The 56,686-nt window shown below is 73.4% G+C and carries 49 protein-coding genes and 1 pseudogene (1 of these 50 running past the window's edge); 24 read left to right on the top strand and 26 right to left on the bottom strand.

Going from position 1 to position 56,686, the window contains the following annotated elements:
• Positions 1-348: 348 nt before the first annotated feature.
• From ACIQU6_RS22540 to ACIQU6_RS22525, 4 genes are read left to right on the top strand one after another with little or no spacing between them, the layout of a single operon-like run.
• Complete coding sequence (locus tag ACIQU6_RS22540) at positions 349-1,458, top strand: aliphatic sulfonate ABC transporter substrate-binding protein (RefSeq protein WP_403483445.1); 1,110 nt, start codon at positions 349-351, stop codon at positions 1,456-1,458.
• Between the two features lie 34 nt (positions 1,459-1,492).
• The gene (locus ACIQU6_RS22535; protein WP_403483444.1) at positions 1,493-2,317 is read left to right on the top strand and encodes an ABC transporter ATP-binding protein; all 825 of its coding nucleotides are present in this window, start codon (positions 1,493-1,495) and stop codon (positions 2,315-2,317) included.
• Complete coding sequence (locus ACIQU6_RS22530; protein WP_403483443.1) at positions 2,304-3,446, top strand: ABC transporter permease subunit; 1,143 nt, start codon at positions 2,304-2,306, stop codon at positions 3,444-3,446. Before ACIQU6_RS22535 ends, ACIQU6_RS22530 begins: the two co-directional genes overlap by 14 nt.
• A 5-nt stretch (positions 3,447-3,451) precedes the next feature.
• Positions 3,452-4,231: a sirohydrochlorin chelatase gene (locus ACIQU6_RS22525; RefSeq protein ID WP_403483442.1), complete on the top strand. Its 780-nt coding sequence runs from the start codon at positions 3,452-3,454 to the stop codon at positions 4,229-4,231.
• Between the two features lie 250 nt (positions 4,232-4,481).
• On the opposite strand, the gene ACIQU6_RS22520 is transcribed toward ACIQU6_RS22525, so the two are convergent.
• The 3 genes from ACIQU6_RS22520 to ACIQU6_RS22510 all read right to left on the bottom strand — a co-directional run bounded on the left by ACIQU6_RS22520 (position 4,482) and on the right by ACIQU6_RS22510 (position 8,610).
• Positions 4,482-5,588 carry a glycosyltransferase family 2 protein gene (locus ACIQU6_RS22520; RefSeq protein WP_403483441.1) on the bottom strand — a complete coding sequence of 369 codons (1,107 nt, stop codon included), beginning with the start codon at positions 5,586-5,588 and terminating at the stop codon, positions 4,482-4,484.
• A gap of 278 nt (positions 5,589-5,866) precedes the next feature.
• A complete protein-coding gene (locus tag ACIQU6_RS22515; protein ID WP_403483440.1) occupies positions 5,867-7,078 on the bottom strand; it encodes a S8 family peptidase in 1,212 nt (403 codons plus the stop codon).
• A 323-nt stretch (positions 7,079-7,401) separates the two neighbouring features.
• On the bottom strand, positions 7,402-8,610 hold the full coding sequence (locus ACIQU6_RS22510) for a macrolide family glycosyltransferase (protein ID WP_403483439.1): 1,209 nt from the start codon (positions 8,608-8,610) through the stop codon (positions 7,402-7,404).
• Positions 8,611-8,791: 181 nt separating this feature from the next.
• Between ACIQU6_RS22510 and ACIQU6_RS22505 the strand changes: the two genes are divergently transcribed.
• Positions 8,792-9,679: an aminoglycoside phosphotransferase family protein gene (locus tag ACIQU6_RS22505; RefSeq protein WP_403483438.1), complete on the top strand. Its 888-nt coding sequence runs from the start codon at positions 8,792-8,794 to the stop codon at positions 9,677-9,679.
• A gap of 39 nt (positions 9,680-9,718) precedes the next feature.
• Here the strand turns inward: ACIQU6_RS22505 and ACIQU6_RS22500 are convergent, their stop codons facing one another.
• Positions 9,719-10,432 (bottom strand): exonuclease domain-containing protein, encoded by a 714-nt coding sequence (locus tag ACIQU6_RS22500; protein WP_403483437.1) that lies wholly within the window; start codon positions 10,430-10,432, stop codon positions 9,719-9,721.
• 98 nt (positions 10,433-10,530) lie between these two features.
• Positions 10,531-11,772: an SAV2148 family HEPN domain-containing protein gene (locus ACIQU6_RS22495; RefSeq protein ID WP_403483436.1), complete on the bottom strand. Its 1,242-nt coding sequence runs from the start codon at positions 11,770-11,772 to the stop codon at positions 10,531-10,533.
• Between the two features lie 566 nt (positions 11,773-12,338).
• Between ACIQU6_RS22495 and glgX the strand changes: the two genes are divergently transcribed.
• Positions 12,339-14,549 (top strand): glycogen debranching protein GlgX, encoded by a 2,211-nt coding sequence (gene glgX / locus ACIQU6_RS22490; protein ID WP_403483435.1) that lies wholly within the window; start codon positions 12,339-12,341, stop codon positions 14,547-14,549.
• Between the two features lie 32 nt (positions 14,550-14,581).
• Here glgX and ACIQU6_RS22485 read toward each other — a convergent pair whose 3' ends face one another.
• Complete coding sequence (locus ACIQU6_RS22485) at positions 14,582-15,880, bottom strand: MFS transporter (protein WP_403483434.1); 1,299 nt, start codon at positions 15,878-15,880, stop codon at positions 14,582-14,584.
• Positions 15,881-16,044: 164 nt separating this feature from the next.
• Between ACIQU6_RS22485 and treY the strand changes: the two genes are divergently transcribed.
• The gene (treY, locus tag ACIQU6_RS22480) at positions 16,045-18,510 is read left to right on the top strand and encodes a malto-oligosyltrehalose synthase (protein ID WP_403483433.1); all 2,466 of its coding nucleotides are present in this window, start codon (positions 16,045-16,047) and stop codon (positions 18,508-18,510) included.
• A 166-nt stretch (positions 18,511-18,676) separates the two neighbouring features.
• On the opposite strand, the gene ACIQU6_RS22475 is transcribed toward treY, so the two are convergent.
• On the bottom strand, positions 18,677-19,231 hold the full coding sequence (locus tag ACIQU6_RS22475; RefSeq protein ID WP_403483432.1) for an FHA domain-containing protein: 555 nt from the start codon (positions 19,229-19,231) through the stop codon (positions 18,677-18,679).
• Between the two features lie 157 nt (positions 19,232-19,388).
• Here ACIQU6_RS22475 and treZ point away from each other — a divergent pair, with 157 nt between their 5' ends.
• Positions 19,389-21,320, top strand: coding sequence for a malto-oligosyltrehalose trehalohydrolase (gene treZ, locus ACIQU6_RS22470; RefSeq protein ID WP_403483431.1), 1,932 nt, complete (start codon positions 19,389-19,391; stop codon positions 21,318-21,320).
• Here the strand turns inward: treZ and ACIQU6_RS22465 are convergent.
• Positions 21,253-21,786 (bottom strand): type 1 glutamine amidotransferase domain-containing protein, encoded by a 534-nt coding sequence (locus tag ACIQU6_RS22465; RefSeq protein ID WP_403483451.1) that lies wholly within the window; start codon positions 21,784-21,786, stop codon positions 21,253-21,255. The two genes, treZ and ACIQU6_RS22465, sit on opposite strands and share 68 nt — an antisense overlap.
• A 154-nt stretch (positions 21,787-21,940) precedes the next feature.
• Complete coding sequence (locus ACIQU6_RS22460; protein WP_403483430.1) at positions 21,941-23,485, bottom strand: purine-cytosine permease family protein; 1,545 nt, start codon at positions 23,483-23,485, stop codon at positions 21,941-21,943.
• Between the two features lie 164 nt (positions 23,486-23,649).
• Here ACIQU6_RS22460 and ACIQU6_RS22455 point away from each other — a divergent pair, with 164 nt between their 5' ends.
• The 4 genes from ACIQU6_RS22455 (at position 23,650) to ACIQU6_RS22440 (ending at position 27,700) form a co-directional block, all read left to right on the top strand.
• The gene (locus ACIQU6_RS22455; protein ID WP_403483429.1) at positions 23,650-25,242 is read left to right on the top strand and encodes a PucR family transcriptional regulator; all 1,593 of its coding nucleotides are present in this window, start codon (positions 23,650-23,652) and stop codon (positions 25,240-25,242) included.
• A 124-nt stretch (positions 25,243-25,366) separates the two neighbouring features.
• Entirely contained in the window at positions 25,367-26,284 is a 918-nt protein-coding gene (locus ACIQU6_RS22450; protein WP_403483428.1) for a metallophosphoesterase family protein, read from the top strand.
• Complete coding sequence (locus ACIQU6_RS22445) at positions 26,281-26,949, top strand: 4'-phosphopantetheinyl transferase (RefSeq protein WP_403483427.1); 669 nt, start codon at positions 26,281-26,283, stop codon at positions 26,947-26,949. Before ACIQU6_RS22450 ends, ACIQU6_RS22445 begins: the two co-directional genes overlap by 4 nt.
• 172 nt (positions 26,950-27,121) lie before the next feature.
• Positions 27,122-27,700, top strand: coding sequence for a hypothetical protein (locus ACIQU6_RS22440; protein ID WP_403483426.1), 579 nt, complete (start codon positions 27,122-27,124; stop codon positions 27,698-27,700).
• 152 nt (positions 27,701-27,852) lie between these two features.
• On the opposite strand, the gene ACIQU6_RS22435 is transcribed toward ACIQU6_RS22440, so the two are convergent.
• From ACIQU6_RS22435 to ACIQU6_RS22425, 3 genes are all read right to left on the bottom strand, one after another.
• A complete protein-coding gene (locus ACIQU6_RS22435) occupies positions 27,853-28,503 on the bottom strand; it encodes a TetR family transcriptional regulator (RefSeq protein ID WP_403483425.1) in 651 nt (216 codons plus the stop codon).
• Between the two features lie 200 nt (positions 28,504-28,703).
• Positions 28,704-29,666, bottom strand: a complete 963-nt coding sequence (locus ACIQU6_RS22430; RefSeq protein WP_403483424.1) for an aminotransferase class IV — start codon at positions 29,664-29,666, stop codon at positions 28,704-28,706.
• Positions 29,667-30,227: 561 nt separating this feature from the next.
• Positions 30,228-30,863, bottom strand: coding sequence for a ScbR family autoregulator-binding transcription factor (locus tag ACIQU6_RS22425; protein ID WP_403483423.1), 636 nt, complete (start codon positions 30,861-30,863; stop codon positions 30,228-30,230).
• 128 nt (positions 30,864-30,991) lie between these two features.
• On the opposite strand from ACIQU6_RS22425, the gene ACIQU6_RS22420 reads away from it, so the two are divergent.
• Positions 30,992-31,924, top strand: a complete 933-nt coding sequence (locus ACIQU6_RS22420; protein ID WP_403483422.1) for a ScbA/BarX family gamma-butyrolactone biosynthesis protein — start codon at positions 30,992-30,994, stop codon at positions 31,922-31,924.
• A gap of 138 nt (positions 31,925-32,062) precedes the next feature.
• Here the strand turns inward: ACIQU6_RS22420 and hutI are convergent, their stop codons facing one another.
• Complete coding sequence (hutI, locus tag ACIQU6_RS22415) at positions 32,063-33,268, bottom strand: imidazolonepropionase (RefSeq protein ID WP_403483421.1); 1,206 nt, start codon at positions 33,266-33,268, stop codon at positions 32,063-32,065.
• 122 nt (positions 33,269-33,390) lie between these two features.
• Here hutI and ACIQU6_RS22410 point away from each other — a divergent pair, with 122 nt between their 5' ends.
• A complete protein-coding gene (locus ACIQU6_RS22410) occupies positions 33,391-34,218 on the top strand; it encodes an IclR family transcriptional regulator (RefSeq protein WP_403483420.1) in 828 nt (275 codons plus the stop codon).
• A 46-nt stretch (positions 34,219-34,264) separates the two neighbouring features.
• Here the strand turns inward: ACIQU6_RS22410 and hutH are convergent, their stop codons facing one another.
• Positions 34,265-35,797, bottom strand: coding sequence for a histidine ammonia-lyase (gene hutH / locus ACIQU6_RS22405; protein WP_403483419.1), 1,533 nt, complete (start codon positions 35,795-35,797; stop codon positions 34,265-34,267).
• Positions 35,798-35,912: 115 nt separating this feature from the next.
• A complete protein-coding gene (locus ACIQU6_RS22400; RefSeq protein WP_403483418.1) occupies positions 35,913-37,343 on the bottom strand; it encodes an amino acid permease in 1,431 nt (476 codons plus the stop codon).
• 162 nt (positions 37,344-37,505) lie between these two features.
• Between ACIQU6_RS22400 and ACIQU6_RS22395 the strand changes: the two genes are divergently transcribed.
• Positions 37,506-38,366, top strand: coding sequence for an IclR family transcriptional regulator (locus ACIQU6_RS22395; protein WP_403483417.1), 861 nt, complete (start codon positions 37,506-37,508; stop codon positions 38,364-38,366).
• Here ACIQU6_RS22395 and hutC read toward each other — a convergent pair.
• On the bottom strand, positions 38,321-39,088 hold the full coding sequence (gene hutC / locus ACIQU6_RS22390; protein WP_403483416.1) for a histidine utilization repressor: 768 nt from the start codon (positions 39,086-39,088) through the stop codon (positions 38,321-38,323). The genes ACIQU6_RS22395 and hutC overlap by 46 nt on opposite strands.
• Before the next feature lie 237 nt (positions 39,089-39,325).
• On the opposite strand from hutC, the gene hutU reads away from it, so the two are divergent.
• Together hutU and hutG are read left to right on the top strand one after the other, a co-directional pair.
• Positions 39,326-40,996, top strand: coding sequence for a urocanate hydratase (gene hutU, locus ACIQU6_RS22385; protein ID WP_403483415.1), 1,671 nt, complete (start codon positions 39,326-39,328; stop codon positions 40,994-40,996).
• A 54-nt stretch (positions 40,997-41,050) separates the two neighbouring features.
• Positions 41,051-42,022: a formimidoylglutamase gene (gene hutG, locus ACIQU6_RS22380; RefSeq protein WP_403483414.1), complete on the top strand. Its 972-nt coding sequence runs from the start codon at positions 41,051-41,053 to the stop codon at positions 42,020-42,022.
• A gap of 168 nt (positions 42,023-42,190) precedes the next feature.
• Here hutG and msrB read toward each other — a convergent pair whose 3' ends face one another.
• From msrB to ACIQU6_RS22360, 4 genes are all read right to left on the bottom strand, one after another.
• Positions 42,191-42,598, bottom strand: a complete 408-nt coding sequence (msrB, locus tag ACIQU6_RS22375; protein ID WP_403483413.1) for a peptide-methionine (R)-S-oxide reductase MsrB — start codon at positions 42,596-42,598, stop codon at positions 42,191-42,193.
• A 15-nt stretch (positions 42,599-42,613) separates the two neighbouring features.
• Positions 42,614-44,014, bottom strand: coding sequence for a UDP-N-acetylmuramate--L-alanine ligase (gene murC, locus ACIQU6_RS22370; protein WP_403483412.1), 1,401 nt, complete (start codon positions 44,012-44,014; stop codon positions 42,614-42,616).
• A 136-nt stretch (positions 44,015-44,150) separates the two neighbouring features.
• Positions 44,151-44,792, bottom strand: coding sequence for a response regulator transcription factor (locus ACIQU6_RS22365; RefSeq protein WP_274912717.1), 642 nt, complete (start codon positions 44,790-44,792; stop codon positions 44,151-44,153).
• Positions 44,789-46,033 carry a sensor histidine kinase gene (locus ACIQU6_RS22360; RefSeq protein WP_403483411.1) on the bottom strand — a complete coding sequence of 415 codons (1,245 nt, stop codon included), beginning with the start codon at positions 46,031-46,033 and terminating at the stop codon, positions 44,789-44,791. The genes ACIQU6_RS22365 and ACIQU6_RS22360 overlap by 4 nt, the downstream gene beginning before the upstream one ends.
• A gap of 181 nt (positions 46,034-46,214) precedes the next feature.
• Here ACIQU6_RS22360 and ACIQU6_RS22355 point away from each other — a divergent pair, with 181 nt between their 5' ends.
• Positions 46,215-47,303 carry an ABC transporter permease gene (locus tag ACIQU6_RS22355; RefSeq protein WP_403483450.1) on the top strand — a complete coding sequence of 363 codons (1,089 nt, stop codon included), beginning with the start codon at positions 46,215-46,217 and terminating at the stop codon, positions 47,301-47,303.
• On the top strand, positions 47,300-47,986 hold the full coding sequence (locus ACIQU6_RS22350; protein ID WP_403483410.1) for an ABC transporter ATP-binding protein: 687 nt from the start codon (positions 47,300-47,302) through the stop codon (positions 47,984-47,986). Before ACIQU6_RS22355 ends, ACIQU6_RS22350 begins: the two co-directional genes overlap by 4 nt.
• A 48-nt stretch (positions 47,987-48,034) precedes the next feature.
• On the opposite strand, the gene ACIQU6_RS22345 is transcribed toward ACIQU6_RS22350, so the two are convergent.
• From ACIQU6_RS22345 to ACIQU6_RS22335, 3 genes are all read right to left on the bottom strand, one after another.
• Positions 48,035-48,229, bottom strand: a complete 195-nt coding sequence (locus ACIQU6_RS22345) for a hypothetical protein (RefSeq protein WP_403483409.1) — start codon at positions 48,227-48,229, stop codon at positions 48,035-48,037.
• Positions 48,230-48,395: 166 nt separating this feature from the next.
• The gene (locus ACIQU6_RS22340) at positions 48,396-48,881 is read right to left on the bottom strand and encodes an indole-3-glycerol phosphate synthase (RefSeq protein WP_403483408.1); all 486 of its coding nucleotides are present in this window, start codon (positions 48,879-48,881) and stop codon (positions 48,396-48,398) included.
• Between the two features lie 137 nt (positions 48,882-49,018).
• Positions 49,019-49,834: a dihydrofolate reductase family protein gene (locus tag ACIQU6_RS22335; protein ID WP_403483407.1), complete on the bottom strand. Its 816-nt coding sequence runs from the start codon at positions 49,832-49,834 to the stop codon at positions 49,019-49,021.
• 67 nt (positions 49,835-49,901) lie between these two features.
• Between ACIQU6_RS22335 and zapE the strand changes: the two genes are divergently transcribed.
• Positions 49,902-51,029 carry a cell division protein ZapE gene (zapE, locus tag ACIQU6_RS22330; protein WP_403483406.1) on the top strand — a complete coding sequence of 376 codons (1,128 nt, stop codon included), beginning with the start codon at positions 49,902-49,904 and terminating at the stop codon, positions 51,027-51,029.
• Between the two features lie 40 nt (positions 51,030-51,069).
• Here zapE and ACIQU6_RS22325 read toward each other — a convergent pair whose 3' ends face one another.
• The 3 genes from ACIQU6_RS22325 to ACIQU6_RS22315 all read right to left on the bottom strand — a co-directional run bounded on the left by ACIQU6_RS22325 (position 51,070) and on the right by ACIQU6_RS22315 (position 52,977).
• A complete protein-coding gene (locus tag ACIQU6_RS22325; RefSeq protein WP_403483405.1) occupies positions 51,070-51,264 on the bottom strand; it encodes a hypothetical protein in 195 nt (64 codons plus the stop codon).
• Positions 51,265-51,382: 118 nt separating this feature from the next.
• Entirely contained in the window at positions 51,383-52,051 is a 669-nt protein-coding gene (locus ACIQU6_RS22320; protein ID WP_403483449.1) for an ABC transporter, read from the bottom strand.
• Positions 52,052-52,059: 8 nt separating this feature from the next.
• A complete protein-coding gene (locus ACIQU6_RS22315) occupies positions 52,060-52,977 on the bottom strand; it encodes an ATP-binding cassette domain-containing protein (RefSeq protein ID WP_403483404.1) in 918 nt (305 codons plus the stop codon).
• A 333-nt stretch (positions 52,978-53,310) separates the two neighbouring features.
• Here ACIQU6_RS22315 and ACIQU6_RS22310 point away from each other — a divergent pair, with 333 nt between their 5' ends.
• From ACIQU6_RS22310 to ACIQU6_RS22295, 4 genes and pseudogenes are all read left to right on the top strand, one after another.
• Entirely contained in the window at positions 53,311-53,973 is a 663-nt protein-coding gene (locus ACIQU6_RS22310; protein WP_403483448.1) for a peptidyl-tRNA hydrolase, read from the top strand.
• 198 nt (positions 53,974-54,171) lie between these two features.
• A complete protein-coding gene (locus tag ACIQU6_RS22305) occupies positions 54,172-54,834 on the top strand; it encodes a LysE family translocator (RefSeq protein ID WP_403483403.1) in 663 nt (220 codons plus the stop codon).
• A 303-nt stretch (positions 54,835-55,137) separates the two neighbouring features.
• Positions 55,138-56,434, top strand: a pseudogene (locus ACIQU6_RS22300) (DUF692 domain-containing protein).
• A 160-nt stretch (positions 56,435-56,594) separates the two neighbouring features.
• Positions 56,595-56,686: the 5' portion of a TIGR04222 domain-containing membrane protein gene (locus ACIQU6_RS22295; RefSeq protein WP_403483402.1), read on the top strand. It continues 721 nt past the right edge of the window; the window shows 92 of its 813 coding nt (coding positions 1-92); it begins with the start codon at positions 56,595-56,597; its stop codon lies off the right edge, out of view.

Here is a 56,686-nt window from a genome sequence, read left to right as displayed (position 1 = left end):
CCGGCTCCTTCCTCCTCATCGACCCCACCGACGGCACCACCCTCACCGCCGGCATGACCGGCACCGCCTTCACCACAACCACCGCACCCGCACCCAACGACACGACGGCCGACGAGGGATGGGACTTCTGACCATGCTCAGGGACGTGTTCTCGACCTTCGCGAAGGAAGGCGGCCGCGTGGGCAGCGGCGCGCTCGGCAGCGGGCAGGGCGGAGTCGGCCGATGTGCGCGCTGACCTCGATGCTCGACTCCATGCCCCCCACATCCTCCTTCCGAAGATCCACCATCTCGCCGGGCGCGCCTTAACGGGGCGCACACCGCCCCGGCCTTCCGAGAGGAACCCCCGCCGTGCCTGCCGTTCGTCACCGCCTCCTGGCGGCCGCCACCGCCGTCCCGTTGCTGACCGTCGCGCTGGGGGCCTGCGGCTACGGCTCCGAGGCCAAGAAGGACACCGCGGCCGCCGTCGCCCCGAAGGGACCGAAGATCGACGGCCTCGACTCGGTCAAGATCGGCTTCTTCGGTAACACCACCCACGCCACCCCGCTGATCGGGCTCCAGACGGGCCAGTTCCAGAAGGAACTGGGCGGCACGGCGGTGCGGTCCTCGGTCTTCAACGCCGGACCGGCGGAGATCGAGGCACTCAACTCCGGTGCCATCGACATCGGTTGGATCGGCCCCTCCCCCGCGATCAACGGCTATGTGAAGTCGCACGGCAAGAGCCTGAAGATCATCGCGGGTTCGGCCTCCGGCGGGGTCTCGCTGATCGTCAACCCCAAGAAGATCAGCGGTCTGGACGACCTCAGGGGCAAGACCATCGCCACCCCGCAACTGGGCAACACCCAGGACGTCGCCCTGCTCAACTACCTGGCCCAGAAGGGCTACAAGGTGGACGCCACCAGCGGCAAGGGCGATGTCACCGTCCAGCGCATCGACAACAAGGTGACCCCCACCGCCTTCCAGCAGGGCAGCATCGACGGCGCCTGGGTCCCCGAGCCCACCGCGTCCAAGCTGGTCGCCGCCGGTGGCAAGACGCTGCTGGACGAGAAGCGGCTGTGGAAGGACGGCAAGTTCGTCATCACCAACGTGATCGTCTCGCAGCGGTTCCTCAAGGAGCACCCGGAGGCGGTCGAGGCCGTGCTGCGCGCCTCGGTGAAGACCAACGCCTGGATCCGCTCGCACCCGGCCGAGGCGGTCAAGGCGCTCAACGAGAAGCTGGCCGACCCGTCGATCACCGGTAAGGCACTGCCGGCCGACATCATCGACCCGGCGTTCCAGAACGTCGACGTCACCGACGACCCGCTGGCCGCCACCCTCCAGGAAGAGGCGGACCACGCCGTCCAGGCGGGGCTCCTCAAGAAGCCCGACCTCAAGGGCATCTACGACCTCACCCTGTTGAACAAGGTGCTCAGGTCCGAGGGCAAGCCGCCGGCCGACGACGCCGGCCTCGGCGGCAACTGACCCCGGCCCCCCGATCTCCCAGGAGGTGACACCGATGACGACCAGCACGCTCACCAAGCCCGCCCCGGCGGACGCCGGCACCACCGGCCCGTACGCCGCTCGCATCCACCACGTCTCGAAATCGTTCGGCCGCCCCGGCGCGCAACAGCAGGTACTGGACGACATCAGCATCGACGTCGCCCCCGGCGAATTCGTCTGTCTCCTGGGGGCCTCGGGGTGCGGCAAGTCCACCCTGCTCAGCCTCGTGGCAGGTCTGGACAAGCCGACGGCCGGCAGCATCGAGGCGCCCGGCGGTCGGCCGGCGCTGATGTTCCAGGAGCACGCCCTGTTCCCGTGGCTGACCGCGGGCCGCAACATCGAACTGGCGCTGCGGCTGCGCGGGGTGCCGCGCGCGGAGCGCCGTGACGAGGCCGAGCGGCTGCTGGAACTCGTCCGGCTCAAGGGCGCGTACGGCAAGCGGGTGCACGAGCTGTCCGGCGGCATGCGACAGCGGGTGGCGATGGCCCGGGCGCTCGCCCAGGACAGCCAACTACTGCTGATGGACGAGCCGTTCGCCGCGCTCGACGCCATCACCCGCGATGTGCTGCACGACGAACTGACCCGGATCTGGCAGACCCAGAACAACAGCGGCTCCGCCGCGAACAGCCTCTCGGTGCTCTTCGTCACCCACAACGTCCGCGAGGCGGTGCGGCTCGGCGAGCGAGTCGTGCTGCTCTCCTCCCGCCCCGGACGGATCGCCCGGGAGTGGCGGGTGGACATCCCCCAACCGCGCCGCATCGAGGACGCCGCGGTCGCCGACCTTTCCGTCGAGATCACCGAACAGCTCCGTGGGGAGATCCGCCGCCATGGCCAGCACTGAGACCAGCACCACCTCCTCCGCGGAACAGCCCGCCGAGGACCCCGCAGGGCCAGCCGACGCCCCGGCCACGGAACCGACCCCGGCCGTGGCCACCACCTCGGACGCGACCCCGGCCACCGGCACGACTCCCGGCTCCTCGGCCAACTCCTCCGCTCCGAAGGCCGAGTTGGCGGCCGACGCCGCGAGCGGGCCCGAGGACGGCTCCATAGCCACCGCCACGGCCGCCGCCGCGACCGGCACGCCTGCCGGCGCCGGATCGCCCAACCCCGGCGCCGGCGATCTCGCCGGTCTGGAGGCCGGGCTCGACGCCCTGGACTCCACCGTGGTCTCCAGGCAGCCGTGGCTGCGTTCCGCGCTGTCAAAGGCGTTCCCTCCCCTCGTCGCGATCGTGATCGTGCTGGGCGTGTGGCAGCTCGCCTACCACTTCCAGCTCAAGCCGCACTACCTGTTGCCGAGCCCGCTCGACGTCTACCGCTCGCTCCAGCAGAAGTGGCTCGAAGGCACCCTGCTGAGCTTCGTGTGGACCAGCGTCTCCCGCGGCGCCCTGGGCTTCCTGGCGTCGGTCGTCATCGGCACCCTGCTCGGGCTGATCGTGGCCCGCATCAAGCCCGTGCGGGCCGCGATCGGGCCGATCCTGAGCGGGCTTCAGTCCCTCCCCTCCGTGGCGTGGGTCCCGGCGGCGATCATCTGGTTCGGGCTGAGCAACGCCACCATCTACGCGGTGGTGCTGCTCGGCGCCGTCCCGTCGATCGCCAACGGGCTGGTGTCCGGTGTCGACCAGATCTCCCCCCTCTTCCTCCGTGCCGGCCGCACCATCGGCGCGACCGGCCTGGCCGGCGTCCGTCATGTGCTGCTCCCCGCCGCGCTGCCCGGCTATCTCGCCGGCCTCAAGCAGGGCTGGGCGTTCTCCTGGCGGTCCCTGATGGCGGCCGAACTCATCGTCAACGCCCCCGACCTCGGCACCGGCCTGGGCCAGCTCCTGGAGCAGGGCCGGGAGTTGCAGGACATGTCCTGGGTCCTGGCCGCGATCCTGCTGATCCTGATCGTCGGCATCGGCATCGAGTTGCTGATCTTCGCTCCGATCGAGCGCCGGGTTCTGCGCAGCCGCGGCCTCCTCGTCAAGAACTGAAGCCCATGAGCACACGCCCCACTCTCCTCGTCATCGCCCACGGCAGCCGCGACCCCCGGCACGCCGCGACCGTCTCCGCGCTCTGCGCGCGGGCCCGGAAGCTGCGGCCCGAGCTGCGCGTGGAGGTCGGCCACCTCGACTTCAACGCGCCCCGGGTGCCCCGGGTGTTGGAGCGCCTCTCGGCCGACGGCGTACGGAACGTGGTGGCCCTTCCGCTCCTCCTCACCCGCGCCTTTCACGCGAAGTCCGATATCCCTGCGGTGCTGCACGAGGCCGCCGCGCGGCTGCCGCTGCTCTCCGTCCATCAGGCCGAGGTGCTCGGCCCCTCGTCCCTCCTCACCGGCGCCTTGGAACGCCGCTTGGCGGAGGCCGGGTTGCGACCCGGTGACCGTCGCTCGACCGGGGTCGTCCTGGCCTCGGCGGGCTCCTCAGACCCGGAGGCGATCGCAGTGATCGCTGACATCGCGCGGGAGTGGCGGCGCACCGCTGAGTGGTGTGCCGTGCGACCTGCGTTCGCCTCCGCATCCCTTCCCCGCACGGCCGACGCCGTGCGGGAACTGCGGGCCGAGGGTTGCAAGCGGGTGGCCGTCGCCCCGTACGTGATCGCGCCGGGCTTTCTGCCTGACCGGATCGCCGCCGGCGCCCGCGAGGCCCGCGCCGACATCCTCGCCCCGGTGCTCGGCGACGCCCCCGAACTGGCCCGCCTGCTGCTGCGCCGTTACGACCAGGCCGTACGGGCCCGCGCCCACGGCGACTTGACGACCGTGAGCGCCCTGACGGCCTGAGAGCCGGATGGCCGCGCACCACCCGCCGATCTGACGGCCTGACCGCTCGACGGCCCGACCGCCGGTCAGCCGGTCAGGCCGACACCCGGTCAGCCCGAGCACGATCGGTCGCGGGAGCAGCCGCACCGGTGGCGGCGACGGCTATCGCGGCGGCCTCACGGTCGGCCGCGACCGCGCTCGGTCAGGCCCGCGGTCGACCACACGCACCGTCGACCACGCCCACCGCCGGCCGTACCCCTGGCCCGCCCGGCTACGTCCCCACAGGCATCACCCCCCGATCCGTCCCCCGCCGCCCCGCCGGTGTGTCCGCGCGCCCCTTCTCGTAGACCGTGAGGCCCCGCGCCAAGTGCAGGGGCACCAACAGGAGTTCCACGACCATGGCCTTCCAGGCGTAGACGACGTTGACCGCCTTGGTGACATAGGCGCAGGGGATGTTGACCAACACGCCCGCCAGCGGGAGTTTTCGGCGGCGGGCGGCGTAGACCAGAGGTGCCACCGTCAACACGAGGTCGGTGCCGGCCCACCAAGCGGCCGCGGCCGGCGGCGAGGCCCCGGTGGCCATCGCGGCCACCAACGGCGTGGCCCACCACAGGGGTGCGGTGACGATCTCGAAGAGGGCGAGCAACACCCAGAGCGCCAGCAGGGGTTTGCGGACGACCAGCGGCCCGGCGTGCAGCCGGACGTTCTGGCAGAAGCCGGCCATCCAGCGCTTGACCTGTTTGCGGAAGTAGGTGAGGTTCTCCGGATCGGCGGCGAGGGCGACCGCTTCGGCGACGTAGACCGCGCGGCGGCCGGCGATCTGCTGGGACCACGTGTAGTCCATGTCCTCGACGATGGTCCGCTCGGGGAACCCGCCGAACGCCACCAGTGCCTCCCGCCGGAAGACCGAGCAGCAACCCGAGCACACCATGGGGCTGTTGGCGAGCGCCTGGATCGGCCTGTGGAAGTGGAAGCCGAGGAGGTACTCCGTGGAGCGGCCGCGCTCCCAGACCGTGCGGGTGTGCCGGGTGCGGACCATGCCGGCGGCGACCGCGACCCCGGGGTCGTCGAAGACCGGGAGGATGCGCTCGATGTAGTCGGGCGCGAGGACGGTGTCCGCGTCGACGGCCAGGACGAGATCGGTGGTGCACCGCGGGAGCGCGTGGTTCTGCGCCCTGGCCTTGCTCCCGAGGTTGCGCGGCGGGCGCAGCACCGTGGCACCGTGCGCGGCGGCTACCTCGCCGGTGCGGTCGGTGGAGGCGTCGTCGACGACCAGGATCCGGTCCGGCGGGACGGTTTGCCGGGCCAGGGATTCCAACGTGGCCGGCAGGCCCTCTTCTTCGTTGTGGGCCGGGACGATGACGGTGACGGTGTGCATGGTGGGCTTCCCCCTGTCCTGCGGACCGCGCCGACGACGACGCAGATCAGTCCGATGAATCCGTAGACGATGGTGCTGATGCCGAGGAACGGCGTGACTCCGTGCATGTCACTGACGGTAGCCACGCTCGGCCGCCTACGGTTTCGGAGAGCGCCTCCTGTGGATAACCCGGCGCGAGGGAAAGCGCGTTGAGGGGATGACAACGCGGCGACGCCGGCCGCCGCGCCCCGTGGGGGCGAGCGCGACGGCCGGCGTGCGGTTCCGGATGACCCGGTGGACTACTTCACGATCTTCAGCAGCTTGTTGGGCGTGCCCTGGCCCGGGTTGCTGATCTTGTCGGGCGTGGCGCCGTCGGTCAGCGCCTTCTCCACGTCGGCCGGCTTGGCGTCCTTGTGGTCGGCCAGGTAGAGCGCGGCCGCACCGACGACGTGCGGGGTGGCCATCGACGTACCGGAGATGGTCTTGGTGGCGTCGTCGCTGCTGTTCCAGTCCGACGTGATGTCGGAGCCGGGAGCGTAGAGGTCCACGACGCTGCCGTAGTTGGAGAAGTCGGACTGCTGGTCGTCCTTGGTGCTGGAGGCCACGGTGATGGCCTCCTTGACGCGCGCCGGGGAGCTCTGGCCGGCGTCGGTGGACTCGTTGCCGGCCGCGACACCGAAGGTGACACCGGAGTCGATGGCCTTCTTCACGGCCGCGTCGAGCGCCTCGTCGGCACCGCCGCCGAGCGACATGTTGGCGACCGAGGGGCCCTTGTGGTTCTTGGTGACCCAGTCGATGCCCGCGACGACCTGCTCGGTGGAGCCGGAGCCCTGCCCGTCGAGCACCTTGACGGCGACCAGCTTGACCTTCTTGGCGACGCCGTAGGCGGTGCCGCCGATGGTGCCGGAGACGTGGGTGCCGTGGCCGTTGTCGTCCTCGGCCTTGTTGCTGTTGTCGATGGCGTTGAAGCCGTACGACGCGCGGCCACCGAAGTCCTTGTGGCTGATGTGGATGCCGGTGTCGATGACGTAGGCGGTGACGCCCTCGCCCGCGCTGTCCGGGTAGTTGTACTTGCCGTCGCCCTTGGTGTCGGTCTGGTCGATCCGGTCCAGGCCCCACGACGGCGGGTTCTCCTGGGTGCCGTCGATGTGGAACGTGTGGTTCTGGACGACCTTGTCGACGGCCGGGTCGGCGGCGAGGCGCTTGGCGTCCTCGGCGGACAGACCGGAGGTCGAGAAGCCGTCGATGGCGGAGGTGAAGGTCCGCTTGACCTTGCCGCCGTACTTGGCGGCCAGGTCGCCGCTCTCCGCGGCGTGCATCGCGGCGGACTTCTTCAGCAGCACGATGTAGCTGCCCTTGACGGCGCCCTTGGCGTCGGCGCCGTAGATCTTGCCCTCGGCGGCGGGCGACGCGCCCGCGGTGACCGCGGTGACGGCGGCGATACCAGTGGCGGCCACCGCGGCGGATATCGCCGTGATGAGCCGCTTCTTGCTGGAACGCTTATGAGCCATGGCGAGGGTTCTCCTCGTTCGTGGTGTGGGGGGAAGCGTTGCGTAAACAGCCCGAAGGGAACGGAACGGCTCCGCCTCGGACTGGTTCGAAACCTTGTCGGATTGACGAGTGCAATTCAAGGCCAGCCGGGCCGTGTGAGATTCGCAACAACCCTGCAAAAATGCAAAACGGTCTAGAACTGACCAAAAAGAACGAGGAGTTGACACATTGCATCGCAATGCCGTTCACGTTTACGCAATGAAGGGGGACAGCTGACGAACCGTTTGCACGTTCAACTGTCCCCCTGTGGCAGGCTCGCGCCCCGCAAGACGCCTACCGGCGGTTACCGCGCCGGAAGTTGCGCCTCGACGAGGTCCGCGGCCCGCCGACTACCGCCCTCCTCGGCAATCTCCGCACGGATCCGGCGGAGCGCCCCGGCCACGTCGGGGTCGTCGACCAGCGAGCCCACCGCCTCCGCCAGCGCCTCGGCCGTCACCTCCCCCTTGGCCAACTGTCGTGCCACGCCGAGGGATTGCAGCGTCTCGGCGTTCATGAACTGGTCGGCGGCCTGCGGGACGCACACCATGGGCACCCCGTTCGCCAGCCCCTCCTGACTGCCACCCATCCCGGCGTGGGTGACGAACACGTCCGCCTGCCGGAGGATCGCCAACTGCGGGACCCAGGCGTGCACTTCGACATTGTCCGGCACCTCGCCGAGCACCGCCGGGTCGGTGAACTTCCCTATCTGCAGCACCACATGCCACTCCGGCCGCCCGCCGAACGCCTCGATGGTGGCGCGGTAGACGTCCGGTGCGTCGGTGAACACCGACCCCATGGACACCAGGAGCACCTTGGCGTCCGGCCCGAGACCGGCCGGCCGCCGCCAGTCGCCCTGCGCGGCACGGTCGCCCTGGCAGGAGCCGACGAAGGTGAAGATCGATCCGTCGACCCGGTCGGCGTGCGGCTGCATGGCTCGCGGGATCAGGACCAGGGCGCGGGCTGGCCGGCCGGCCAGCAGGTCGGGTTCGACGTCCGTCATGCCGTGCTCGTCCAACCAGGCCCGGAAGCGGGCGTAGTAGGCGCGGCCGCGCTCGGTGCGCGCGATCTCCTCCCGCATCGCTTTGCCGAACTCCTCCTCGTAGCCGTCCCAGCCGACGATGTGCGGGGTCAACTGGATCGCCGGGACCCCCCACCGGCGGGCGAGCAACGGGGCCGGGAACGAGGCGCTGTCATGGAGGACGAGGTCCGGGGCGTCGTCCTCGTAGGCGGCGGCGAGTTGCGGCAGCGCCTGGACGGCATCGTCGAGGAACGGTTCGAGGTGGTCGAGGAGTTCGGTGCCCCAGGCTTCCGGGTTGTCGTCGGTGGGCAGGACGGAGGTCCACGGTCGAGGCTCCGCCCCGGTGGCGGCGACGAGGTCCGCGAAGGCGGCCGGGACGGCGTAGGTGACGCGGTGCCCGCGGTCGACCAGTTCGCGGATGACGTCGAGGTTCGGCTGGACGTGGCCGTGCGCCGGGATGCTGAACATGGCGAGGTGCAAGGGGTGCTGGGGCATGCCCAGGACCCTAGACGAGACGATACGTATCGTGCAAGGTAGAAATTGCGCCGTCCCCTGTCGATACGGGAGCCAACTCCCCTGCCGGGCAGCGCCGTTCCGGTACCGGTCGGCCGCGCCCGTCGACGGTTCCGGGCACCTGCAAGACTGGGCGCGAGACCGCACCGCAGGAGGCCGCCCGATGATCGAAACCAGCCCCGCCTTCACCGAGGCGCGCGCGCGTGACGTGCTGGCCGCGGCCGGGCACGCCGGCGCGGCGGCGGACGCCCGGCTCCTCGCGCTCGGCGAGAACGCCGTCTTCGCCCTGGACGACCGCGGACCGGTCGTACGGGTGGGCCGCAGCCCCGAGTTGCTGCCGCGCGCCGAGCGCGAACTGGCCGTCGCCCAGTGGCTGGCGGCCGAGGGGGTGCCGGCGGTGCGGGCCGCGGAGCCGGCCGCCCGGCTCGTCGACGGGCACCCCGTGACCTACTGGCAACGGCTCCCGGAGGCCGTCCGGCCGGCCGGGCCGCAGGACCTCGCCGCGCTGCTGAAGCTGGTCCACGCGCTGCCCGAGCCGCCCTTCGCGCTCCCCCGGCGCGAGCTGCTGGGCGGCGTGGAGCGCTGGCTGCGGCTGGCCGGCGACGCGGTGGCGCCGTCGGACGCGGAGTATCTGCGCGGGCGCCGGGACGCGTTCGCGCTGGCCGCCACAGCGCTGGAGCCGCATCTGCCGCGCGGGCCGATCCACGGCGACGCGCTGCCCCGCAACGTCCATGTCGGGCCCGAGGGGCCGGTGTTGGTCGACCTGGAGACCTTCTCCTCGGACCTGCGCGAGCACGACCTGGTCGTGCTCGCGCTGAGCCGGGACCGCTACGGCCTGGGCGCGGACGCCTACGACGCCTTCGTGTCGGTGTACGGCTGGGACGTCAGGGACTGGGAGGGGTGCGCGGTGCTGCGCGGCTCCCGGGAGACGGCGAGCTGCGCCTGGGTCTCCCAGCACGCCCCCGGAAACCCGGCGGCCCTGAAGGAGTTCCGGCGCCGGATCGCCTCGCTACGGGAGAAGGACGCGGCGGTGCGCTGGTATCCGTTCTGACCGCGCGCCACGGCCGCCGGCCCCGCAGGGCGGGCCCCGTCAGCGCTGATACGGGATCAGCGGCCAGGCCGGCTCGACTATCGCCTCGGGATTGCCGGAGCGGCGCAGATACGCCTGGAACGAGGCGGCCTGCTCCGCCGCCGCCTGCTCCTGGAGGGCGTGCAGGTCGCGCGGGGCGGGCAGGGCGACGGTCGGGTACTCCTCGCCGATGCGGCGGGCGACGCCGGCGGCGGCCGCCGCGTCGGCGCCCGCCTCGTGCGCGCCGTCCAGCGGCACGCCGTAGTGCCAACAGAGCGCCTGGAGGGCGCGCTTGCCCTTGCGGTAGCGGTCCACGTGCTTGTCGAGGACGAGCGGGTCGATGACCGGGGCGGGCGGGTGGCCCAGGCGCTCGGTCAGGGTGGGCACGCCGTGGCGGCGGCACTCGCGGTCGAGGAGCGAGAGGTCGTAGCGGGCGTTCATCACCACCAGCGGGAGGTCCGCGCGCAGGGCCTCGGCCAGCGCCTCGGTGATCTCCGCTATCGCGCCGGCGGGCGGACGGCCATGACTCTGGACATATGCGGTCGTAATGCCATGAATCTCCGCCGCTTCCTCGGGAATCGGCACGCCCGGATCGAGCAGCCAGGACTGCCGCCCGGCCACCGTGCCGTCCCCCTCCAGCCGGATCAGCGCGGCCGTGACGATGCGGTCCTGCTCGACGTCGGTGCCCGTGGTCTCCAGGTCGAAACTGACCAACAGCTCCTGATGCCAGCTCATGCCGCCTCCTTCGGTGGTACTCCCCCGTGATGTGACCAACTCTCCCACGCACCACTGACAGCGGGCCGGCCCGCCCGGCGCCGGCCGCCCGGACCGGATCAGGAGACCGGTCGGGAGTCGGCCCAGACGCTCTCGAACTCCTCGCGGTAGATCTCGAAGAGCCCGTGATCACCGTCGCGGACGTCCTGCCGGACCACCTCGCGGCCGCCGCCGCGCAGCACGAACACCGGCGACTCCATGCCGCGGCTCTTGCGGAGGTAGGGCTGAATCACGGCTATCCCGTCCGGCCCGTCGCCGTCGACCAGGTACGCGGTGAAGCGCGGGGTCTCGTCGAAGACCTGGATCTCGAAGGCACCGGGGTCCCGCAGACGGGCCCGGACCCGCCGCATGTGCAGGATGTTCATCTCGATGGAGCGGCTCATCTCGCCCTTCTTGAGGCCGATTTCGCGCTCCCGGCGGCGGACCGCGCTGCTGGCCGGGTTGAGGAAGAGGAGGCGGACCCGGCAGCCGGATTCGGCGAGCCGCACCAGGCGGCGGCCGGAGTAGTTCTGCACCAGGAGGTTGAGTCCTATGCCCACCGCGTCGAGGCGGCGGGCGTCGCCGAAGAGGTCCTCGGCGGGCAACTGGCGCTGCAGCCGGACCCGGTCGGGGTGCACCCCGACGACGTCGGCGTAGCGGTCGCCGACGAGGTCCTCGACGGCGTCGATCGGCAGCCGCCCGGAAATACGGGTGCCGGCTCCGGAGCCGAGGATGTCCAGGAGCCGGGCGGAGGCCCGTTCGGCCTGGGCCAGGACGGTCTCGGACAGCGCGCGGTTCCGGGAGACGATGTTGCGGGCCACCTCCAACTCGTCGAGGACCAGCTCGACCTCGCGGCGGTCGTCCACGTAGGGCTCGAAGCACGGCCAGTGCTGGACCATCAGCTCGCGCAACTGCGGCAGGGTCAGGAAGCTGACGATGTTGTCGTCGGCCGGGTCGAGGAGATAGCCCTTGCGGCGGCTGACCTCGCGGACCGCGACGGCCCGCTGGACCCACTCCTGGCCCGCCGGCCCGGCGGCCGCGATGACCCACTCGTCGCCGTGCACCGGCTCGTAGATGGGGCGCAGGACGGCCGCGACGACGGCCCGTAGGCGCTGCTCGACGAGATTCAGCCAGATATAGGCGCGTCCGGCCCGGCGGGCCCGGGTGCGCACCTCGCTCCAGGCGTCGGCGCCCCAGTCCAGTTCGGCGCCGATCTCCAGCGGTCGGGCCAGGGACACCGTGCCGGGCGGCGCATCAACGGAGCCGCCCTCGTGACCCTCGTGACTCTCGTCACCAGGGGGCAACTCCAGCCCGCCGCTCACCTGCCACCGCCTTCCGAACCCCCGTGCCAACGATCAAGGCAGACTACTGCGGCGCGGGGGGCGGTGCAGCAGGATGGATCGAGTCGGTTGCCAACTCCCCTTGTCCATACTGCCGGTTGTGCACGCGGAGCGTGGCCGGAGTGAGCGGTTTCATAGCCGCGAGAGGGGCGGCGAACCGATTCCGGCCCACGCGATGGGGTGTTCCGGCGGCGGCCCGTTGACACCGCCCCCGGAGGCCCGCCCGGGGGCGGGTTCGCCGATTGGCCGGGTTTTCCCTGGTGAACTGCGCACATTTGAGGTAGTCCGTCGAGGAGAAGCCACTTCCGGGATCGACCCGCCGTCTCGCCGTCCGCGGGCGGCCGCCCGTGCCACCCGTCCACCCCCGATCGGCTCACGGTACGACTATCCGACATCGTCGAAGACGAACCACCATTCAGCGGAGTTCACGCGAAAATCTCCCGCTATCCGGCAAGTTGGGACACGTTGGGGAAAGGATTCCGATTCGGTCCGCGGACATGTGTCGTGGAATCGCCGCCGCCCCGTAGAGAAAGTGGAAGAGACTACGCATGCAGGTCTGGCCGGGACAGATGTATCCGTTGGGTGCCACCTACGACGGTGCGGGCACCAACTTCGCGGTGTTCTCCGAAGCCGCCACGCGCATCGAACTGTGTCTGTTGCACGACGACGGGTCGGAGACCGCCGTCGAGCTGCGCGAGTCCGACGCCTTCGTGCGGCACGCGTATCTGCCGGGGGTGATGCCCGGGCAGCGCTACGGCTTCCGGGCGCACGGCCCCTACGAGCCCGAGCACGGGCACCGCTGCAACTCCGCCAAGCTGCTGCTCGACCCCTACGCGCGGGCGATGAGCGGCGTGATCGACTGGGACGAGGCGGTCTACGGCTACCGCTTCGGCCGTCCCGAGGTGCGCAACGACCTCGACTCGGCGCCGCACACCATGGCGTCGGTGGTGGTCAACCCGTACTTCGACTGGGGCGACGACCGCCCGCCGCGGACCGCCTACCACGAGACGGTGCTCTACGAGGCGCATGTCAAGGGCCTGACGATGCGCCACCCCGAGCTCCCGGAGGAGCTGCGCGGCACCTACGCGGCGCTGGCGCACCCGGCGATCATCGACCACCTGACGAAGCTGGGGGTCACGGCGCTGGAGCTGATGCCGGTGCACCAGTTCGTCCAGGACCACCGGCTGGTGGACGCGGGGCTGACCAACTACTGGGGCTACAACACCATCGGGTTCTTCGCACCGCACAACGCGTACGCGTCCTGGGGGGACCGCGGGCAGCAGGTGCTGGAGTTCAAGACCGCGGTCCGGGCGCTGCACCGCGCGGGCATCGAGGTCATCCTCGACGTCGTCTACAACCACACCGCCGAGGGCAGCCACCTGGGGCCGACGCTCTCCTTCCGGGGGCTGGACAACGCCTCGTACTACCGGCTGTCGGACGACCGGCGCTACTACATGGACACCACCGGCACCGGCAACTCCCTGTTGATGCGCAGCCCGCACGTGCTCCAACTGGTGATGGACTCGCTGCGCTACTGGGTGCAGGAGATGCGCGTCGACGGGTTCCGGTTCGACCTGGCGGCGACGCTGGCCCGGCAGTTCCACGAGGTGGACCGGCTGTCGTCGTTCTTCGACCTGGTGCACCAGGACCCGGTGGTCAGCCAGGTGAAGCTGATCGCCGAGCCGTGGGACGTCGGGGAGGGCGGCTACCAGGTGGGCAACTTCCCGCCGCTGTGGACGGAGTGGAACGGCAAGTACCGGGACACCGTACGGGACCTGTGGCGCGGGGAGCCGCGCACCCTGGCGGACTTCGGCTCCCGGTTGACCGGCTCGTCGGACCTCTACCAGGAGGACGGGCGGCGGCCGCTCGCCTCGGTCAACTTCGTCACCTGCCACGACGGTTTCACCCTGCGCGACCTGGTCTCGTACAACGACAAGCACAACGAGGCCAACGGCGAGGACAACCGGGACGGCGAGCGCTTCAACCGGTCGTGGAACTCCGGGGCGGAGGGGCCGACCGACGACGCGTCGGTGCGCCGGCTGCGGCTGCGGCAGATGCGGAACTTCCTGGCGACGCTGATGCTGTCGCAGGGCGTGCCGATGCTCAGCCACGGCGACGAGTTCGGGCGCAGCCAGCGCGGCAACAACAACGCGTACTGCCAGGACAACGAGCTGACCTGGGTGCGATGGCCGGAGCGGCGGCCGGCGACCGAGGGCGAGGGGCCAGACGGCGACCGGGAGGGCGCGACGGACGGGGCCGGTGGGGCGGCGCGCACGTCGGGGGCGACCGAACGGGAGGAGGAGCGGGCGATGCTGGCGTTCGCCCGGCAGATGGTGTGGCTGCGGCGGGACCATCCGGTGTTCCGTAGGCGGCGGTTCTTCCAGGGGCACCCGATGGAGGGCACCCACGACGAGCTGTCCGACATCGCGTGGTTCACCGCGGCCGGCACGGAGATGGGGACACGCGACTGGCAGTCGGTGCACGCCAAGTCGCTGACGGTGTTCCTCAACGGGAGCTCGATCTCCGAACCGGGGCCGCGCGGCGAGCCGGTGACCGACGACTCGTTCCTGCTGGTGTTCAACGCCCATGACCAGGAACAGGAGTTCACGGTTCCGGAACACCTGGGGCGGCAGTGGCAGGTGGTGGTGGACACCGACCGGCCGCAGGCGCCGGCGGAGGGCCAGGGCGCCAAGGTCAAGGGCGGCGATCGGCTGACACTGATCGGACGGAGCCTGATGGTGCTCCAGCGGCCGGCCTGAGCACCCCCGGGGAGGGCCGCCGCGTCAGGGGGTCAACGCCCTTGCGGCGTCAGGCCGTCGGGGTGCGGGTCCGCCGCCGCTCCCCGATCGGGAGGGGCGGTGCGTACGGGGGCGGTGGGCCGGGAGCCGGCGCGCGTGAGGAGGGCGACGGCGAGGATCAGCACCGCGGCGCCGACCGCGACCGCGAAGGCGGCGGACGGGCCGTACGCGTCGGCGAGCCGCCCGGACAGGGCCAGCGCCAGGGCCTGGCCGCCGACCACCGCACTGGTCAGGAACGCCATCGACTCGGCCAGCCGGGTGGCCGGCACCAGCCGTTCGGTCAGCCCGAAGAGCGTGATCAGATGCGGCGCGAAGGCCACCCCGAGCACCACCACGACCAGGTAGAGCGCCCCCATGGAGCGGACGAGGAGCAGCGGCGCGGAGAGCACGATGAGCGCGGCGGCGGCCGCCCGCCAACGGGCCGGCAGGCCGATCCGGGCCGGCACCAGAGCCAGCGAGAACCCGGCGACGGCACTCATCACACCCATCGCCGCGTACACCAGGCCGGCTTGGGCAGGCTGGTGGAGGCGTTCGGTGAGCGCGGCGATGCCGGCCTGGCAGGCGCCGAACATGGCGCCCTGGAGGGCCGTGGAGAGCCGCATGGCGTGCACGGCGCGCGGCGTTCGCACGCGGGCCGCACGCGGCGGCCGAGGGGCCCTGCGGGCGCGGTCCGCGGCCGGCCCGGCGGCCACCGCGGTCGGGTGCAGGGCGAACGCCGAGCCGCAGACCGCCAACAGCACCGCGGCCAGCGCCAGCGCCACCGCCGGATGCGCCACCGAGGCGGCCACCCCCACCAGCGCCGGGCCGAGCACGAACGACACCTCGTCCAAGGTGCCCTCGAAGGACAGCGCGGCGCTCACCACCCGGTCGTCGGCCGCCGCGTGGTGCGCCAGGGCGACCAACCGGGTGCGGGCCAGCGGTCCGACCTGGGGGACGCTCGCCCCGGCCAACAGGCCGATCAGGGCGAGCGGCGGGGTCGCCATCCGGGCCAGCGACGCGGCCACCAGGGCGGCCACCGCGAGGGCGTTGAGCCAGCAGCAGACCAGCACCACCGGACGCTGCCCGTGCCGGTCGGCGAGCCGCCCGGTCAGCGGTCCGGCGACCGTCTGACCGGCCGCCAGGGCGCCGCCCACCAGGCCCGCGGTGGTGAGCGAACCGCTCGTCTCGGCCACCAACAGCACGCTGCCGAGCTGGCACATGGCGGTCGGCAGCCGCCCCAGGAAGGAGACCACGGGCAGCAGGGGCCCGCCCAGGGCGAGCACCCGGCGGTAGGTGGCGGCGGCAGCGGTCATCACAAGAAGCTATCCGCCCCACCGGCACGATCCGTACCGGCGGTACGTACGAAGCGATGCCCCGGACCGGCCCGGCCGTTCGGACGAAGGCACGACGGACGGGGCGGCCCGGGATGACGCAACCCGATGACAGAACGGGTCGCGGGCGGGGTACGGGTGTTCCCATGACGCAGCCTTCGAGTCCGTCGCCCACCGCCACCTACCGGCTGCAACTCCAGCCGAACTTCCCGTTCGCCGCGGCCGAGCGCGCCGTCCCGTACCTCGCGGCCCTGGGGGTGTCCCATCTCCACCTCTCCCCCGTATTGGAGGCGGCGCCCGGGTCCACCCACGGATACGACGTGACGGGCCACGCGACCGTACGGGCCGAACTGGGCGGCGAGGACGGGCTGCGGGCGCTGGCGGCGACGGCCCGGGCGCACGGCCTGGGGCTGGTCGTCGACCTGGTGCCCAATCACATGGCGGTGCCCACGCCGCTGTCGCTGAACGGGCCGCTGTGGGAGGTGCTGCGCGAGGGGCCGGCTTCGCCGTACGCGCGCTGGTTCGACGTCGACTGGGACGGCGGCCACGGGGGCCGGCTGCTGCTGCCCGTCCTGGAGGGGCGGATCGGGGACGAGCTGCCCCGGTTCCGGGTGGCGGGCGGGCTGCTGCACTACGGGGAGCAGGTCTTCCCGCTGCGCCCCGGTACGGAGCGGCTGCCGCTGGAGCGCCTGTTGGAGGCGCAGTGGTACCGCCTCGCCTGGTGGCGGCTGGCCCGCACCGAGCTCAACTACCGGCGGTTCTTCACCATTTCGGAGCTGATCGGGGTGCGCGTCGAGGACCCGGAGGTGTTCGACGCGACGCACCGGACGGTGTTGCGGCTGGTCCGGGAGGGCGTCGTCGACGGGTTGCGGATCGACCACCCGGACGGGCTGGTGGACCCGGGCGGCTACCTGGCGCGGCTGCGCGGCGGCAGCAAGGGGTGTTGGACGGTGGTGGAGAAGATCCTCACCGGTGCGGAGCGGCTGCCGGACGGCTGGGCGTGCGCGGGCACCACCGGCTATGACGCGCTGCGCCACATCGACGGGCTGTTCGTCTGCCCGCAGGGCGTCGGGCGGCTGTTCTCGCACTACCGCGACTTCGTCACCCCGCTCGCCGACGAGGGCGGCGACTGGGAGGAGACGGTGCGCCGGGCCGCCTACGAGGTCGTCGCGCACGAACTCGCCTCGGAGGTCGAGCGGTTGGTGCGGACCGCGGCCCGGATCAGCGACCGGGTGCCGCGGCCGGGCGACCACGCGCCCTGGGCGCTGCGGCAGGCGGTCCGGGAACTCCTGGTGCGGCTGCCGGTCTACCGCCCGTATGCCGGGGACACCACGGACGCCGCCCGGGCCGCGGCGGACGCGGCGATGCTGGGCAACGCGGCCGAACGGGCCCGGGCCACCTTCCGGGTGCCGGAGGAGGCCGCGGCGGTGGACCTGGTCCACGACCTGGCGCTGGGGCGGTTCGCCTCCAGTGGGGAGGGTGGGGACGATCCGCCGGACCCCGATGTCGCGGGCTTCGCGGCCCGGTTCGCGCAGACCGCGTCCGCGCTGCACGCCAAGTCCGTTGAGGACACCGCCTTCTACCGCTATCCGGTGCTGTTGTCGGCGTGCGAGGTCGGGGGCGATCCCGGGGAACCCGCGCTGGGGCCCGGGACGTTCCACGAGTGCTGCGCGCGGATGCAGCGGGACTGGCCGGAGAGCGGCACGGTGCTCTCCACCCACGACACCAAGCGCAGTGCCGATGTGCGGGCCCGGATCGCGGTGTTGTCGGAGTGTCCGGACCGGTGGCGGGACGTTCTCGGGATGGTGACCGACGGGAGGGAGGACGCGGACGATGTGGTTCCAGTGGATCCGATGGTGTCGTGGACGGCCTGGCAGACCGCCTTCGGCCTGGGCGCGTCCGCCGCCGGGGAACCCACGGCGGAGCGGCTGACGCCCGCGGTCCTCAAGGCCGTGCGGGAGGCCGGGCTGCGCACGTCCTGGACGGAGCCGGACGCGGTGTACGAGGAGATGGTGGCGGAGTTCGTCCGCAGCGGGCCGTGCGGTCCGGCGGCCGGTCAACTGGCCGCGCTGGAGGCCGAGCTGGCCCCGTTCGTCCGGGCCAACGTGCTGGGCGCGGCGCTGCTGCACCTGACGATGCCGGGGGTCCCCGACCTCTACCAGGGCACCGAGCGGGAGTACGCGGCGCTGGTCGATCCGGACAACCGGCAGCCCCCGTGGTTCGAACCGGGGCTGCTCGCCAGTTTGGACGCCGGGGCCGCGCCGATCGATCTGTCCGCGGAGAAGCTGCTGTTGACGGCCACCGCGCTGCGGCTGCGGCGGGCACACCCGGAGTGGTTCGGCGCCGCCGCGGCGTACGAGCCGCTGGTCGCGGAGGGGCCGGCGGCCGAGCACTGCGTGGCCTTCGTCCGCGGGGGGCGGGTGGCGACGGCGGTGACCCGGCTGTCGCTGCGGCTGCGGGAGACCGGCGGCTGGTGGGACACCGTGCTGCGGCTGCCCGCGGGCGGCGACTGGCGCGAGGCGCTGACCGGCCGCGCGCTGGCGGGCGGGACGGCGGTCGGGGTGGCGACCCTGCTCGACCGGTGGCCGGTGGCCCTGCTCGTGCGGGAGTAGTGGGAGGTAGTGCAGGCGCCGTAATGACGTTGCGTCAATCGTCGTACCTGGTATGCCACATGGCCGTCGCGCTCACCGACGGGGGCGTACTCGTGCGGCATCAGGCGGACCGGGTCCGCTGGCGGACGGCATGCGGGCCACCGTCGAGGCCGGGCCGCCCGGCCGCTCAGCGCTCCCCCAGCCCCCGGCGCTCCGTGAGGACGTAGTCGACCTCGCCGAACCTTATGTGGTCGCCGGGCCCGACCTGGATCTCCCCGACCAGTCGACGGCCGTTGACGCAGGTGCCGTTGGTCGAGCCGAGGTCGCGCAGCATCCAGCCGTTGCCCTCGCTGCGCAGCTCGGCGTGGTTGCGGGAGACCGTCTCGTGGTTGAGCCGCAGGCCGACGCCCGGCGCCCGCCCGATCCGCAGCGGGAACGGCCCGGGCTCGGGCAGCAGCAACTTCGGCAGCCGCTCCGTGCGCCAGGCCCGGCGCACCCGGAGGTGGAACGCCGACACCCGGCCGACCGCCCGCAGCACCAGCCCCTGCACCTTGCCGCGGTCCTCCAAGTCCGCCGTGGCCAGCGCGAGTTCGGAGTGCTGCTGGGCGCTCAGGACGAGTTCCAGTCGGCGCAGGAAGGTGTCCTGGGACAGCCGTCCCTCCGCCGCGCCGTCGCGCAGCAGCTCAAGGGCGCGTTCCCGGTCGGCGTCCGAGGGCCGCGCGGGGAACTGGAGCGAAGTCATGGCGCAATTGTCCGGCCTGCGGTGACTCGGTGTCCAGGCGATGTCGGTGCGCCGCCGCGCCATGTCCTTTCGTCCGGAGCGGCGGCGTGCTTTCGTCGTCCGCAGCGGGGCCGCCGGGCCGGGAGACGACCGGCCGGAGCAACGAAGGAGGACAGCCGTGCTGTTCGAGGTATGGGCGCCGAACGCCGGGCGGGTCGCCCTCCAGTGGGCCGGCGACCGGTCCGGCCAGCCACCGGTCCCGTTGGATCGCGCCCCCGACCGGCCCGGTTGGTGGCGCGCGGAGGCGGCTGCCCAGGAGGGCGACCGCTACGGCTTCCGGATCGACGGCGGGCCGCCCCGGCCCGATCCGCGCGCCGCCCGGCTGCCGGAGGGCCCGGGCGGGCCCGGCGCGGTCGTCGACCACGCGCGCTTCGCCTGGCGGCACCCGTGGCCCGGCCGCCCGCTGCCCGGCGCGGTCCTCTACGAGCTGCACATCGGGACGTACACCCCCGAGGGCACCTTCGACGCGGCCGCGGACCGCCTCGGCCACCTCGCGGACCTGGGCGTCACCCACGTCTCCCTGATGCCGGTGTGCCCGTTCCCGGGGCGGCACGGCTGGGGCTACGACGGGATCGCGCCCTGGGCGGTGCACGAACCGTACGGCGGCCCGGACGGGTTGAAGCGGTTCGTGGACGCCGCGCACGGCCACGGGCTCGGGGTGGTCCTGGACGTCGTGCACAACCACCTCGGCCCGTCGGGCAACCATCTGCCGGAGTTCGGCCCGTACTTCACCGCCGCCCACCAGACGCCCTGGGGGGCGGCGGTCAATCTCGACGCCCCCGGTTCCGACGAGGTCCGCGCCTATCTCGCGGGGAGCGCGGTGAGTTGGCTGCGGGACTACCGGATCGACGGGCTCCGGTTGGACGCGGTGCACGCCCTGCACGACGACCGCGCCGAGCACTTCCTGGCCGAACTGTCCGCCGCCGTGGACGCGCTCGCCGCCCAACTGCGCCGCCCGCTCTTCCTGATCGCCGAGTCCGACCGCAACGACCCGCGCACCACCGCGCCGCGGGCGACCGGCGGCCTGGGCCTGCACGGCCAGTGGAACGACGACTTCCACCACGCCCTGCACACCGCGCTGACCGGTGAGTCCCACGGCTACTACGCCGACTTCGCCCGCGCCCCGCTCGCCGCCCTTGCCAAGACCCTCACCGGCGGCTTCTTCCACGACGGCAGCCACTCCAGCTTCCGCGGCCGCCGCCACGGCGCCCCCCTGGACCTGCGGACGACGCCGCCGCACCGGCTGCTCGCCTACGCCCAGACCCACGACCAGATCGGCAACCGCGCCCACGGCGACCGGCTCACCACCACGCTCTCCCCCGGCCTGCTGGCCTGCGCCGCCGCGCTGGTGCTCGGCTCCCCGTTCACCCCGATGCTCTTCATGGGCGAGGAGTGGGGCGCCCGCACCCCCTGGCAGTACTTCACCGACCATCCGGACCCGGAGCTGGCGGAGGCCGTACGGGCCGGCCGGCGCCGCGAGTTCGCCGCCCAGGAGGGCGCCGTGCCCGGGGCCCTCCTGGGCTCCGACTGGCCGGACCCGCAGGACCCCGCCACCCGTGACCGCTGCGTCCTCGACTGGTCCGAGCCGCCGACCGAACCGCACGCCGCCCTGCTGGCCTGGTACCGCACCCTGCTCGCCCTGCGCCGCACCCACCCGGCCCTGACCGACCCCGACCCGGCCCACACCCACCTCACCCACGACGAGGACGCCCGCTGGCTCCTCCTCCGCCGCGGCCCCCTCCACCTGGCCGTCCACCTCGCCCCGCCCGGCACGACCGCGACCATCCCCCTCGCCCCTCTTCCCGCTCCTTCCCCGACCGGAACGCCGCGCTTCCGCGCCGTGACGGGGTGGCCGCACCCCCATCTCCCGGAGGGCGACGGGGTGTTGCGGCTTCCGGGCGAGTCGGTGGCGGTGGTGGAAGAGCCGCGGTCCGAGGCGTCGGCCCATGGGGCGGCACCCGGCTCCCTGGGGGCGCCCCCGGCTACCCCGCGAACTCCTCGATCAGGGAGCTGCAGAAGGCGTCCAGGTCGGCGGGCTTGCGGCTGGTGACGAGGGTGTTGGTGGCCTTGGTGCAGACCACGACCCGTTGGTCGACCCACTCGCCGCCGGCGTTGCGGATGTCGGTGCGCAGGCTGGGCCAGGAGGTGAGGGTGCGGCCGCGGACCACGTCGGCCTCGATCAGGGTCCAGGGGGCGTGACAGATGGCCGCGACCGGTTTGCCGGTCTCGAAGAAGGCGGCGACGAGGGCGACGGCGCGCCGGTCGAGGCGGAGCGCATCGGGGTTCGCGACGCCGCCGGGCAGGATCAGGCCGTCGTAGTCCGCGACGGAGGCGGCGTCCACGGTCACGTCGACGGGGAAGGTGTCGGCCCTGTCCAGGTGGTGGAACGCCTGGATCCGGCCGGGCCCGGTGGAGATCAGCGTCGGGGTTCCGCCGGCGGCGGTGACCGCCTGCCAGGGCCGGGTCAGCTCGACCTGCTCGGTGCCCTCGGGGGCCACCAGGAACGCCGCCTGCATGGGCATGGTGCCGCACTTCCCTTCGTCCCGCGGTCGGTCCCGTCGCCGGCCCGGGCCGGTGGCGAAAACGCCGGTCGGCCGGTGGGATCTCTCCCTACCGACCGACCATAACGGGATGAAAGGGGCGAGTCCCTCTCTGTCGCGGGCCGCCGCGCTATGCGCCGGAGGCCGCCGCGGCCGTCGCCGTGCCCTCCGTTCCCTCCGTTCCGTCCGTTCCGTCCGTGCCGTCGGCGCCCTCCGCGATCTCCGCGTCCACGCCCTCCAGTTCGCGCTCGCTCTCGGCGATCGCGGCCTCTTCGGCCGCGAAGTCGAGGTTGCGGCAGAGCAGGTAGTACAGGCCGCCGCCGACCAGGAGGCCGGGGATGAAGGACAGGTCCGCGCCGCCCAGCGCCTCGGTGACCGGGCCGGTGTAGAAGGACGTGGAGAAGAACGGGACCATCGCGACGAAGCCCGCCACGTAGGCGACGATGCCGCGCCAGGACCAGCGGCCGTAGATGCCGGACGGGTCGAAGATCGCGGTGACCGCGTAGTGGCCGCGCCGGACCCAGTAGAAGTCCACCAGGTTGACCGCCGTCCACGGGATCAGGAAGTAGAGCATCATCAGCACGAAGGTGTTGAAGCTCTCCAGGTAGTTCTCCGGGAGCAGCATCGCCACGGTGAAGACGATCAGGCCGATGGCCACGATGCCGGCGACCCGGATCCGGACGGTCGGCTTGACCTTCCGGAAGGCGTCGACGGCACTGGTGGTGGTGAGCATCGCACCGTACGCGTTGACGGCCATGATGCCGATCAGGGCGACCGAGGAGACGACGACGACGAAGGTGCCGAAGCCGGGCAGGATCGCGTTGCCGACCTGGCGGATGCCGCTGATCGCGTCCGGGTGCGGCAGCGCCGAGGCGAGCAGGGCGCCCAGCGACATCAGCCAGGCCGCGGAGCCGGCGGCGCCGGCGTAGGTCCACCAGATGACCTTGCGGGCGGGGACGTCGCGAGGCAGGTAGCGGGAGTAGTCCGAGACGTAGACGGCATAGCTGATCTGGTAGCCGGCCGCGGCGGAGAAGACCACCAGGAAGGACGTCCAGGAACCGTGCCCGGCGTGGCCGGCGGCCGCGGAGTGCGGGTCGAGGTGGATCAGGGCGCCGACGGTCAGCACGCCGAAGACGACGATCAGCAGGTAGGTGAGCCAGCGCTGCACCAGGTGCAGCAGGTCGTGGCCGACGACGGCGAGCACGATCGCGACGCCGATGATCAGCACGTACCAGAGGGTGGTGCCGCCGGGGAAGACGGTGCGCAGGCCCTGGGCGGCCAGGACGACGTTGAACACGTTGAAGCCGACGTAGACGAAGACCACGGCGGCGAACGGGACGATCGCGCCGCGGATGCCGAACTGGGCCCGCGACTGGATCATCTGCGGCAGCCCCATCCGGGGGCCCTGGTTGGCGTGGAAGGCCATGAAGAAGGTGCCGAAACAGGCGCCGAGGATGACGGCCGCCACGGAGAGCGGCAGGCTCAGGCCGAGGGCCGGGCCGAGGAAACCGGTGACCATCGTGGTCAGCACGAAGTTGCCGGTGAACCAGAAGGGCCCCTGGTGCCACACCTTCCCGTGCCGTTCGCGGACGGGGACGTAGTCGATGGAGCGGACCTCGATCATGCGGGAGCCTCGCCCCTCGCTCGTGTCTTCCATGGGTGCCGTGGGATCCATGGTTACTCCTCGGGCCTGGCAACGGGATATACGGGGAGGGGCCGCGGGCCACCACGGGGGAAAACGGAGGGCGGATTCCGCGGTGGTGTGAAACTAGGCCCCCCGCCGCCAGGACTCGATCGCCCGATCGTCCATTCAATAGATATGTGGTGGACACTATGTCTATGCCCCTGCGTATCTCGGATCTGCTGGCACAGCCCGGTCTCCATCTGTCGCTGACCTACGACGTCCCGCCGGAGCTGCTGTCCCGGACCATCGAGGCGGCGACCGTCTCGGACCTGCTGGTCCCGGGCAAGTGGTTGCAGGGCGGCGAGCTGCTGATGACCATCGGGCTGCTGCTGCCGATGGAGCCGGCCGCCTGCCGGGCGTACGTGCGGGACGCCGCCGAGGGCGGCGCGGCCTGTCTGGCGCTCGGGCTGGGGCAGGGGCTGCCGTACCAACAGGCGCCGGAGCCGCTGGTCACGGCGGCGCGGGAGGCGGGGCTGCCGCTGCTGACGGTGCCGGACGAGGTGCCGTTCATCGCGGTCACCAAGGCGGTCTTCGACGCCCGGGCCGCCGAGCAGCGGGAGGTGCTGCACCGGGCGTTCGCCGCCCAACGGCGGCTGACCGCCGCCGCGGCGACCAGCGACGGGCTCCAGCCGATGCTGGCGGAGTGGACGGCGGCCACCGGGGTCGGCGCCACGGTCCTCGACCCCCTGGGGCGGCAGTTGGCGTCCGCCGAACCGGAGCCGCTCGCACCCCTGGAGCAGGCGCACGACCTGATCGAGCGGGTCGCCGCGCGGGGGCTGCGGGGCAGCGCGAGCAGTACCGCCGGCGGGCGGCAGTTGGAGGTGCAGCCGCTGGGCGCCCGCCGGCTGCGCGGTCTGCTGCTGCTCACCGGGCGGCCCGACGACGCCGCGCGGTCCGTCGTGCCCGGACTGATCTCGCTGCTCTCGCTGGAGTTGGAGCGGCGCCATCTGCGCGACGAGCCGGAGCGCCGGCGACGGTCGGCGCTGCTCTCGGAGCTGCTGGCGGGCGAGGACCTGGCGGCCGAGCGGGCCCGGGACATGCTGGCGTCGGTGGGGCTGTCCGCGGAGCGGGTGCGGGCGGTGGTGGTGGAGGCCGCGCCGGCGACGGGCCCGCGGGGGCCGGGCGGTGCGCCCTCGGCGGCCGGGCTGTCGGAGGCCGCGGCGCAGGAGATGGCGGCGGATCTGGCGCTGGCGATGCCGGGCGGGCTGGTGCGGGTGACCGGTGGGCCGGGTTCCGCGCCGGTGCCGGTGATCGAGGCGGTGGTCGGCGAGGAGTTGGACATCCACGCGGTGCTCGGCCGGTTCGCGCCGCGCTGCCCGGCGGGCATCGGCCCGGCCACCGCGCCGGAGACGGTGCGGGTCTCGCTGCGGCAGGCGACCGGGCTGCTGGCCGTCAGCCGGACCGCAGGGGCGCCCGCGGAGGCCCGGCAGAGCGAGGCCGCCCGGCTGCTGCTGGAGCTCGGCGACCGGCGCACCCTGCACGGCTACGCCGACAGCGTGCTCGGCCCGTTGGACCTGTCCGACAACGGCGAGGAGTTGATCGCCACCCTCGCCGCCTGGTTGGAGACCGGCGGCGCCTGGGACGCCACCAGTCGCCGGCTCGGCGTCCACCGGCACACCGTGCGCAACCGCCTGGACAAGGCGATGGACCTCACCGGGCGCCGCCTCGACGACCCCGACGACCGCTTCGACCTGTGGCTGGCCACCCGCATCCGGCGCGGCGGCGCCCCCTCCCCCGGCCCGCGATGACCGCCGTCGACGGCCCGGGGAGCCCCCTCCCACCGGCCGTCCCGTAGGGGGCTCCCCCACGGCACACCCCCTGGATCCCAGGAGGCGCTTCACTTCTCTCCACGTCACCGTCTTTACTGCTGAGGTGACCTACGAGATCCGCACCTTCGCCCCAGGCGCCGACCACGCCACCGCCGCGCCGGCCCCCGCGTCCCGCGAGGGCCGCTTGGTGGCCGTCAGCGATCTGCACGTCCGGTACGACGAGAACCGCGAGATCGTCGAGCGACTGCGCCCGCAGTCCGACGACGACTGGCTGCTGGTCGCCGGGGACGTCGGGGAGTACGTCGAGGACATCCACTGGGCCCTCTCCCTGCTGAGCAGCCGGTTCGCCAAGGTCGTGTGGGTGCCCGGCAACCACGAGCTGTGGACCCCGACCAAGGATCCGGTCCAGCTGCGCGGCGTGGCCCGTTACGAGCATCTGGTGGAGATCTGCCGGGAGTTGGGGGTGCTCACCCCCGAGGACCCCTTCCCCGTCTGGGAGGGCACCGGCGGCCCGGTCGCCATCGCGCCGCTCTTCGTGCTCTACGACTACTCCTTCCGCATGCCGGGCGCGCGCTCCAAGGAGGAGGCGCTCCAGATCGCGGAGAAGGCCGGGATCGTCTGCACCGACGAGTACTTCCTCCACCCCGACCCGTACCCGTCCCGCGAGGCGTGGTGCCGGGCCCGGGTCGAGGAGACCGAGGCCCGGCTCGCCGCGCTCCCGGAGGACCTGCCGACGATCCTGATCAACCACTGGCCGCTGGTCCGCGAGCCCACCCGTCCCCTGTGGTACCCGGAGTTCGCCCTGTGGTGCGGCACGGAGGCCACCGCCGACTGGCCGCGCCGCTTCCGGGCCGCCACCGTGGTCTACGGCCACCTGCACATCCCCCGGCTGATCATGTGGGACGGAGTGCCGCACCAGGAGGTGTCGCTCGGTTACCCTCGCGAATGGCGGCGCCGCGCCGGCTCCCCCGGCCGCCCGGTCCAGATCCTGCCCGTCGCGACGACCGGAGTCCCCGCGTGATCGAGAAACTGCTCCCCACCCCCATATCGACCGCCGAGTCCTTCACCGACGACCCGGTCGAGGAGATGTTCCCGGAGGAGTTCGCGCTGGTGGCCGGGGCGGTGGACAAGCGGCAGCGGGAGTTCGGCACGGTCCGCAACTGCGCCCGCCGGGCCCTGGCCACGTTCGGCATCGCCCCGGCACCGGTGCTGCCCGGGCCGGGCCGGGCCCCGCGCTGGCCGGACGGCATCGTCGGCACCATGACCCACTGCGCCGGCTACCGCGGCGCCGCGGTGGCCCGGGCGACGGACCTGCGCTCCCTGGGCGTGGACGCCGAACCGCACGCCCCTCTGGACGACCCCGGCGTCCTGTCCCTGGTGACGCTCCCCGAGGAGCGCGCCCAGCTCGCCCAACTCGCCGCGCACCAGCCGGAGATCTGCTGGGAGCGCCTGATCTTCAGCGCCAAGGAGAGCGTCTACAAAGCCTGGTACCCGCTCACCGGCCGCTGGCTCGGCTTCGAGGAGGCCCGCCTCACCCTCGACCCGACCGACGCCACCTTCACCGCCCAACTCCTCGTCCCCGGACCCGTGGTGGACGGCCACCGCCTCGACACCTTCAACGGTCGCTGGCTGATCGGCTCGGGCCTGGTCATGACGGCGGTGACGGTCACGCCGGAGCGTCGGTAGCGGGCCGGCCCTCGCCGCCGCCCCGTCAACCACGCAACTTCCCGCCATCACCACCGTGTTGGCCGCTGGGTGAGCCAACGGCTCGTCACTAAAGTCCCTTTCGGACGGGTCAAGGGCGGTGCCGGCCGCTCCGCGGTGCGGGGCGGCCGGGCGGGTGCGGGGAGGCGTGTGCATGAAGCCGGGGAAGACGCTGTGGCGCTGGCGGAGGAATCCGCTCAGGCGGCCGTCGGACGTCCTGGAGGCGGCCGCCCTGCTCGTCGCCTCGGCACTGGTGGTCGTCGGCGGACCCGCGGTGGGGGTCGGCTCGGGGCTGGCGGCGCAGGACGCCTTCCGGCAGCAGCGCCGGGAGCGTTACCCCGCCACCGCCTTCCTCGTGGACGACGCGCCCGAACGGTCGCCGGGCGCCTTCGCCGGCAACGGGGGCGACAACACCGTGCGCGCCGCCATCCGTTGGCACGACGCGCAGCGCTCCACCCACCGGGGCACCACCCAGGTCGAGGCGGGGCGCAAGGCGGGCTCGGGGATCACGGTGTGGCTGGACGGCACCGGGCGGCTCGCCCATGAGCCGCTCGACCCGGCCGGTGGCGCCGTCGCGGCCACAATGGTCGGCGCGTTGGCGGCGGTCGCCTGGTGCGCCGCGGTGGCCGGCGCCGTCTGGGGCCTCCGGGCATGGCTACGACGCCGGCGCGCCGTCCAGTGGGAACGAGCCTGGGCGAAGGACGGCCCGCGTTGGGGCGACGGGCGGTGGTGAGGGGCACCGGCGGGGAGCGTCAGCGCGGCGAGCGGGGCCCGATCGGCGCCGGGCTCCTGGGCGTGCGGCGGACGCTCCGGATCCGGCGTTGCGCCTCGCCGCCGAGCACCGCGCCCGCCGACATGTGGCCGACCCCTCGGGGTCGCCGGACCCTACGGGTTCTCAGGGTCCTTGGGGTACTCGGGGCTCTCGGGACCGGTGGGGCTGAGACCCCGGGCGGCCTCCGGGGAGGCTACGGCGTGCAGCAACGTCCGCCAGGCGCGGGCGAGTTGTGCCGCGTCCGTGGTGCCGGTGTGGGCGCAGGCCGCCTGGAGGGCGGCGGTCTCCGCCGCGGCGACGAGGCCGACCGCCAGCGCGGTCACCGTTGCCGGGTCCGCCTCCGCCCGCAGCGCACCGTCCTCGTCGGCCCGGGTGCTCGCCGCGTGCAACTCCGGCAGCCACGTCCCGTACCAGCCGTCCCGGCCCCCGTCCTCGCCGCCCAACCGGCTCGCCGCGCGCACGAGGTCGTCCTCGCCGAGCAGCCGCACCAGGAGGTGGGTGAGGTCGATGACCGCCTGGAGCGGGCCGGCCGCACGCTCGACGCCGAGCGCCACGGCCTCGCGGGTGGCCTGGTGGCCCAGTTCGCGGACGGCGTCGGCCAGTTCGCGCTTCGAGGCGAAGTGGAAGGTGATCGACCCCATCGTCACCCCCGCCGCGTGTGCGATGTGGGTGAGGGTGGTGGCGGCATAGCCCCGGCGGGCGAACTCCGCCGCGCCCGCCTCCAGGACGCGTCGCCGCGTCCGTGCGGCTCGTTGCTGGGTCACCGCGTGCCTTTCTTGCTCGGCTGCCGGCCCGCCGGTGCCGGGGCGCCGCGAGCGGCGCACGGAGCGGTGTGCGGGGCGCGACCCCGACGCTCCGGACGCCGCTCGACCGCCGGGTCGGTGCAGGCGCGTACGTTCGGTGGTGCCGTTCTTCGGGTCCCCCGGCCTGGCCGCGGGGAGTTCGGTCGGTTCGGCGGTCGGCCTCAGGGCGTGGCCGGGCCCGCCGCGGGTTCCGGCTCGGACCGCGGTACCGGCGTCCGCCACTCCGGGTGCCCGGCACGGCCCGTCACCGTCGCCCGGAAGGCCGTCGCGATCGCGTCGAACACCGGGCGCTCCGCCGCGAACGGCCGGCCGTCCAGCGAGGCGACCGGCAGCAACTCGCCGGCGGTGCCGGTCAGGAAGACCTCCTGCGCCGCGTGCACCTCCGCGACCTCCACCGGTCCCTCCGTCACCTCCAGCCCCAGGTCGCGGGCGAGGGTCAGCACGGAGTCGCGGGTGATGCCGGCGAGCAGGTTGTCGGTGAGCCACGGGGTGCTCAGCCGGCCCCCGGTGACGAGGAAGACGTTGGCGGTGGTGGCCTCCGCCACCCGGCCGGTGTCGCAGTCGAGTTGGAGCGCGTCGTCGAAGCCGGCGGCCTGCGCCGCGGTCTTGGCCAGCGCCGAGGTGACGTAGGTGCCGACGGCCTTGGCGCGCCGCGGGAAGGACTGCGGCGAGGGGCGGCGCCACGGCGAGACGGTCAGCCGGACGCCCGGTATGGCGGGCGGCTCGGGCGGCGGCGTGGTCACCGGCCAGACCTCCACGCCCAGGGTGAACGGCACGGTGGTCAGGCCGATGCTCACCACCGGGTCGGCGGCGAAGAGCCCGGGACGTACATAGCCGTCGGCGCAGCCGCTGTCGGCCGTGGCGCGCAGCGTCGACCGGCGTAACCGGGGCAGGTCGTACGCGTGGCGGATGCCCAACAGCCGGGCCGAGTCGAGCATCCGCTCCAGGTGGTCGTCGAGGCGGAAGATCGCGGGCCCCTCCGGCGTGGCGTAGCAGCGGATGCCCTCGAAGACGGCGGTGCCGTGCTGGACGCTGCTGCTGCCGAAGGGGATGCCGCGCCCGGGGTCGATGCTCGGGACTCCGGGGCCGTCCCAGTGGGTGTGGACCGAGGTGGCCAGGTTCATCTCGGGTGCTCGCCTCCTTTCACAAGGACCGCGCGTACGGCGCGGGTGGTGTCGTCGGTGGTCGTCGCCCGCGGTCACGGGGATGTTCGGAACGGCACGCACCGCATGCGTGGTACGGCACGCGCTCGGGCACAGCGGAACCCAACGGCAGTGCGGCGGCGGGGGATTTGGGTGCCCGCCGCTCACACGCCTCCCTTCAGGCACGCGCAGAACAAAAGATAGGGCTCTTTATGTGGGTTGGGTAGGGCGCGTTGACGGACGCTCATTTCCTCTTGGCAGACCCGCGATCCGGCCACCGGACGCACACTCGCGTGCCCCGACGCCCCCGCCGGTGTCTCCAAAGTCCGGGCCCGGCCACGGCGTTGCACGCATACGGCCGCGCCCTCCCCGGGGGGCCTACGTGAACCCTGTCGCCCATACCGGAATCGGCGGCGTCATGCCATCCCCCCGCGTGTGGACAGTCACTGGTGCGCGTCTCAGAATCGCGGTGTGCCACTGTGGCGTACTCGTATCCCGCCGATCCGGTCAATATCCGCTATACGGAACGTGACTGGCCGATCGTCACGAGGCGATTCCGGCCACCTTTCCGCGCTCGACGTCGAGCTCGATCGCGGCCGCCGCCTCCGGCGCGGCCAGCGCCGGCAGCAGACAACGCCACATCTCCACCACGCGGTCGGGCAGATCGCGGTGGCCGCTCGCCATCTGGGCGTGCATCTGCGCGCCCGTGCAGGCGTTGACTATCAGGCGGGCGGTGGCCGCCGTGTCGCAGCCGGGGAGGAGTTCGCCGCGCTCCCGGGCCCGGCCCAGCTCCCGCTCGAAGATCCCCGCCCACTGCTGGTGGGAGTTCTGCTCAGAGCCGATAAACTCCTCCTGCTCCATGACAAGTCGGGCACCGGCCAGCAACACCGGGTCCTCCAGGAGCTGATGGGCCCAGGTCAGGGTGATGTCGACGACGCGTTGGAGGCCGGCAGAGGGGCGCGCAGGCAGCACCCGGTCCGGCTGACCCACGACGATCTCGCGGGCCAGCGCCGCCTTGTTCTTGAAATGGAAGTACATCGCCCCCATCGTCAGGCCCGCGCGGTCGGTGATCTTGGTGACACTCGCACCCGCATAACCCTGCTCGGCGAAGACCTCAGCCGCCGCCCGCACTATGGCGGCCCGGGTCCGGAGGGCACGGTCCTGTCGCTGTCGTGGCATGGTGTTTTCCGGTCCGCTCTCGACAGAATAAATAACGTTCTCTATGTTACGGCAGGTGGCTGGTTCAACTCCATCCCCAGTCACACCAGTTGCCGCACACGACGATCACCAGCGTGAGGAGAAGTCGTATGCCCGCCCCCCTAGCCGCCGTCCCGGCGGTCCCCGGGTCGGCCCCGGTACCGGGCCGCCTGGTCCGCAAGCACCTCGACGACGAGGTCCTGATCACCGACTGGCGCCCGGTCTCCGGCACCACTCACCGCGTCACCGCGCACTGGCCGCAGCGGCACGACTTCTACGCCTCGCACGTCGACCGCTACAGCCCCCTGCTGCTGATCGAGACCATCCGTCAGGCGCTCGCCCTGCTCTCCAACGCGGCCTACGAGGTGCCGCTGGAGTACCGGTTGGGCTGGGACTACTGCTCGTGCACCATCACCCCGGCGATGCTCGGCATCCGGCCGGAGGACAGCGGGGCCGCCGTCGAGCTGACCATCACGCACACCCTGCCCACCACCCGCCGCAGGTCCGGTCCGGTGCGCCTGGAGGCGGAGATCAGCGCGGTCCGCGAGGGGGAGCTGTTAGGCACCGCACACCTGCGTTACACCTGCCACCCGCCCGCCCTCTACGACCGGTTGCGCGGTCGGCACGCCGATGCCAAGACCGCCACCTCGCTCGCCCCGCCGCCCGGCACACCGGTGCCGCCCGGACAGGTGGGCCGCACCGCCGAACGCGACGTGGTGCTCTGCCCGACGGGCCAGCCGCGGCGCTGGCAACTACGGGTGGACACCGGGCACTCCGTACTCTTCGACCACGCCCACGACCACCTGCCCGGCATGGTGCTGCTGGAGGCCGCCAGCCAGGCCGTGCAGTACCTCGCGGGGCCCGAGCGCACCAATCCGGTGACGCTGCGCACGCACTTCACGCGCTACACCGAACTGGATGCGCCCTGCTGGATCGAGGCGACGCCGCTGGAGCGGCCGGAGCCCGGCCTCGTCAGCAGCGACATCACCGGCACGCAGAACGGCCAAGTCACCTTCACCACGCACATGGTGGCCCGGCTCTGAGGGGGCCGAGCGCCCGGAAACGGGGTGAGGGGGCCACCATCGGCAGCCCCCTCACCCGTATATGACGGTGCGTCATCTCGCGCGGTGTCGCCCCTCGGGCGAGCCCCGCTACGCGCCGCGGTCGCAACCGCCCGGTGGTCAGGGCGTCATGCGCCCCGTGCCCGCCCGCTGGCCGGCCCGCCACACGGCCGACACCAGGGGCACACCCGGCCGGTAGGCGAGGTGCACGTGCGACGGGGCGTCCAGCACGACGAGGTCGGCGCGGGCGCCGGGCGCGAGGCGGCCGACGTCGGTGCGGCGCAGCGCGCGGGCCCCGCCGGCAGTGGCCGACCAGAGGGCGTCGTCGGGCGTCATGCCCATCTCGCGCACGGCGATGGCGATGCAGAACGCCATGGAACTGGTGAAGGACGAGCCGGGGTTGCAGTCGGTGGACAGCGCCACGGTGGCGCCCGCGTCCAGCAGGCGACGGGCGTCGGGGTAGGGCGCGCGGGTGGAGAACTCGCAGCCCGGCAGCAGGGTGGCGACGGTGTCGCTGTGCGCGAGGGCGTCGACGTCGGCGTCGGTGAGGTGCGTGCAGTGGTCGGCGGAGGCCGCCGCGAACTCGACGGCGAGTTGCACGCCGGGGCCGTGGGAGAGCTGGTTGGCGTGCACCCGGGGCAGCAGGCCGGCGTCCCGGCCGGCGGCGAGGATCGCCCGGGCCTGGTCGCCGTCGAAGGCGCCCTTCTCGCAGAAGACGTCGATCCAACGGGCGTGCGGGGCGCAGGCGTCGAGCATCGGCCCGGTGACCAGGTCGACGTAGCCCGCCGGGTCGTCGGCATATTCGGGCGCGACGATGTGCGCGCCCAGGAACGTGACCTCGTCGGTGTACTGGCCGGCGATCCGCAGGGCGCGGGCCTCCTGGTCGGGAGTGAGGCCGTAGCCGGACTTGGCCTCCAGGGTGGTGGTGCCCTGGCGGAGCGCCTCGGTCACGTGGCGCGCGAGGTTGGCGCCCAACTCCTCGTCGCTGGCCGCGCGGGTGGCGGCGACGGTGGTGCGGATGCCGCCGGCGGTGTACGAGCGGCCGGACATCCGGGCGTTGAACTCCTCGGTGCGGTCGCCGGCGAAGACCAGGTGGTTGTGGGAGTCGACGAAGCCGGGGACGACGGCCCGGCCGCCGGCGTCGTAGACGTGGTCGGCGGCCGGCGCGTGGCGGGCGGGCCCCACCCAGGCGATCTTCGCGCCCTCCATGAGGAGGGCGGCGTCGCGGAGTTGACCCAAGGGGCCGGCGCCGAGGGCGAGGTCGTTCGTCACGAGGTTGCCGATGTGGGTGACGAGGGTGGTCGTGGTGGGGTGCGCTGGTGCCATGCCACCATGTAGCCGCAGGTCGGGGCGGTCGGACTACCGGGCGTGGCGGCGTACTGTCTGGCATCCGAGACGTACCGTCGCGGCGCCTGTGCCGAGCCGGTCGCACTCCTTACGCTCGTCCCATGTCCACTGTGCCCGCCGCCGACCAGGTTCTTTCTATTTTGCGGTACCTTGCCCGCCAGGCCGGGCCGGTACCGGCCGCCGCGATCAGTCGCGACATCGGGCTGCCCCGGTCCACCACGTACCACCTGCTCGACACCCTCGCCCGGCAGGACTTCGTGGTCCACCTGCCGGAGGAGCGGCGCTACGGGCTGGGCGTCAGCGCCTTCGAGCTCGCCTCGGGCTACAGCCGGCAGGCCCCCTTCGAGCGGCTGGCGCGACTGCCGCTGGCCCAACTCGTCGACCGCACCGGGTACAACGCGCACCTCGCGGTGTTGCACGGCCGCGAGGTGCTCTACGTCATCGAGGAGCGCGCGCCGGGCCGGGCGCCGCTGGTCAGCGACGTCGGGGTCCGGCTGCCGGCCCAACTCACCGCCAGCGGGCGGGCGGTGCTGGCGCGGCTGTCCCGGGCGCAGGTGCGCGCGCTCTTCCCCGACCCCTCGGCGTTCGTCACCCGCAACGAGACCGGGCCGGGCTCGCTGTCCGCGCTGCACGAGCTGCTGGTCGAGGTGCGGCGGCGCGGCCATGCGACGGAGGAGGGCGAGGTGACCCACGGCTTCTCGTCGCTCGCCGCCGCCGTCCTCGACCACCGCGCCCATCCGATCGCGGGCGTGGCGGTGACGTTCCCCACCGTGGACGTCGGCGCGGAGGAGCGGCACCGGCTCGCCGGGCAAGTGGCGTGGACGGCGCGCGAGTTGACCCGTCGGGTGGGCGGGGTCGTCGATCCGGGCGCGGCGGCCGGCGGGCCGCCCGAGGCCGGTCGCCGGCAGGTCGGCGACCGGCGTCCCTGAGCTCCGTCGCGGCGGGGAGGAGAGCCACCGCGACGGAACCGGTCGGCTAGCGCAGCGCGCCGACCACCGCCTCGGCCACGGCCAGCGCCTCGCCGCGCGCCACGTACTGGACGGACGCCTCGATCTCGGGCGCCAACCAGCGGTCCGGGCCCGGCCCTTGGACGGTCTTGCGCAGGCCGTCGCGCACGGCCGCGGTGGCCGGGGCCGGCGTCAGCGGCGCGCGCAGGTCGAGTGCGCGGGCGGCGGTGTAGAGCTCGATGGCGAGGACCCGGGTGAGCCCGTCCACGGCGCGGCGCAGCTTGCGCGCGGCGGCCCAGCCCATCGAGACGTGGTCCTCCTGCATGGCGCTGGAGGGGATGGAGTCGACGGAGGCGGGCGCGGCCAGCCGCTTGAGCTCGGAGACGATCGCCGCCTGGGTGTACTGCGCGATCATGTGGCCGGAGTCCACGCCGGGGTCGTCGGCGAGGAACGGGTTCAGGCCGTGGTTGCGGGCCGCGTCCAGGAAGCGGTCGGTGCGCCGCTCGGAGATCGAGGCCACATCGGCGACGGAGACCGCGAGGAAGTCCAACACGCAGGCGACCGGCGCCCCGTGGAAGTTGCCGTTGGACTCCACCCGGCCGTCCGGCGTGACCACGGGGTTGTCGACGGCCGCCGCCAGCTCGCGGCCCGCGACCGTCTCGGCGTGGCCCAGCGTGTCCCGCGCCGCGCCGTGCACCTGGGGCGAGCAACGCAGCGAATAGGCGTCCTGCACGCGGGGGCAGTCGGGGCCGCGGTGGCTGGCGACGATCCCCGAATCCTTCATCAGCGCACGCAGGTTGGCGGCGCTGTCGGCCTGGCCCGGGTGCGGGCGCAGGGCCTGGAGGTCGGCGGCGAAGACCGCGTCGGTGCCGAGCTGGCCCTCGACGCTCATGGCGGCCGCGAGGTCGGCGGTGCGCAGCAGCTTCCGCAGGTCGTGGGCGGCCAGGACGAGCATGCCGAGCATGCCGTCGGTGCCGTTGATGAGGGCCAGGCCCTCCTTCTCCTGGAGCACGACGGGGGTGATGCCGGCCTCGGCCAGCGCCTCGGCGGCCGGCTTGCGCTCGCCCTTGGCGTCCCGCACCTCGCCCTCGCCCATGACGGCCAGCGCGCAGTGCGCCAGCGGTGCGAGGTCGCCGGAACAACCGAGCGAGCCGTACTCGTGAACAACGGGGGTGATACCGGCGTTGAGCAGCGCGGCATAGGTCTGCGCGGTCTCGGTGCGGACGCCGGTGCGACCGGTGGCGAGGGTGGAGAGCCGGAGCAGGAGGAGCGCGCGGACGACCTCGCGCTCCACCTCCTCGCCCGAGCCGGCGGCGTGCGAGCGGACCAGGCTGCGCTGGAGCTGGGCACGCAGGGCGTGCGGGATGTGGCGGGTGGCGAGGGCGCCGAATCCGGTGGAGACGCCGTAGTGCGGGACCACATCGTCGGCGAGGCCCTCGATGACCTCGCGGCTGCGCGCGATCTCCTTCAGGGCGTCCTGGGAGAGCTCCACCGCGGCGTCGTGGCGGGCGACGGAGACGACGTCTTCGGCAGTCAGCGGGCCGATGTCAACAACAGTCATGAGCCCATGAAGCCGCATGTCAGAGCGGGTGTACGAGAGCCCTGGAACGACATGTGTCCGGGATCCCAGACAGGTCGTCCCGTCTGGGATCCCGGACACAGGCAGTGGCGCGGGGCTATCCCCGGCCGGCCGGGACCGTCTCCGCGACCGCCTCCGGCGCCTGCGCGCCCGGCGGTTCGGCGACGGCCAGCCGTGGCCGCACCCACAGCGCGTACACCCCGCCGAGCAGAGCGAGCCAGGCCGCGCCGACGACGAGGGCGATGCGGGTGTCACCGGAGAAGGCGAGCAGGACCATCACGCCGACCATGAAGACGGTGGCGGCGATCTGGGCCCCCGGCCACAACGGCACCGGGTAGCGCAGCGCGGCGACCTCCTCGGACGACATCTTCCGGCGCGCGCCGAGCTGGCTGAGCAGGATCATCAGCCACACCCAGACGGTGGCGAAGGTCGCTATCGAGGCGATGACCAGGAAGATCTTCTCGGGCATGAGGTAGTTCAGCACCACCCCGACCAGCAGGGCCACGATCATGATCACGACGGTCAGCCACGGCACGCCGTTGCGGGAGAGCCGTCGCATGGCGGCGGGTGCCTGGCCGCGCTGGGCCATGCCGTACATCATCCGGCCGGCGGCGAAGATGTCGCTGTTGATCGCGGACAGCGCGGCGACGATGACCACGACGTTGAGCAGGGTCGCCGCGGACTTGATGCCCAGGCTCGCGAAGATCTGCACGAACGGGCTGCCGGAAGTGCCGACCTCCTGCCAGGGGTTGAGCGACATCAGCACGGCGAGGGTGAGGACGTAGAAGAGCACCACCCGGATCGGAATGGAGTTCACGGCGCTCGGGATCGTCTTCTCCGGGTTCTCCGCCTCGCCGGCGGTGACGCCGATGACCTCGGTACCGCCGAAGGCGAACATCACCACGGCGAAGGAGAGGATGAAGCCGTGGACGCCGTGCGGGAAGAAGCCGCCGTTGCTCCAGAGGTTGGCGACGCTGACGTGGTGCCCACCACCGTGGCTGAGCCCGAAGAACAGGATCGCGGCACCACCGATGATCATCGCCACGATGGCGACGATCTTCACCAGGGAGAGCCAGAACTCAAGCTCGCCGAACGCCTTCACGCTGAAGAGGTTGATCGCGCCGATGATGAGGATGGCGGCCAACAGCCATGTCCAGCGCGGCACATCGGGGAACCAGAAGCCCATGTAGACGCCGAGGGCGGTGATGTCCGCGAGGCAGACGATGACCATCTCGAAGGCATAGGTCCAGCCGGTGGTGAAGCCCGCGAGCGGGCCGAGGTGTCTGGTCGCGTACTCGCCGAACGAGCCGGCGCTCGGCGACCGGACGGCCATCTCGCCGAGCGAGCGCAGGACCAGGAAGACGGCCGCGCCCCCGATCAGATAGGCGAGGAGTACGGCCGGTCCGGCCGCCCTGATGGATTCTGACGAACCGTAGAAGAGACCGGTGCCGATCGCGGAGCCCAATGCGATGAAGCGGATGTGCCGCGGACGGAGCCCTCTGCTCAGCGTCGCCTTTTCAGTTGCCAACTGCGTCCTCCCTTGGGACCAGTGGTGGTGGGGTGCCGGGGTGTTCACGGAGATGCCGGCGAGCCGGGTGATGGAACGAGGACCCCGGAATGGGGGTTGCCGTGCACCGCGAAAGCACCCTGTATATTCCTGTATAGACAGGCATTGTCAAGAGGTGAACCGGTGAATGAACGGAGATCGACGTCGAGCACGTCCCCCGCAGTCGGTCGCGCCCTGGACATCCTGGTGCACCTCGCGGGCCGCTCCGGACCGGTGAAGACCGCAGCCCTCGCCCGTGACCTCGGCATCCCCCGCTCGTCGGCGTACCACATCCTCACGGTCCTGGCCGAGCGCGGCTTCGTCACCTACCTCCCGAAGGAGCAGGCGTACGGCCTGGGCGTCGCCGCCTTCGAGATCGGCTCCGCCTATCTGCGGCACGAACCCCTGGAGCGGCTGGCGCGACCCATCCTGCGCGGCCTCGCCGGAAACCTCGGCCAGACCGTACACCTCGGCATCCTGCACGGCGCCGAGTCGGTCTACCTCCTCAAGGAGCGCCCGCGCAGCGGACGGTCCGGCGACGTCGAGGCCGCTCTGGTGACCGACATCGGCGTCCGACTGCCGGCACATCTCACCGCCAACGGGCGCGCCATCCTCGCACACTCCACCGAGGCGCAGGTACGGGCCCTCTTCCCCAGGCCCGGCGACCTCATCACGCGCACCGGCAGAGGCCCGCGGTCCCTGGCCGAGCTGCTGGCCCTGCTCGCCCGGGACCGGGAGCGCGGCTGGTCCGAGGAGTCCGAGCTGGTCTCCAAGGGCTTCCGCTCCCTGGGCGTCGCCGCCTTCGACCACCACGGGCGGCCGGTCGCCGCGCTCAGCAGCACCTGGCACACCCACCGCAGCACACACGAGCCGGACGCCGTGCGGAACGCCCTGTGGGACGGCGCGGCCCGGCTGACCTCGGCCGTCTCCGGCCACCCGCCGGTCACCCCGGCCACCGGTCAGCCCGGCGGGTTCCCCGCCTCGAAGGCGCCCTCCAGGCGGTAGCGCGACCCAGGGTGCAGCAGCCGCGCCACGCTCACCGGCGCGCCCCGCGACCACGTCCGGCGGTGGATCAACAGGCACGGCTCCGCGCCGTCGACGCCCAGCAGCGCGGACTCCTCCGGCGACGGCAGGACCGCCTCCACGATGTGCTCGCCCCGGTCCAGGGGCGCGACCTCGGAGAGGAAGGTGAACGGGGTGCGCACGGTGAAGTCCTGCGCCAAATACCCAGGTGCGAAGGCCGGGTTGACGTAGCGGTCCTCTATCTGGATCACCGCGCCGTTCTCGCTGTGCACGATGCGGGAGCGGAAGACCGGCCGCCCCTCGACGACCCCGATCTCCGCGGCCGTCTTGGCCCCGGCCGGCTCCTCCCCCAGCGCCAGCACCCGGGCCTCGTAGCGGTGGCCGCGCCGCCGCACCTCCTCGGCGATGTTGTGCACCTCGACCAGGCACGAACTGCCCTTGGCCACCGCCACGAAACTGCCCACGCCCATCACGCGGCGGATCAGCCCCTCCGCCGCCAGCTCGCGCAGCGCGCGGTTGACCGTCATCCGGGACAGCCCCAACGACGCCACGAACTGGCTCTCCGACGGCAGCGCGTCGCCCTCCCGCCACCGGCCGCCGGCGATCTGCTCGGACACCAGGTCCTTCACCCGCCGATACGCCGGCACGGCACCGGAGGCGCGCTCCTGGAAGAGCCGTGCGAGATCCGTGATCTCCGTGGTCAAGACGTCCCCCCTCCCACCGGCTCGGACCGGTGCTGCGGTTGCGCCCTGGCGATTCTATGTGAGTGCCAAGTCCGTTCTCGGATCCGAGAATCCGCAACTCGGCTGCTGGCACCGGCGGTTCCGACCGCCTGTCATGGGACGCACGCCGCACCGCCGGCCCTCACCGGCGGGACGCCGTGCGCCGGGCCGCCGCCCGGCGCACGGCGCGGCATCCACCCACCCCCTCCAGGAGGCACCATGACCAGCGTCTCTCCGCAGGCCCGAACCGTTCGGGCCCCCCGCGGCACCGAGTTGACCTGCCGCGGCTGGCAGCAGGAAGGGGCCCTGCGGATGCTCATGAACAACCTCGACCCCGAGGTCGCCGAGCACCCGGAGGAACTGGTCGTCTACGGCGGCACCGGCAAGGCCGCCCGCAACTGGCCCGCCTTCGACGCCATCGTCCGCACCCTGCGGACGCTGGAGGACGACGAGACGCTGCTGGTGCAGTCCGGCAAGCCGGTCGGCGTGATGCGGACCAACGAGTGGGCCCCGCGGGTGCTGATCGCCAACTCCAACCTGGTGGGTGACTGGGCCAGTTGGGAGGAGTTCCGCTCCCTGGAGGCCCGCGGCCTGATCATGTACGGCCAGATGACGGCCGGTTCGTGGATCTACATCGGCAGCCAGGGCATCCTCCAGGGCACCTACGAGACCTTCGGCGCGGTGGCCCGCAAGAAGTTCGGCGGCAGCCTGGCCGGGACCATCACCCTCACCGCCGGCCTCGGCGGCATGGGCGGCGCCCAGCCGCTCGCCGTCACCATGAACGACGGCGTCGCGCTCTGCGTCGACTGCGACCCGACCCGCATCGAGCGCCGGATCGCCCACCGCTACCTCGACGTCGCCGCCGACGACCTCGACCACGCGCTGCAACTCGCCGTCGAGGCCCGCGACGCGCGCCGCCCGCTGTCCATCGGCGTGACCGGCAACGCCGCCGAGGTCTTCCCCGAACTGCTGCGCCGCGGCGCGCCGATCGACATCGTCACCGACCAGACCTCGGCCCACGACCCGCTCGCCTACCTCCCGGTCGGCGTCTCCGTCGAGGAGTGGCACGAGCTGGCCGCCAAGGACCCGGAGGGCTTCACCGAGCGGTCCCGCGCCGCCATGGCCCAGCACGTCGAGGCCATGGTCGGCTTCCTGGACGCCGGCGCCGAGGTCTTCGACTACGGCAACTCCATCCGCGACGAGGCCCGCAAGGCCGGTTACGGGCGGGCCTTCGACTTCCCCGGCTTCGTCCCGGCGCACATCCGGCCGCTGTTCGAGGAGGGCCTCGGCCCGTTCCGCTGGGCGGCGCTGTCCGGTGACCCGAAGGACATCGAGGCCACCGACAGGGCGATCATGGAGCTGTTCCCGGAGAACGAGCACCTGCACCGCTGGCTGAAGATGGCCGGCGAGCGCGTGGAGTTCGAGGGGCTGCCCGCGCGCATCTGCTGGCTCGGCTACGGCGAACGGCACCGCGCCGGCCTGAGGTTCAACGAGATGGTCGCCAACGGCGAACTCTCCGCCCCGGTCGCCATCGGCCGCGACCACCTCGACTCCGGCTCCGTCGCCTCCCCCTACCGCGAGACCGAGGCGATGAAGGACGGCTCCGACGCCATCGCCGACTGGCCGCTGCTCAACGCCCTGGTCAACACCTCCTCCGGTGCCTCCTGGGTCTCCCTGCACCACGGCGGCGGCGTCGGCATGGGCCGCTCGATCCACGCCGGCCAGGTGTGCATCGCCGACGGCACCGAACTCGCCGCCCAGAAGCTGGCGCGGGTGCTGACCAACGACCCCGGCATGGGCGTCATCCGGCACGTCGACGCCGGCTACGAGCACGCCGCCGACGTGGCCCGCGAGCGCGGCGTGCGGGTGCCGATGAACGAGTCCGAGTGAACGCGGTCGAGCGATGAACCGAACCGACCGCAACCGAGGGAAGGGCACGCAGCGATGACGGTTCCCGTGGACGCACCGTCCGCGCCGTGGACGGGCCGGGACGACGGACCCGGCGAGGACACCCTGCGCTGGCACCACGCCGTCGCCCGCGACGCCGAACGGGCCGACTGGGACGCCGCGTTCGTCGGCTTCCGCAGCGACGAGGGCGTGCGGCGCAACCAGGGACGGCAGGGCGCGGCCGGCGGCCCGGCGGCCCTGCGCGCCGCCCTGGCCTCCATGGCGCTGCCCGCACCGCTGCGGGCGTTCGACGCCGGCGACATCGCCGTCGCCGACGGCGATCTGGAGGCCGGCCAGCGGCGCCTCGGCGCGGCCGTCACCGCGCTCCTGGACCGGCGGCGACCCGTGGTGGTGCTCGGCGGCGGCCACGAGGTCGCCTACGGCAGTTACCTCGGGCTGGCCGACAGCCGCGCCCTGCGCGACGGGGCCCGGCTCGGGGTGCTCAACCTCGACGCCCACTTCGACCTGCGCGACGACGACCGGCCCAGCTCCGGCACGCCGTTCCTGCAGATGGCGCGGGCGGAGGAGCGGCGGGGCCGGCGGCTGAACTACGCGGTCCTCGGCGTGAGCCAACCCAGCAACACCCAACGGCTGTTCCACACCGCCGACAAGCTGGGCGTCCGCCACCTCCCGGACACCGAGTGCGGCCCGCTGCACCTCGGCGGCGTCGACCTCTTCGTCGACGCGTTCCTGACGAGCTGCGAGGTGGTCCACCTCTCCATCGACCTCGACGTGCTGCCCGCCGCGGCGGCCCCCGGCGTCAGCGCCCCGGCCGCCTACGGCGTCCCGATGGAGATCGTCGAGCACGTCTGCGCCCGGGTCGCGGCGAGCGGGAAGCTGGCCGTCGTCGACGTCGCCGAGCTCAACCCGGACCTCGACATCGACAACCGCACCGCCCGCGCCGGCGCCCGCCTCGTCCACCGCATCCTCACCACCCCCCGCGTGGGGACCCCGGGGAGCGACGCCTGACCCTCCCCCTTCGCGGGGACAAACAGGCGCAACGGGGACGATCGGCGACGAACCCGACGCGATGTCGACGGCAACAACGGGAGCGGGCACGGCCACCACGGCCGTGCCCGCTCCCGCGTGCGTCCAACTCGCCCGCTCCGCACGCCCGTTGGCGGCGGAGGGGGCGGCTCAGCCCTCGCCCGGGGCCAGTCGCAGCGAGATCGAGTTGATGCAGTACCGCTGGTCCGTCGGCGTCGGGTAGCCCTCGCCCTCGAAGACGTGGCCGAGGTGCGAACCGCACCGGGCGCAGCGCACCTCGGTGCGGACCATGCCGTGGCTGCGGTCCTCCAACAGCTCGACGGCGGCGCCGTCCTTGGGGTCGTAGAAGGACGGCCAGCCGCAGTGGCTCTCGAACTTGGTGTCCGAGCGGAAGAGCTCGGCGCCGCAGGCGCGGCAGGAGTAGACGCCGGTGGTCTTGGTGTCGGTGTACTCGCCGACGAAGGCGGGCTCGGTGCCGCCCTGGCGGAGGACCTGGTACTCGGCCGGGGTCAGCTCGGCGCGCCACTGCTCGTCGGGCTTGTCGATCTCGTACGTCATGCGGGGCTCCTCAGCTCATGCGCCCAGGCGGGACAGGATGGCGGGGCCGAGGTCGGTCACATCGCCCGCGCCCATGGTGAGAACAAGGTCACCGGGGCGGCTCATTCCGGCGATCAGCTCCGGGATCGCGCCCTTGTCGGCCTCGGGAGTCACCTGGGCGCCGGCGTCCCGGGCGGCGTCGGTGATCAGGGCGCTGGTGACGCCCGGGATCGGGTCCTCGCGGGCCGGGTAGATGTCCAGGACGACGGAGGCGTCGGCGAGGGCGAGGGCCTGGCCCATCTCGGCGCCGAGCTCCTGGGTGCGGGAGTACAGGTGCGGCTGGAAGACCACCAGGATGCGGCCGCCGGTCTCCTCGGTGGCGCTGCGGATCGCCTCCAGGTCGGCGGACATCTCGGTGGGGTGGTGCGCGTAGGAGTCGATGACCTGGACGCCGGCGGCCTCGCCCTTGAGTTGGAGGCGGCGCTTGACGCCGGTGTACTTGCCGAGGGCGTCGGCGAGTTGGTGCGGCGGGAGGTCCAGGGCGACGCCGGCGGCCAGGGCGGCGACGGCGTTGTGGGCGTAGTGCCGGCCGGGGACGGAGACGGTGAAGGTGAGGATCTTGCCGCTGGTGAGGGTGACCGTGACGTCGCTGGCCAGGCCGTGCGGGGTGATCTGGAGGATCCGGACGTCGGCGTCCTTGGCCTCGCCGTAGGTGACGACCTCGATGTCGTCGCGGCCGAGCCGGCCGGTCAGCTCGCGGGCGCCGGGGTGGTCGGCGGAGATGACCAGGGTGCCGCCGGGGCGGACGCGGTCCACGAAGGTCTCGAAGGACTCGTAGATCTCGTCCATCGAGGCGTAGTTGGCGTGGTGGTCCAGCTCGACGTTGAGGACGATGGCGACCTCGGGGGCGTACTTGTGGAAGCTGCGGTCGCTCTCGTCGGCCTCGGCGACGAAGATCCGGCCGGTGCCGTGCTCGGCGTTGGAACCGGGGGCGTCCAGGTCGCCGCCGATGGCGTAGGACGGCTTGAGGCCCAGGGCGCCGAGGGAGACGGCGAGCATGGACGTGGTGGTGGTCTTGCCGTGGGTGCCGGCGACGGCGATGGGGCGCAGGCCGTCCATGAGGGCGGCGAGGGCGTCGGAGCGGTGGACGACGGGGAGGCCGCGCTCGCGGGCGGCGGTCAGCTCCGGGTTGTCGTCGCGGATCGCGGAGGAGACCACGACGCTGGTGGCGTCGGCCGCCAGGTGCTCGGCGGCGTGGCCGATGTGGACCGTGGCGCCGAGGGTACGCAGGGCCTGGGCCGTTGCGGAGTCCTTGGCGTCGCTGCCCGCCACCGCGGCGCCGCGCTGCGCGAGGATCTTGGCGATGCCCGACATGCCGGCGCCGCCGATGCCGATGAAGTGCGGCCGTTCCATCGAGGCTGGGATGGCGGGTGCCATGGATGGGTCTCCCTGATCGTCGAGCGGGCGTGCGGTCCTGCGTGTGCTTGCCGACGATTCTCGCACCCGGCACTGACAGCGCCGGCCCGCGACCCCGCGCCGGGGCGCACCACGGGGCCCCGACCCGGTGCGGCGGTCAGCGGCGGATCAGGCCCTGGGCGGTGGCGGCGGCGACCGCGGCCGTGCGGGAGTCGACACCCAATTTGGCGTAGATGTGGACGAGATGGGACTTGACGGTCGCCTGGCTGAGGAAGAGCCGCTTGCTGATCGCCGCGTTGGACAGGCCGTCGGCGACGAGCTGGAGGACCTCGGTCTCGCGGCGGGAGAGGGCGGCGGCGGGCGTCCGCATCCGGTCCATCAGCCGGTGCGCGACGGTGGGGGCGAGCGCGGACTTCCCGGCCGCGGCGGTGCGCACCGCGGCGGCCAGTTCGTCGGGCGGGGCGTCCTTGAGGAGGTAGCCGGTGGCGCCGGCCTCGATGGCGGCGAGGATGTCGGCGTCGCTGTCGTAGGTGGTCAGGATCAGCACGCGGGGCGCCCCGGGGCGGGCGGTGATCTCCGCGGTGGCCCGGGACCCCAGCATCCGGCCGCCGAACTGGAGGTCCATGAGGACCACGTCGACGTCCAGGCTGGCCGCCAGCGCCACGGCCTCCTCGGAAGTGGGGACGTCGGCGGCGATCTCGAAGTCCGGCTCCGTCTCCAGGACGGCGCGGAGCCCGGCCCGTACGACGGGGTGGTCGTCGGCGAGCAGTAGTCGGACGGGGGCGGCGGGTGCGGTCACGGGGCGGCCCCCTGGGCGGTCTCGGGGACGGCGGACGGGTCGGGACAGGGCAGGGTGACGGCGAGGGCGGTGCCCTCCCCCGGGGCGGACTCGACGGCGAGGGTCCCGTGGAGAGCGCGGGCCCGGGCGCGCATCGCGGCCAGCCCGAAGCCGGAGCCGCCGGCGGCCGCGGAGCCGGGCGGCGGCACCTCGGCGGGCACGAACCCGCTGCCGTCGTCGACGACGTCCAGGGCGACCTCGGTGTCCATGTAGCTGAGGGTCAGCTCGACGCGGTCGGCGGCGGCGTGCTGGACGGTGTTGGCGAGCGCGGACTGGGCGATCCGCAACAGGGCGACCTCGTGCGGGGTGGGCAGCGGCGTGGGCGCACCGGAGACCTGGCAGTGCACGGCCAGCCCGGAGGTGCGGGCGGTGGCGGCGCACAGCCGCTCCAGGGCGGCCGGCAGCGAGTCGGCTTCCAGGTCGGGCGGGCTCAGGGCGCGGACGAAGCGGCGCGCCTCGGCGAGGTTGTCGACGGCGGCGGTGCGGGCCTGCCGGATGTGCCCGAGGGCGGTCTCCGGCCGCCCCGGTACGGCGCGTTCGGCGGCCCTCAGAAGCAGTTGGATGCTGGAGAGCCCCTGGGCGAGGGTGTCGTGGATCTCGCGGGCCAGCCGCTCCCGTTCGGCGAGGACGCCGGCGGCCCGTTCCGCGGCGGCCAACTCGCTGCGGGCCGCGGTGAGCTCCTCGATGAGGCGGCGGCGCTGCTCGCTCTCCCGGTAGAGGGCCTGGTAGCCGAAGACGACGGCGACGGCGACCGCGGCGCCCAGGACGGGGCCGATGACCGTGCCGACGCTGAGGGTGTGGGTGTGCCAGGCGAAGCCGGCGATGGCGGCGGCCGTACTGGCGGCGACGACGGGCAGCGCCCAACGGGGCGGCAGCAGGTGCAGTTCGACGAAGAACAGCGGGAAGGCCAGCCAGACGCCGTCCGGGGTGAGCGCCAACAGCACCAGCCACACCGCGACCACGGTGGCGAGCCAGAGGACGGCGGCGGCCGAACTGCGGGCCCGGAGCAGCGCGGGCCCCAGGACGTAGAGCGCCAGGAGGACCACCGCGGTGGCGAGCACGCCCGGGGCGGCGGGGGCCCCGTCGGCCAGGGCGCGTACGGCGGCGAGCGCCAGCAGCCCGGCCACCATCAGGTGGAGGCACAGGCGCAGCACGCGCACGACGGGGGCGAGGGAGAGGTCGGTCCTGGCTTGTTCGATCACGGCCCCTTCAGGCTACGGGCCGGTGGCGACCCCGGCATCAATCGAAAGGTGGAGCCGGGACCGCACCGTTCGGCTCCGGCGAACCACTCCCGGGCGCGATGCCGCGCGTCCCGGTGGCGGGCGACGGTGGGGGCAACCGCCGGGCAGTGGGCCCGGCATCGATCCGAGGATGGCCGAGCCGGTGTTCGTCGCCTTCAGAGACCTGAGATTCGCCAAGGGGCGGTTCGCCCTGATGGGGACCGTCGTCACGCTGATCACGGTGTTGGTGGGGCTGCTGTCCGGGCTGACCGCGGGGCTGGGCCGGGAGAACACCTCGGCCATCACCGGGCTGCCCGCCGACCACCTGGTCTTCGCCGCCCCCGCCGGGGACGGCAAGCCGTCGTTCACCGACTCCCGGCTGCCGGAGCGGACGGTGCACCAGTGGGCCCAGGTGCCCGGGGTGCGCAGCGCCGACCCGTTGGGGATCTCCCCCGCGAAGGTCGAGGGGGCCGGCGGGAAGACCGCGGCGGTCTCGGTGTTCGGGGTGCGGCCCGGTTCCCGACTGGCGCCGTCCTCCGGGCCGGCCGGTGACGGCACGGTGGTGTTGTCGGAGAAGGCCGCCGACAAGCTCGGCGCACGGGCCGGTGACCGGCTCGCGCTGGGCGGCCGCCAGGTGACGGTGACGGCGGTCTCGGGCGCGGCGATGTTCAGCCACACGCCGGTGGTGTGGGCCACGCTCGGCGACTGGCAGCGGCTGTCCGGGAGCCCCGGCGGCGCGACCTCCGGGGGCGCCACCGTCGTCGCCCTGTCCACCACCGGGACGGACGGTCTGGCCACCGCGGACCGCCGGCTCGGCACCCGCACGGTCACGGCCGCCGACGCCCTGACCGCGATCGGCTCCTACAGCGCCGAGAACGGCTCCCTGCAACTGATGCGCGGCTTCCTGTTCGCCATCTCCGCGCTGGTCATCGGGGCGTTCTTCACGGTCTGGACGATCCAGCGCAGCGGCGACGTGGCGGTCCTCAAGGCGCTCGGCGCCTCCACCCGCTATCTGCTGCGGGACGCGCTCGGCCAGGCCGTCGTCCTGCTGGTGGTCGGCACCGGCCTGGGGACCGCGGTGGCGGCCGGGGTGGGCGCCGCGGTGGGCGGCACCGTGCCGTTCGTGCTCGACGCCACCACCGTGCTGATCCCGGCCCTGATCATGATCGCGCTGGGTGCCGTGGGCGCCGCGCTGTCCATCCGCCGCCTCACCTCCGTCGACCCGCTGACCGCCCTGGGAAGTGCCCGATGAGCCTCGAACTGACCGATGTCACCCTCACCTACCCCGACGGCGACGCCCGCCTGACCGCGCTGGACGCGGTGTCGCTGACCGTGCCGGCGGGCACCGTGACGGCGGTGGTCGGCCCGTCCGGCTCCGGCAAGTCCAGCCTGCTGGCAGTCGCCGCGACGCTGATCCGGCCGGACCGCGGGCGGGTGGTGCTCGACGGCACGGACACCACGGGGCTACGCCGCGCCGACCTGACCGCGCTGCGCCGGACCACTGTGGGAACGGTCTTCCAGCAGCCGAACCTGCTGCCGTCGCTGACCGCGGCCGAGCAGCTCCAGGTGATGGCCCATCTGGCGGGCCGCTCGCCCCGCGCGGCCCGCTCCCGGGCCCTCGAACTGCTGGCGGCGGTGGGCCTGTCGGGCCAGGCGGACCGGCGGCCGCACCAGTTGTCGGGCGGTCAGCGGCAACGGGTGAACATCGCCCGGGCGCTGATGAACGAGCCCGCGGTGCTGCTGGTGGACGAGCCGACCAGCGCGCTGGACCACGAGCGCGGCGCCGCGGTGCTGGACCTGCTGACCGAGCTGACCCACCAGCGCGGCACCGCCACGGTGTTGGTCACCCACGACCGTTCCCATCTGGCCGCGGTCGACGCGGTGGCGGAAGTCCTGGACGGCCGGCTGACGTTGGGGGCGGGAGCGGGAGTGTGAGCCCCTACGGGACGGGCGGGCGCCGCCCGTCCCGTACAGCCGCGACGGCTAGTCGTCGCGGTGGGAGAAGGTGGGGAACAGGTTGGACCTGGCGGCCTTGCGGCCCTGGTGCGGGCCGTGCGCTCCGGGCTCGGAGTCGTCGGCCTCCGGGACGGTCGGGTCCGCGCCACGCTCCTCGTCCCGGGTCCGGTCCTCGTTCCGGCCGCGCTCCCGTTCCGCGTCCGGTTCCCGCTGGTCCGCCATGACGGCCCCTTTCTCGATGCTCCGGTCTCGGCTGTGCTGGATTCGGCCCGCTGCGGGCCGCTTCCTGACCAGGAACGCACCGATTCGGGACAGCGGTGAGCTACAGATGACCCGTTCGGGTATGGAAACGGCGTGACGTTGACGCGCCGGCCGAAGCGGCGCCGGTTCAGCCGCCGTTGGGCTCGTCGGCGGCGTGCGAGAACAGCTTCAGAACGGGGACGCCGACCTTGTGGCGGGCCCGCGAGGCCCAGTCCCGGTGGAAGAACTCCTCGACGAAGTGCGGGGTGGTCAGCACGATCACCTCGTCCGCGCCGGTCTCGTCGACGACCGACTTCAGCAGGTCCAGCGGGTGGTCCTCGACCACCTGCCCGACCGCCTCGGCGCCGGCGGCGCGCAGCGCCTGGAGGGTGTGCGAGAGCCCCTGCTCGGCGGGGAGCACGGCACTCGCCCCGCCGGGCTCCTCACCCTCCCGCACGGCGTCCTCGAACTCCCCGAGCGCGACGTCGTCGATGGCCCGCAACAGGACGTCCTGCTTGCCGCGCGGCTGCATGAGGACCACGAAGGAGACCCGGTCGTCGCCGTGCAGGGTGGTGACGAACTCCACGTCCGCGGGCGTCAGAGGCTTCTCGATCATCAATACGCTCGTGAACACGACGGACGCCCTTCTTCTCTTCCGGGCACCGTATGCCACGGTGCCCACAGAAACCATCCTGCCCCGTCGCCACACGGGGCCTGTCGGCTTTTAGTGTGCCCAACGGAAGCTAAGCGGAACAGATAATTCCGCTGAAATCAGAACCGGCGGTAACGGGTGAACAGGAACCCGGACTCCTCCAGCACCGACAAAAGCGCGAACCGCTCGGGAACCGCCACGGCGGGCCCGTCCATGATCCGCTGCGCGTCGCCCACCGCCACCAGCGGGGACAGCGACAGGCACATCTCGTCCAGCGCCCCGGCCGCCGCGAACTGCCCCAACAGCCGCGGCCCGCCCTCGGTGAGCAGCCGAGTGCGTCCCCGTTCGGCCAGCGCCCCCGCCACCCGTACCGGGTCGACGCCGAGCCCCTCGCCCGCGAAGAGCACCTCGACACCGGCCGCGCGGGCCGCGCGCACCCGCTCCTCGGGAGCGTCGGCGCCGGTCAGCACCAGGGTGGGCACCAGCGGCTCGGTGAACAGCGGCAACGTGAAGTCCAGCGCCAGGCCCGCGCTGACCACCGCGATGGCGGGCGCCGGCCCCTGCCCCGCGGCGGCCCGCCGGGCGGCGAACGCGGCCCGGGCGCGGGCCGGTCGGTAGCCCTCCCGCCGGACCGTCTCTGCGCCGACCACCACCGCGTCCGACAGCGCCCGCAGCACCCCGAAGATCCGCATGTCGGCGTCCCCGGAGAGTGGCTGCGAACGCCCCTCGTGGTGGGCCGCGCCGTCCAGGGAGGAGACCATGTTGGCGCGCAGCCAACCGGGGCGGCCGGACCGCACCGGGTCGTCCGCCGCCGGGTACGCGTAGGCCGCGGCCAGCTCGTCCAGGGTCCACTCGCGGTCGGTGGTCCAGTCAGGGCCGGCGGCCCGGGCGGCGTCCGGGGTGGCCGGGAGGGGAAGGGGGAACAGGCGTCGCATGGGCGCAGTGTGACATGCCTCGCTCACCGGGCCGGGTGGTGCCTCGGAGCCACTAGGCTGGAGAGCTGTGTCACCTTCGCAACCCTCGTCCTCCCCCGCGCCCTCCCCGATAGCCGCGCCCCCGGCCAACGGGGACGGTGCCGCGGCCCCCACCGCCTTGACCTCCCGCACGCCGCACGTGCCAGCCGAGCGCCTGGTCGCCGAGATGGTGCCGCCGCCGCGCTTCCAGGGCGCCCGCTTCGACACGTACATACCCCAACCGGGACAGTCGAGCCAGGCCGAGGCCGTGCAGGTCCTGCGGACGTTCGCCTCGGGCCTCGGCGTCGGGGCGGAGGCCGACGGCGGCAAGCGCCGCTGGTTCTCCAGGAGTTCGAAGAAGCCCACCGCCCCCAAGGGGCCGCGCGGTGTCTACCTCGACGGCGGCTACGGCGTCGGCAAGACGCACCTGCTCGCCTCCCTCTGGCACGCCACCCCGGCGGCCCCCGAGCTCAAGGCGTTCGGCACCTTCGTCGAGCTGACCAACCTGGTCGGCGCGCTCGGCTTCCAGCAGACCGTGCGCACGCTGAGCGGCCACCGGCTGCTGTGCATCGACGAGTTCGAGCTGGACGACCCCGGGGACACGGTGCTGGTCTCCACCCTCCTGGGCAAGCTGGTCGAGGCCGGCGTCGGACTGGCCGCCACCTCCAACACGCTGCCCGGCAAGCTGGGCGAGGGCCGGTTCGCCGCCGCCGACTTCCTGCGCGAGATCCAGGGCCTGAGCGCCCACTTCCGCGCCCTGCGCATCGACGGCGAGGACTACCGCCACCGCGGCCTGCCGGAGGCGCCCGCGCCGTTCGACGACGAGACCGTGGTCGGCGTCGCGCACCGCACCCCCGGTGCCTCGCTCGACGACTTCCCCTCCCTCCTGGCCCACCTGTCGACGGTGCACCCCAGTCGGTACGGCGCGATGTGCGACGGCATCCGGGCGGTCTGCCTCACCGACGTCCAGGCGGTGCCGGACCAGTCCACCGCGCTGCGCCTGGTGGTGCTCGCCGACCGGCTCTACGACCGCGAGGTGCCGGTACTGGCCGCCGGCAAGCCCTTCGACGGGCTGTTCAGCGACGAGATGCTGCGCGGCGGCTACCGCAAGAAGTACTTCCGCGCCATCTCCCGCCTGACCGCGCTGGCCCGGGACGCCAAGGCGCTGGTGGCGTAGCCGGCCGGTGCCGTGGGCGGGGGCCGCGCGGCCCGGTCGGTCAGCCCGAGCAGGCCGTGCGCTGGGCCTCCTGCCAGGCGCAGACCGGACAGTGGACGATGCCGGGGGTGGACGCCGGGTACTCGGTGGGCCGGCCGCACTCGACGCAGTCGGCGTACGGCGGGCCCGCGGTGGGGCCGGTGGCGGCCGGGCTCCCGTCGGACGGTGCGGGCGGCGTCGGGTCGGTGGACGGCATGGGGCGAGCCTACGCCGCGGCGGCGCTGGCCGGGACGGGCCGGTCGGGGCCGCCGGACAGGCCGGGCGGCGAGTGGCCGCATGCCCCGCGGTTCCCTGGCTCTCCGTCGGCCCCGTGGTCAGCCGCGGCGTCCCGTGAGGGCGCAGGCCAGGGCCGTGGCCCCGGAGGCGAGCAGCGCCGCGGCGGCCAGGGGCAGCCAGGGAGCGGTGACCGTGCCGTGTTCGGAGCCGGTGATCATGCCGGTCAGCGCGGCGTTGGCGGGCGAGGCGCCCAGGACGAGGACCAGCAGCGCGGCGATCAGCCCGGCCGGGACGCCCCAGCCGGGGCGGCGCAACACCGGCCAGGAGCACAGCGCGCCGAGCGCGGTGCCCAACAGCAGGCAGACCAGGGCGGTCAGCAGCCCGGCGCCGGCCGCGGGCAGGACCGGGACGGCGACCTGGTGGTCGGTCGAGCGCGGGTCGGAGAGCAGGGCGACGAAGGCGGTGCCGGCGAGCGCCAGGAGCAGCGCGGCGCCGGCCGCGGTCAGCAGCGCCGCGCAGTGCGCACGGGCGGGCCCGGCGGCGGCCGCGGTACAACTGCGGGCGGCCGGCGGCTCGTTGGCCACGCAGACCCGGGTCAGCCACACGGCGACGGGCAGCAGCCCGCCGGCGGCGTAGCCGTACGCGTCCAGGATCGGGCCGCCGGTCTGGACGCCGATGGCGAGGAACGCCGCGTAGACCAGGAGCGGCGGCAGCCAACGGTACGAGCCGGCGAACAGCGCCGCCTGGTAGCGGACCAGGGCGGTCAACGGGGCAGTCATGGGCGGGAGTTCTCTCCGGGAGCGGGGGGCGTGGCACCGGGCGGCCCGGCGGCGGTGACGGCGCGGACGTGCCAGGGCGGGCGCGCGGTGAGCAGGGCGCGCAGCAGGGCGTCGGAGTGGACGGCCGGCACCGTCAGCCGGAAGGTGCCGTCGAGCCCCGGGGCGATGTCGGGTGCCCCGGGGAGGGCCGACGGGACCTCACACCCCGGTGGGCCCTCGGCCTCGACGACGGTGCGCGGGACGGGGGCGTGCGCACCAGGTTGCGCCGGGGCGTCGTCCGGGCCCGGTTGCCGCAGCAGTCCGTCCGCGACCCGGTAGCGGGCGTCCGCGGCCCCGGCCAGTCGGCGCGGGTCGTGGTCGACGAAGACGACGGTGCCGCCGGCGGCGACCCGTTCGGCGACCGCCCGGTCGAGGAGGTCGCGGGCGGCCGGGTCCAGGCCGGTCCACGCCTCGTCCAGGACGAGGAGTTCGGGCTCGGCGAGCAGCGCCTGGGCGACCGCGACCTTCTGGCTCGTCCCCTTGGACAGCTCGGCCAGCGGGGTGCGGGCGTGCCCGGCGGCCCCGAAGCGTTCGAGCCACTCGGCCGCCCGGCGGGCCGCCTCCGGCGTCCGCAGGCCGTGGACCCGGCCGAGGTGGGTGAGGTAGCCGACGGCGGTGAACGGGAGGGCGGGCGGGAAGCGTTCGGGAACGTAGGCGGTGCGCGGGCGCCCGGTGATCCGCCCGGTGGTGGGCCGGTCGATCCCGGCGAGCAGCCGCAACAGGGTGGACTTCCCACTGCCGTTGGCCCCCTCGACACGCAACAGCACGCCCGGTGGCACGTCGAGCCGCACCTCGCGCAGCACCCAGGGCCCGCGCAGCCCGTAGCGTCGCCCGACCCCGTCCAGCCGCATCCGCTGTGCCGTCCGCCGCGGCATCGGCCGCACCTCCCCCTGGCCCGCTTCCCCGTCGGCCCGGCCGCCCGCTTGTCCGTTGGCCCGTTGGCCGTTGGCCGTTGGCGCTGACGGTAGCCGGGGGCGGGGCGCGGGGTGGCGGCGGGGGCGGGTGCGACGACCGCGGGCGGCCGCGGGGCGCTGTCAGTGGCGGCTGGCAGACTGAGCGATGTGACCAGTACCGAGACCGCCGGCCGATCCGGCGCGCACAGCCGGCCCGACCGGACCGACCAGACGCCCGCCGGCCGGACGCCGGCCGACGACGCGCAGCCCGCCGACTGCGAGGAGCGCGCGCAGCCGGCGCCGGCACCGGAGTACGTGCTGCCGCTCGTCGTGCGCCTGGAGCGGACCGCCCCGCCGCCGCGCACCGACGCGCTGGAGACCGCGGCGCGGGCGGTGCTCACGCTGCTCTCCGACGAGCGGGCCGCCGGAGCCGGCGCGTGGGCCCAGGCGGTGCGGGACTGGCAGGACTCCCGGATACGCAAGGTGGTGCGGCGGGCGCGCGGCGCGGAGTGGCGGCGGGCCGAGGCCCTGTCGGGCATCACGGTCACCGGCCGGGAGGCCGAGGTGCGGGTCTTCCCGCCGGTGCCGCTGGACGGCTGGCCCAAGGACCTGGCCCGCCTCCAGGTCTCGGGCACCGAGCTGGACGACCCCCGGGCGCCCGGAGAGCCGCCGGCCGGCACCCCGGTGCTGTGGCTCAACCCCGAGCTGGAGATGTCGGCGGGCAAGGCGATGGCACAGGCCGGGCACGGCGCGCAGTTGGCGTGGTGGGCGCTGTCCGCGGCACAGCGGGACGCCTGGCGCGCGGCCGACTTCCCGTTGGCGGTGCGGACCGCGGAGCCGTCGGCCTGGGCCTCGTTGACCGGCGGCGGACTGCCGGTGGTGCGGGACGCCGGCTTCACCGAGATCGCCCCGGGCTCCTGCACGGTCGTCGCCGACCACCCGGCGCTGCGCGACGCACCGCTGCCGTCCGCCAGTTGATCACCGACTGGTCTCCGGCTGATCGCCGACCGACGGACGTCTGGCCCTGCCGTACGGCTGACCCCGACGGCCGAGGTCGGCGGCCGGTGGCCGGTGGCCGACCGCGGCGAGCCGGCCCTCCGCACCCGCCGACGGCCGCCGGCCCCGCGCCCGCTCCCCGCCGCCGGACCCACCGGAGGCGGGACGTACCGTGTGCCCATGCTGACCTCCGTCATCGGCTTCACCGTGGTGGCCGCCCTGCTGACCGTCTCCCCCGGCCCGGACTTCGCAGTGGTCCTGCGGACCGCGCTCGGTTCCGGGCGGCGCGCCGCGCTCTGCAGCGCGCTCGGGATAGCCGCCGGCTGCTTCGTGTGGGGGCTGGCCGGGGCGGTCGGGCTGACCGCGATGCTGGCCGCCTCGCAGGCGGCGTACGACGCGCTGCGGGTCGCCGGTGCGTTGTATCTGGTGTGGCTCGGGGTGCAGGCGCTGCGCAGCGCCCGGCGCCGGCGCGGCGCGGGCGAGGCGGGGTCCGGCGCCGGGGAGGCCCCGGCGGCCGAGGGCGCGCCCGCCGTCCCGGTAAGCCCCTGGCGGGCGTTCCGCACCGGACTGCTGACGAACGTCCTCAACCCCAAGGTGGGCGTGGTCTACCTCTCCCTGCTGCCGCAGTTCATCCCGCACGGCGCCCCGGTGGTCGGCACGACGCTGCTCCTGGTGGGCGTGCACGCGGCGCTGGGCCTGCTGTGGCTGGGCGGCGTCACGCTGGCGGTGCACCGGGCGCGCGGAGTCCTGCAACGGCCGCGGGTGCGGCGGCGGTTGGACCAGGCCACCGGCGGCGTGCTGGTGGCACTGGGTGCGGCGGTCGGCTTCGAGGTCGCCCGCTGAGCCACACCGCCGAGCCACGACCGGGCGGATCAGGCAAACCGGGCAGACGGCCCGCCAACGCCCGCCCCACCCCGCCCCTCCTCGGTACCCGCGACGGCACCCGAAGCTCAACTCGCCCTCTGAACCACCCGCCAGGACGCTTGGACCGCCCGCACGTGGTGAGAAGTACCGCAGGGCCAGGGAAGTCCCCCGAGACCACGGGGAGTAGCTGAACACGGGGCACGGATGACCACGGGACACGGACCGCGCAAGCCCCGCGGCCCACACGAACACCGTGAACACCGCGGACAACAGGGGGAAACCATGGCGCACTTGGGCACGGGTATCGGCTGGCGGCCGGAGATCGCCGCGGAGATCGCCGCGCTGCCCGGGATCGACTGGGTGGAGGTGGTCGCCGAGAACGTCTGCCCCGGCCATCTCCCGGACGCCCTGGGGGAGTTGCGGGAGCGCGGGACCCCGGTGATCCCGCACGGCGTCTCACTCGGTCTCGGCGGCGCGGACCGCCCGGACGCCGGGCGGCTGACGGCGCTCGCCGAACGGGCCACCGCGCTGTCCGCCCCGTTGGTCACCGAGCACATCGCGTTCGTCCGGGCCGGCGGCCCGCTGACCGCGTCGCCCGTTCTGGAGGCCGGCCACCTGCTGCCGGTGCCGCGCACCCGCGACGCGCTCGACGTGCTGTGCGAGAACGTCCGGATCGCCCAGGACGCGCTCCCGGTGCCGCTGGCCCTGGAGAACATCGCCGCGCTGTTCTCCTGGCCCGGCGAGGAGTTGACCGAGGGGCAGTTCCTGTCGGAACTGGTCGAGCGGACCGGTGTCCGGCTCCTCATCAACGTCGCCAACCTCCACACCAACCACGTCAACCGCGGCGAGGACCCGGCCGCGGCCCTGGACGCGCTGCCCGTCGAGGCGATCGCCTACGTCCACGTCGCGGGTGGCGTCGAGCGCGACGGGGTGTGGCACGACAGCCACGCGCACCCGGTGAGCCGGCCGGTGCTGGACGTGCTGGCGGAGCTGTGCGCCCGCACCGATCCGCCCGGGGTGCTGTTGGAGCGGGACGACGACTTCCCCGAGGGCGGCGAGCTGGCCGCCGAACTCGACGCGATCCGCGCCGTGGTGGAGGGAGCGCGCCGTGTCCGGGCGGCTTGAGCCGGCGGTGGACACCACCGCGGCCCGCGAACGGCTGGCGCTGGCGCAGGCCGCGCTGCTGTCGGCGCTGGTGGCCGGGACGCCCGCGCCGGAGGGCTTCGACCGGGCCCGACTCCGGGTGCAGAGCCGGGCGTTGGCCGCCAAACGGGCCGCGGTCGTGGGCAAGGTCGCCCCCGAACTCCCGGAGCTCCTCGGGGACGCCTACCGGCCGGCCTTCCTCGACTACGCCCAACAGCGCCCCCTGCGCGGCGGCTACCGCCGGGACGCCCTGGACTTCGCGGCGTTCCTCCTGGAACGCGACCGCCTGGCCGATGCGTTGGCACGGCAGCGGCTGACGCACTGGTGGCGCGACCGGGCCGGCCCCCGCCCGCCGTCCGATCGCCCCGCGGCCCGCCTCGCCCGCACCGCCGCCCGCCGCTCCCGCACCCTGTGGCTCGCCCTGCGTCGTAGATGAGCAGCGCGGGGCGATCCGCAGCGAGGCGCGCCCCGCCGGCCACCCCGAAGTGACCACCGATCAAAGGGAGTTCGCCACCACTACAGCCCCACGGAACGTCATGTCCACGTTACGCGAAAGCTGTAGCAGAAAGCGTCCGCCGTCCCGTAGAACCTCGCTCATGTGGCTTCCCTTCCTCCTCCTCGCCTGGGGTGCGGCGGTCGTCTCCTGCGCCCGCGTGTGCCGCACCGCGGTCGCCGCCGCCGGCCGGCC

The organism is Streptomyces sp. NPDC090442 (genome assembly GCF_044769405.1).
In the GTDB taxonomy this organism is placed as follows: domain Bacteria; phylum Actinomycetota; class Actinomycetes; order Streptomycetales; family Streptomycetaceae; genus Streptomyces.
Note: the sequence above shows the minus strand (reverse complement) of the source record. Positions and strands in the feature narration are given on the sequence as shown.

Coding starts and splice junctions, on each gene's coding strand:
- ACIQU6_RS22535 (WP_403483444.1), top strand. CDS start 1,493: ATGACGACCAGCACGCTCACCAAGCCCGCCCCGGCGGACGCCGGCACC.
- ACIQU6_RS22530 (WP_403483443.1), top strand. CDS start 2,304: ATGGCCAGCACTGAGACCAGCACCACCTCCTCCGCGGAACAGCCCGCC.
- ACIQU6_RS22525 (WP_403483442.1), top strand. CDS start 3,452: ATGAGCACACGCCCCACTCTCCTCGTCATCGCCCACGGCAGCCGCGAC.
- ACIQU6_RS22520 (WP_403483441.1), bottom strand. CDS start 5,588: ATGCACACCGTCACCGTCATCGTCCCGGCCCACAACGAAGAAGAGGGC.
- ACIQU6_RS22515 (WP_403483440.1), bottom strand. CDS start 7,078: ATGGCTCATAAGCGTTCCAGCAAGAAGCGGCTCATCACGGCGATATCC.
- ACIQU6_RS22510 (WP_403483439.1), bottom strand. CDS start 8,610: ATGCCCCAGCACCCCTTGCACCTCGCCATGTTCAGCATCCCGGCGCAC.
- ACIQU6_RS22505 (WP_403483438.1), top strand. CDS start 8,792: ATGATCGAAACCAGCCCCGCCTTCACCGAGGCGCGCGCGCGTGACGTG.
- ACIQU6_RS22500 (WP_403483437.1), bottom strand. CDS start 10,432: ATGAGCTGGCATCAGGAGCTGTTGGTCAGTTTCGACCTGGAGACCACG.
- glgX (WP_403483435.1), top strand. CDS start 12,339: ATGCAGGTCTGGCCGGGACAGATGTATCCGTTGGGTGCCACCTACGAC.
- ACIQU6_RS22485 (WP_403483434.1), bottom strand. CDS start 15,880: ATGACCGCTGCCGCCGCCACCTACCGCCGGGTGCTCGCCCTGGGCGGG.
- treY (WP_403483433.1), top strand. CDS start 16,045: ATGACGCAGCCTTCGAGTCCGTCGCCCACCGCCACCTACCGGCTGCAA.
- ACIQU6_RS22475 (WP_403483432.1), bottom strand. CDS start 19,231: ATGACTTCGCTCCAGTTCCCCGCGCGGCCCTCGGACGCCGACCGGGAA.
- ACIQU6_RS22465 (WP_403483451.1), bottom strand. CDS start 21,786: ATGCAGGCGGCGTTCCTGGTGGCCCCCGAGGGCACCGAGCAGGTCGAG.
- ACIQU6_RS22460 (WP_403483430.1), bottom strand. CDS start 23,485: ATGGATCCCACGGCACCCATGGAAGACACGAGCGAGGGGCGAGGCTCC.
- ACIQU6_RS22455 (WP_403483429.1), top strand. CDS start 23,650: ATGCCCCTGCGTATCTCGGATCTGCTGGCACAGCCCGGTCTCCATCTG.
- ACIQU6_RS22440 (WP_403483426.1), top strand. CDS start 27,122: ATGAAGCCGGGGAAGACGCTGTGGCGCTGGCGGAGGAATCCGCTCAGG.
- ACIQU6_RS22430 (WP_403483424.1), bottom strand. CDS start 29,666: ATGAACCTGGCCACCTCGGTCCACACCCACTGGGACGGCCCCGGAGTC.
- ACIQU6_RS22425 (WP_403483423.1), bottom strand. CDS start 30,863: ATGCCACGACAGCGACAGGACCGTGCCCTCCGGACCCGGGCCGCCATA.
- ACIQU6_RS22420 (WP_403483422.1), top strand. CDS start 30,992: ATGCCCGCCCCCCTAGCCGCCGTCCCGGCGGTCCCCGGGTCGGCCCCG.
- hutI (WP_403483421.1), bottom strand. CDS start 33,268: ATGGCACCAGCGCACCCCACCACGACCACCCTCGTCACCCACATCGGC.
- ACIQU6_RS22410 (WP_403483420.1), top strand. CDS start 33,391: ATGTCCACTGTGCCCGCCGCCGACCAGGTTCTTTCTATTTTGCGGTAC.
- hutH (WP_403483419.1), bottom strand. CDS start 35,797: ATGACTGTTGTTGACATCGGCCCGCTGACTGCCGAAGACGTCGTCTCC.
- hutU (WP_403483415.1), top strand. CDS start 39,326: ATGACCAGCGTCTCTCCGCAGGCCCGAACCGTTCGGGCCCCCCGCGGC.
- hutG (WP_403483414.1), top strand. CDS start 41,051: ATGACGGTTCCCGTGGACGCACCGTCCGCGCCGTGGACGGGCCGGGAC.
- msrB (WP_403483413.1), bottom strand. CDS start 42,598: ATGACGTACGAGATCGACAAGCCCGACGAGCAGTGGCGCGCCGAGCTG.
- murC (WP_403483412.1), bottom strand. CDS start 44,014: ATGGCACCCGCCATCCCAGCCTCGATGGAACGGCCGCACTTCATCGGC.
- ACIQU6_RS22350 (WP_403483410.1), top strand. CDS start 47,300: ATGAGCCTCGAACTGACCGATGTCACCCTCACCTACCCCGACGGCGAC.
- ACIQU6_RS22345 (WP_403483409.1), bottom strand. CDS start 48,229: ATGGCGGACCAGCGGGAACCGGACGCGGAACGGGAGCGCGGCCGGAAC.
- ACIQU6_RS22335 (WP_403483407.1), bottom strand. CDS start 49,834: ATGCGACGCCTGTTCCCCCTTCCCCTCCCGGCCACCCCGGACGCCGCC.
- ACIQU6_RS22325 (WP_403483405.1), bottom strand. CDS start 51,264: ATGCCGTCCACCGACCCGACGCCGCCCGCACCGTCCGACGGGAGCCCG.
- ACIQU6_RS22315 (WP_403483404.1), bottom strand. CDS start 52,977: ATGCCGCGGCGGACGGCACAGCGGATGCGGCTGGACGGGGTCGGGCGA.
- ACIQU6_RS22305 (WP_403483403.1), top strand. CDS start 54,172: ATGCTGACCTCCGTCATCGGCTTCACCGTGGTGGCCGCCCTGCTGACC.